We start from the raw sequence: 57671 nt of genomic DNA on the forward strand, positions 1-57671 counted from the left end.
TCAATGACGATCAGCAGGGAGGAACCATCGAGGAATTAGGGTTTCGCGCTGTGAGTATCCGCCTTTTAAATGGAAAACTAATGACTGTTCCTAATGGTGAAGTACGCAAAGTAGTAAACGGAAATGTACTGCAAAGACGTATTTTTGAAAGTGTAATTGTAGACTTTAAAGAAGATCCGGAAATAGTAAAGGAAGTGCTAGAGAAAATCTGCGACCACTTTAATATTCTGCTACACGATGTTTTGCTGAAAGATGGGTTTGGAGAACCAATCGAAGCTTTTTCCTATTGGGGATTATCCTCTTTAGATTCGTCCCCTTACGGATACAAATTCTCCATTGCAGCCACTATAAAAGATACGGATTATGTTCCCGCCGTGCAGCAAGTAAAAATGGCGCTTGCTACTACATTACGAGAGCACAACATTACACTAGCAGAAGTAAAACGGATGATACCATAGAAAAAGCACTAGTCGGTCGACTAGTGCCTTTATTTTAAGAAGCTCCCTTTAGTGAATCATTGTTTTGTTCTTTCCCTTTGTTTTTTGTCCCTAAAAGCACTACTACAAGAACAATTAATGCTTCAAAACCATATTTTATGGCAGGATTGTCAAAGTATCCTTTTAAAAACGGTTCACTCACAATCATTTTAGATGCAGTCCAAGCAAGAACGCCCGCTCCAACAGTAATAATCCAAGAAAAGCGATCTACCAGCTTTAAAATCATCTGGCTTCCCCAAACCATAATTGGCACCGAGATAATCAAACCTAATACCACTAATAAAAAGCTTCCATGTGCAGCTCCTGCCACAGCCAACACATTATCTAAACCCATTAGTGCGTCTGCAATAATAATCGTACGGATGGCTCCCCAAAATGTAGAACCTGCTTTCATATCGTGCCCTTTTTCTTCTACTAACAGCTTATATGCAATCCAGATTAACAACACTCCTCCTGCGACAAGCAGACCTGGAACTTTCAATAGCCACACAACAGCCAGTGTTGCTAACGCACGAATAATAACTGCTCCGACAGTACCCCAAATAATAACTTTCTTTTGTTGATCTTGAGGTAATTTTCTTGCTGCAAGACCAATCACAATCGCGTTATCTCCAGCCAATACGAGATCAATCATAATAATGGACAGAAGTGCTGTCAAAAATTCTAATGAAAATAGCTCCATAGTACACTCTCCCTTTTATTTATCTATTTTTGTTACTAGCCTTCTAGCTCGGTTAAAAATAAGAAACAAACTGATGCCTCCAATGGCTAACGAAAGTGGCAGCATATATTGCTTCGCTAATGTTCCTGCTTGCTCCCAATGTTCTCCTAGCTGCATTCCTAAATATACGTATAACGCTGTAATCGGAAGCATAGCAGCAAACGTATACAGCGAGAACATCCAGATATTCATTTTTGCAATCCCGCATGGGAATGAAATAATAGTCCGTATCCCCGGTATGAAGCGGCCCAAAAAAGCAATAGCGGTACCATACTTTGCAAAAAAAGCATCCGCTTTATTTAATTGTTCTTCCTTAATGAAAAAATATTTACCGTATTTATTTAACAAAGGTCGGCCTCCAAAATAACCTAATGCATACAAAGTTAACGGGCCCGTCGTTCCGCCAAGAGTTCCTGCTAAGACTGCTAAAAAGAAATTCATATCACCTTGATATACCCAATATCCCACGAGAGGCAGTACAAGCTCCGCAGGAACAAACTCAAACGTTAACGCAAACACAACTCCAAAATAAGAAAACTGCTTTAAATACTCAATCAAAGATAGCAGTAATTGTTCCATCACTAAATCACCACATTTTCCATTTACATAACCTATTTTCTTTGGAGCCCCTATCATATAGTTACTGCCAAGTACTAAAAGAGTAAAACGAGCCACCTAAAACCCGTTACAACGTCTGGAGAGATATCAAAAGGAACCAATCCTAAGATGACTAAAATAGACAAAGGTCCATTAAATGAGTATTTCCTCCTTTCTACGCAAAAAGGACCTTTTACCGATTCGGTAAAAGGTCCTAAATAAATACAGACCTCTACCGTAACAGGTAAAGGTCTTGCTAACAACGTCATAGTTGCCAACAAAGCCGAGGGAACAATCCCTGTAATGACGACTTTGCTGTAAAAGCTACTCCCCTTTATGGGTGAACATATTCAGTTTATAGATGTAATGATAAGGTGTTTTAACATATAAGTCAATAGCCTATTTCTTTACCTCAGTTATTTCATCTACAAGCTTTTCTGCTACTCTTCTATATAAATTACTAATGTGGACAAGGGACGCAATCAATAATACCTTCTCTAATAACTCCGAAGTACCCTCCTCCATATTTATTAGTGCTTCACTTGCTTCTGCTGAGTGCTGCTGTATATCCTCTTTAAAATTCTCAACATTTACGGCAGAAAGACTGAGATAACTGCGATAAAAAGCATCTAAGTCCATTTTACCTTCTAAAATTTTTTCATTTATTCCACTTAAAACAATTTTTATATCATTTATGGATAACGCACCTTTTAAATGATAAATGAAACTGATTAAAATGAGGTGCTCCCTAGAATATTTCTTATTCTTGATAGGGATGAAGAGCTTTCCTTTCGCATAGTTGTTTATCATTGTTTTTGTTAAAACTTTCTCATTTTCTGTTCTCCTTGATTCACTGAATTTACTTTCAAATAATTGGATAACTTGATCCATATATAAATCTATATTGGGAATATCCTCTAAAATAAGGCTATTTTCTAATCCAAGCTCTGTAATAATTTCATTTATATTTCCCACTACACAACCCCTGCTTTACTATTTTTTATACAATTATTATAACTAAATTTTCACACAAGGTAAACATTGACTACATAATGTGTTATCTATATAATGAAAAGTAGTATTTAAAACTACATACTTATTTCAAGGGGGCATAGGAACATGAACTATTATATTCGTGAACCGATTAATGGACTGACACACTTGGCCGGAGCTATTTTATCCTTTATAGGACTTCTCGCCATGGTGATTAAAGCTGCCATCACTACACCAACCTTCCTGACAATAGCAGCTGTTATAATCTTTGGAATTAGTATGATTCTCCTATATGCTGCATCAGCTACATATCACATGGTCATAGCTAAAGACAAGGTTCTCGCATTTCTGAGGCGATTGGACCATTCTATGATTTTCGTGTTAATAGCAGGGTCATATACGCCGTTTTGTTTGATTAGCTTACATGGCATAATAGGGTGGCTTTTATTTTCCATTGTCACGTTCATAGCGATATGCGGAATTACATTTAAAATGGTTTGGTTTAATTGTCCACGTTGGTTATCTACAGCATTGTATATCGGAATGGGATGGATTATTATTTTGGCCGTTTCCCCCCTTTCTGCTGCTTTAAACACTATCGCTCTATCCCTTTTAATACTTGGAGGCATTTTATATACAATCGGCGGTGTGATATACGGAATGAAGCCCCAGTTTCTAGAATTTAAATATATGGGATTTCATGAAATTTTTCATATCTTTATCCTGCTTGGAAGCTTAGCTCATTTTCTCTGTGTATTCCTCTTTGTTCTGTAAAGAAAGCGCCCCGTCATACAGCGGGGCGCTTTCTTTACTTGTGTTTTTGCGAATATAGAACTTCATCATTGGATTTCTTGAGGGTAAAAAAACCATCAGCGCCAATAACTGTATGTGCTAAGTCATGCGGACCATTAGCACGCTGTTTCTTGATTGTATGTGGATTTTGATTTCTTCCCATACTATATCACCTCCGCTATATGTAGTATTAGTAAAAAAATAAAAAGTTTATTGAATAAACTTTCCCTAATGTGAACAAGCATATTATTACTGCGTATACTTCATCCATCCACTTTCTGATCGCTCCGCTTTATACTTGCCATATGACAAGAGCTTCATTGCTGAACGGACTGCTGTATGAAATACCAAACGAAGTTTATTCGCCTCATCCATTTCTTCAGAATAGGATGTTGATTCATATACATAATAAGCTGCCATAATACAAGGGACAGTTTCTTCTGGTACGAACTTGTAAGCCATTACTTCATCCAAGACTAAATCAATGACATGCCGGTCCCCCTGCTCAACTTCTTTTTGAAGCAGTTGACGGACTGTCTCTGGCACTAGTCTCAAAATTTCATTCTTCATGACAATCACCTCGTTGCTATTATGTATCATTTTAACCTAATACACCTTACTTAATTCTTTTTAAGCCTACATGCTTGCTCCCAACATTCAAATAAGAGGAGAATATATACACAAACATACCGTCTGATTGTATTTTTATGATGCTCAGCTATTCTATCCGCGAACTTTACAATATATCGGCGGCTCCCCTCGCTTTTTCAGTAAACATGAAAAGGACGCATCTCTTAGATGCGTCCTTTTCATGTTTTATCCTTCTAACAATAAAGATTCTGGATCTTCCAGTAATTCTTTTACTTTTACTAAGAAACCGACAGCTTCTTTTCCATCTACAATTCTATGATCATAAGATAGAGCAATATACATCATAGGACGATTTTCAATTCGCTCTTCGTCAATAGCAATCGGTCTTGTTTGAATTTTATGCATTCCAAGAATTCCTACCTGCGGGCTGTTTAAAATTGGTGTGGAAAGTAATGAACCAAATACTCCTCCATTTGTAATCGTAAACGTGCCGCCTTGTAGTTCTTTTAATGTAAGAGCATTTTCACGTGCTTTTTGACCAAGTGTATTAATATCACGTTCAATGTCAGCAAAGCTCTTTTGGTTTGCATCGCGTACAACAGGTACTACTAACCCTTCTGGAGCCGCTACAGCAATACCAATATCATAAAACTTCTTCAAAATAAGCTCGTCCCCTTGAATTTCAGCGTTTAATAGAGGATATTGCTTTAATGCCGCCACAACAGCTTTTGTAAAGAATGACATGAATCCAAGACGCACACCATGTTTCTCGAAAAACATATCCTTGCGTTTTTTTCTTAAATTCATAACAGCTGACATGTCCACTTCGTTAAACGTAGTTAACATAGCCGCTGTTTGTTGTGCTTCTACCAGACGTTTTGCAATAGTTTGACGACGGCGGGACATTTTTACACGTTCCATCGGTTTATCCGTATTCATTGTTGCTTGTGCAGGTGCTGGCTTTGGACTAGCCTTTTCTACTTTCGGTTCTTCTTTTACTTCCTGTGTTCCAACGTGCGCTCTAATATCATGCGGACGAATTCTGCCAAGTAACGGGTCGCTGCTTTGTACTTGACGTAAGTCAATTCCAAGCTCTCTTGCCATTTTACGCGCTGCGGGCGAAGCGATAGGGCGTTCCATTGGACGTTCAACCTCTGCTTGCGGCACAGGATTGTTTTCTACTTCTTTAGGAGCTTCTTCTACTGGACGTTCTGGCTCAGTTACCGGCTGCGTTTGCACTGCTATTCCGTCTTCCAAAATTGCAATTACTTCGCCTACTTCTACTGTATCTCCTGGTTCCTTTAACACTTTCGTCAACATACCTGTATATTCTGCAATTACTTCCAAGTTAACTTTATCTGTTTCAAGCTCCACTACGCTAGACCCTTTTTCAACCTTTTCTCCAACCTTAATTAGCCATTGTGAAATGGTTCCTTCTGAAATGGATTCTGCAAGCTCTGGTACTTTAATTTCAATCATGCTTTATATCCTCCCTTGTCCCTTAAACAACTTGTTAGATATGTCTATTTTCATTGGATTACTGTTTTATTTCTAGCTATGAAGCAGACAGCGTACTGTCAAAGCTTGATGAATAATACGTTCTTGTTCGACTTTATGAACAATTGGGTCACCGCCTGCAGTACTTGAACGATCCAAGCGTCCGATATAGTCTACTTTTAAGCGACCGGAAGCCAGTTCAAACAGAATCGGGGCAATATAATGCCATCCTCCCATGTTCTTCGGCTCTTCTTGAACCCATACAATCTCTTCCAAATTAGGATAACGTTCAACAATTGCTTCCACTTCTTGCTTAGGAAACGGATATAATTGTTCGATTCGAACAATATGCAATTCATCTAAGTGTAGCTCTGTTTTGTTAGACTCTATTTCAGCAGCCAAATCAATAGCCATCTTACCTGTTGTTAAAACCAGACGCTTTACTTTATTCACTTCTTTGCCAAGCTGCGGCTGTTCTAATACCTTTTGGAATGCCCCCTCAGCAAGATCTGTTCCAGTAGAAGCAGTTAACGAATTACGCAACAGGCTTTTTGGCGTCATAATAACTAATGGCTGAACGATGTCTGTTCCCAAAATAGCTGCTTGACGACGTAAAATATGGAAATATTGCGCTGCACTCGTCAAATTTGCAACTGTCCAGTTGTTTTCAGCAGCAAGCTGTAAAAAACGTTCCGGACGAGCACTAGAATGCTCAGGTCCCTGTCCTTCATATCCATGTGGTAAAAGAAGAACAAGTCCTGACTTTTGCCCCCACTTAGCTCTTCCAGATGAAACAAATTGATCGAAAAGAGGTTGAGCTGTATTAGCAAAATCTCCGTATTGCGCTTCCCACATAACTAGTGTTTCAGGCGCGAACACATTATAGCCATATTCAAAACCGACAACTGCCGCTTCTGAAAGTGGGCTATTATAGACTCCAAAAGAAGCTTTCGCTTGTGGAAGACAATGCATAGGTGAAAAAGTTTCGTTTGTTTCAGTGTCATGCAACACGACATGTCGCTGGGCAAACGTTCCACGTTCTGAATCTTGTCCAGATAAACGAATCGGTGTGCCGTCTTTTAAAATTGAAGCAAATGCCAATGCCTCAGCTACTGCCCATTCCACCTTACCATTTTCTTTCAATGCGCCTTCACGACGCTCTAGAATACGCTTTAATTTTGGATATATATTAAAGTTTTCCGGCCATTTAAGCAGTTCACTGTTTAATTCCTGAAGTGTATCAAGTGAAACAGCTGTTTCTATATATGGAATTCCATTAGCGATTTCCACTGGTATCTCTACTTCGTGTACCGTCTCATCTCTTCCTTTATCTACCACTTTATCATACTCAGTCTGTAATGTATCTTGAACCTGACGCTGGATTTGCTCTGCTTCCTCCTGGGTCATTAAGCCTTGAGCCTTCAATTGTTCTATATACAATGTTTTTACAGTTGGATGCTTATTAATTTTTTTGTAAACTTGCGGTTGGGTAACTGAAGGATCATCCATTTCATTATGACCAAAGCGTCGATACCCTACTAAATCAATAAGGAAGTCTTTTTTAAAGCATGCACGATACTGATACGCAAGGTAAACAGCTGCAAAACAAGCCTCAGGATCATCAGCGTTAACGTGAACAATTGGAATTTCAAACCCTTTAGCTAAATCGCTTGCATACCTTGTAGAACGAGAATCATGACTATCTGTCGTGAAACCTACCATATTGTTTGCAATAATATGAATAGTTCCTCCTGTTTGGTACCCTTTTAACCCACCTAAATTCAGAGTTTCTGATACAATTCCTTGACCCGGGAATGCCGCATCCCCATGAACTAAAATTGCAAATGATTTAGAAACATCTTGTTCAGGGTAACCAGCTTTGTTGCGTACTTCCTGTGCAGCTCTCGCATAGCCCTCCACAATCGGATCGACAAATTCCAAGTGACTCGGATTATTAGCTAAAGTAACACATGCGCGAACAGTTTCTTCTTCACCAATGGACTTGTCTCTACCTAAATGGTATTTGACATCTCCTGTCCATCCGTAATTGATTCCTCTTGAACCTTCCGATGGTACAAGATCTTTATTTGGAGAATGATGAAATTCAGAAAAAATATTACTATATGGCTTTCCTAATACGTTAGTGAGTACATTTAGACGTCCACGATGTGCCATCCCAATCATAACATTTCGGACACCATCATGAACTCCTTCACGAATTACTTCATTAAGCATTGGCACAAGCATATCCAAGCCTTCAATGGAGAATCGTTTCTGACCAACAAACGTACGATGTAAAAATTGTTCAAACCCTTCTACCTCTGTCAATTGCTTTACAAGGTCTAATCGTTCTTCTTTTGATAGCGAACGGCGCAATGTTCCCGTCTCCACCATTCTGTTTAACCATTGTCTTTCCTCGATACTATGGACGTGATCAAACTCATAAGCTAGCGAAGTAACATAAACTTCTTTCAAACGTATCACTGCATCCAAGGCCGTTTTGACCTCTTGAGGTGCATCCTCCCATACTAAATGAGCTGGAATCGCTTTCAATTCTTCTTCGCTTAAGCCATACTGTTCTAAATTTAAAAAGCTAGGTTCTTTTACATTACTCTCTAACGGATTAATTTTTGCCTCTAAATGGCTATATGAACGAATATCTTCGAGAAGTCTTACTACTTTCAGCACTTTTCGCATATTCACTAGACTATCAGGAATATTAGACACATGTTCAATGGCTGTTTCAATATCATTAGTCTCCACAGAAAGTGGTGACCCCCAGTTTAAAAATAATTCTTGTAATTCTGGATCAACAGAACCCGTACCGTTCACGTACCGTTCATATTGTTCAGCTACATAGCCTAGATTTGGCCCGTGAAAACTTCTCCAAGGATTTTGTTTAGTTTTCTCCATTCGCAATTCCTCCAATGATGCCTTGCTTAATGTAAATAAATAATGAACTAACGAGAGTTTCATTTTAAAAATTGCAGCTTTTCTAAAATAGGTTTTTTTCTATAGCAAAATTCTAATCAACCTACATATATGATTTTACATCAGTTTTTTTGAATAATCTATAATTTATGAGTATCTATTGTTATAAAAAGAAAAAAATAATTTTTCTAACCAAACTCTTCCTTTTTTTGATGATAATCAACAGAAGTTAGTATATTTAAATATTCTCTAAATATAGTAAAATTTGGTCTGCAATCGCTTATTAATTTAGAAAGGCTTTTAACGAATTACACAATTATAACAAATATATTCTCATTTATTTATCTTACATTTTGTTCGCGCCCATACTTTCCAACATATTTTTTTGATATCGTTCACGAAATATGAGTGTTCAGATATACTCAAGTAAATCGATAAAAATGTTGCTCTAAATGTTCTATCCCCTTCATTTGTTACATACAACTCCAGACAATTTGACCATTGACAATTCGTTTCTGTTCGCAGACAACGAAAGGAACGTATGTTCTAATTATAAAACATAAATGATTTTAAATTTACAAAAGGGAGAATTTTGAAATGGTAAACTCTAGCCAAAAGATTTCTACGTTTTTAATGTTCTCAGGGAATGCTGAAGAAGCAATGAACTTTTACACATCCCTATTTGACCAATCAGCAATAAATACAAAGTTTCATCATGAAGACGGAACATTGCTGCATGCCTCATTTACATTAAAAGGACAACTATTTATGTGTATGGATAACAAAAATGGACACCATCATCCCTTTACCCCTGCAATATCACTATTTGTAACATGTGATACTACTGAAGAAATCGATACCGTTTTTGAAAAATTGTCTCAAGATGGCAAAGTTTTAATGCCTTTAGCAGCTTCTCCATTCAGCGAAAAGTTCGGTTGGGTTGAAGATCGATATGGTGTTTCTTGGCAATTAAGTTTGGCAAAAATCTAAAAGAAAAAGCAGACCTTTAAATACAGTTAAGATCTGCTTTCCAAATTGCCCCTTTTGTTTGTTTCTTTTGCCATGACCTCTTTATCTGAACTAATGTCATTAATCAAATTCATACAAATAAATCGGGTAATTCAAGAAGTTTCTAGTTGTAATTTCAGATAGTATAGTCACCGAAATGTTGATATATTAAGTTAGACTATTCGCCTAAATCTACATTATGATACATATGTTGCATATCTTCCACACTTTAGCGATACGTATTTCTGCACTAACGTTTTCAACGATTGATTTCATGAATAAATCGCTACAAACATATTACATATTAACTGAAATGCCAATATAAATCAACATTAAGGTTTGGCATATCGTAACAATGGTTCAGGTGAGATTTGCTTCAGCTTTCCCTTTCGACAAGCACACCTCTTTTATATCCAGCAAAGCATAACTGACAACAAAAACAACAGCGAATATTGTCATGTTGTTTTTGTTGTCAGAAAATTCAGTATATATTATGCTAGTTATAAAAAGGAGTGAGAGATTTGCTATATGTATTTGATACAGTAAAACAACTTCCGTTAAAATTAGATGGTGATGGCTATGCATATGACTTGTTAAATAAGGAGATATTCTCTTATGAACCAAAATCTATTAATGACCGTTACATTCCTATAACTCGAAATTCATACAATAATTTGTTTGCAAGCATAGGTTTTTATGAAGAATTTAAACTTCATGTGTTCGTTCAAGAAATAAATCAAGAATTGGCGAAGTATGGGTTATATGATGGAAATGATTTTCCGAAACCAGTTAAAGTAACCTTCGACGAAGCGAATGTATAAAACAGTATTTCATATAGAATTGATGCTTGAACTTGTAAAACTAGGGAACGATTTTCCATCCAGCGAACAGATTTATTATTTTTAGATCCGAAAAAGATTTGATTGTATTGATTGGCAAAGATTATGACGAATACATCTAGGAGGAACATATGAACGAAGAAAAGAAAACAGACCGGACACGAAAAGAAGAAGTATTGAACTGGGTTGGCATTCTAATCTTACTAGTCATGATTTTTATATCTAGTATGCAATTGCCCTGAAGATTGTCCATGAAAATGGGACAATCTTTTTAGCTTGAAGGGAATTGTGAATATTTGTATACCTCTTAGAATGAAGCGAGATGCTAGTATACGGACAATGACTTTTGGAAAATGCGGTAAAAAGTTTCACTACAAAGTAACGGTTACGCATGCTCTAATAAAACCTTGATAGATAGTAGGTCTTTGTCATCCGCTTCAAATCCGCAAAATTCCCCATCCGACATACAGAACTCTTCAACTAATATACAATCATAAATGGGGACATCTTTTCATGCAGTACTGGATGAAAAGATGTCCCCATTTAATACGTTTTATATTGTAACGTTTATCTTAATCGAAGACGTTTTTGTTGTAAAATTAGGAGATCCATCGCATGACATATCAACATTTTGATGATCATTCACCTAAATCTACATTATGATACACATGCTGTACATCTTCCAAATCTTCTAATGCATCAATCAATTTTTCGAATTGTACTTGTGCATCCTCAGTCAATGTTATGTCGTTTTGCGCAAGCATTGTTAATTCCGCAATTGTAAATTCAGTTATACCTGCATTTTTGAACGCTTCTTGTACGGAATGGAACTGCTCTGGTTCTGCATAAACAACTACAGATTCATATTCTTCTTCAATATCACGGACATCTACATCCGCTTCCATTAACATTTCAAGCACTTCATCTGCTGTTTTACCTTCAATACCAATAACAGCCGTTGCATCAAACATATATGTTACAGCTCCGCTTACTCCCATATTGCCGCCATTTTTATTAAAGGCAGAACGAACTTCAGCAGCAGTGCGGTTTACATTATTTGTTAATGCATCTACAATTACCATAGATCCATTTGGTCCAAATCCTTCGTAGCGAAGCTCGTCATAACTCTCCTCCGAGCCGCCCTTAGCTTTTTCAATTGCCCGGTCAATAATCGTTTTTGGCACACTATACGTTTTAGCACGCTCAAGTACAACTTTTAAAGCTCTGTTTGATTCTGGATCTGCTTCACCTTGCTTTGCCGCCACATAAATCTCACGGCCAAATTTTGCATATACACGACTTGTATTTGCGTCTTTTGATGCTTTTTTCTCTTTAATATTGTTCCATTTACGACCCATAATGAACACTCTCTTTCCACTTTGAATCTACATAAAAACTATTCACATAAACTATACTACTACTTCAGCACTTTTTCAAAACAACTGCTAAGCAGTTCGTTACAACTTATATTGTAAAAATACAACATAAAGTGAAGAGAAAGACTGAATGACTAACCTTTATTATACATCAACTGCCTAAATTTTCACGAGTTTAATAATATAAAAAATAAAGAGTCTTTAAGCTAATTTAACATCCATTCCGGAGATGGTTCGTTTTGTTTCCTATATTTTCAAGATTCATTATCTAAATACATTTTCTTACACTATTCTAAAACACATTGATAATAGAGAGAATACGATAAACATTTCTTCAGTATTGATAGAAGTTCTTCAACCGTAAAGTTTAACTATTGTTATCATACATAAAAAGCAATCCTCTTTCTGTTAAAAGGATTGCTTTTTATTTTACATTTGATGTTGTTGCTGGAGAATAAGAGAAGAAAAATACTTCCTACCTTCAGCTGTTTGAATATGTAACACTTCATTTCTTTTCTGTTCTGAAGATTTTGGATGTGTCAGTTCAAATTCTATAGATGCCCCATTTAAATGTTCAGTCACTCTTTTTATCCGATATCCCTTTTGAATAAGAACATCCATTTTACTACGCTCTATTATAAACTCTTTGTACTCTGACATTCCTTTTCTCCTCCCCTTTTCATAAACAGGAAAAATAACATGCTCGTTATGTTGTCAATGTTTCATTCAGCGGTTGCCCATATTTTGCTCGTTTTAAATATGTTCCGTGTTCTGTATTTCCTACAAAGCATTTGTCACGAATAACGAATGTACCACGTGAAAGCACAGAAACAGGTTCTCCTGTTATCTGCATCCCTTCAAATGCATTATAATCCACAGCCATATGATGTGTTTCCGCAGAAATAATACGCTCTACATTTGGATCGAAAAGTACTATGTCCGCATCCGATCCTACAGCAATTGTCCCTTTTTGTGGAAATAATCCGAACAACTTGGCAATTCGAGTAGAAGTAATATCTACAAATTGATTTAACGTAATTCTTCCTTTTTTCACTCCTTCTGAAAATAAAATACTAATACGGTCTTCGATAATAGGACCGCCATTTGGAATTTTTGTAAAATCATCATATCCTAGGTCTTTTTGTCCTTTAAAATCAAAGGAGCATTGATCTGATCCTACCGTTTGAAGCTGCCCTGTCTTTAATGCATTCCATAATACCTTTTGATGCCATTTCTCACGAAGCGGTGGAGACCAAACATATTTCGCTCCTTCAAAATTCGGCTTCTCTAGCGCTGACTGGTCCAACACTAAATATTGTGGACACGTTTCACCCCATACATTAAATCCCTTATTACGTGCTTCTACGATTTTTTCAACTGCATCGGCACAGGAGACATGGACAACATATAACTGAGAATTAGCAAGACCTGTTAAGGCCGCGGCACGTCCCGTCGCCTCCCCTTCCACTTCTGGAGGTCGTGTCAAGGCATGATAAATCGGGGCTGTTTTTCCTGCTGCCAATGCTTGCTTCGTTAAATAGTCAATAACATCTCCGTTTTCCGCATGAACCATGACAAGAGCGCCTAGCTCTTTTGCTGATACCAGCGTACGGTATAATGTTTCATCGTCCGCTTGAAACACATTTTTGTAAGCCATAAATACTTTAAAAGATGTAATTCCCTCTTCCTCTATCACTCTAGGCAGCTCCTGCAGCACTTCTTCATTTATTTCTGCAATCATCAAATGAAATCCGTAATCAATTACAGCCTTCCTTCTTGCTTTGCCATGCCATCTTTCGATTGCTTTGTGCAAAGGTTCTCCTTTATTAGTTAAACAAAAATCAATAACTGTTGTGGTTCCTCCGAAAGCCGCAGCGATTGTTCCGGATTCAAAATCATCCTTTGTGACAGTTCCTCCAAAAGGCATATCTAAATGAGTATGCGGGTCAATTCCTCCAGGAAACACATAACAGCCCGACGCGTCAATGACCTCTGCTTCTGCTGTATCAAGACTCGTCCCAATTGCCGTTATTTTCCCTCCATCAATGAGAATATCTGCCGTATACGTGTCTGCTGCTGTAACAATAGTACCGTTTTGAATTATTTTTTTCATAACTTCTCCCCTTTCCTGCTTATTTCCTACGGTTTATTGCTTCTTCACTTAATGCCTTAATGCTCGCTTGCCGATCATTCCATGTCATAGGCTGTTTACTTGGAATTTCAACCATATGAATAGCTGTATCCACCGGACAAACAATGGCACATAAATTACAGCCTACACAATCCTCTTCCCGCACCTTTAAATAGGACTTGCCTGTTTGATCCTTCAACATATCAATACATTGATGGGAGGTGTCTTCACAGGCCAGATGGCATTTATTACAATTAATGCACACATCTGTATCAATTCTAGCAACAACTTTATAATTTAGATCCAAATCTCCCCAATCAGAATACTTATGAACGGCTTTTCCTACTAAATCCATTGCAGAAGAAATATTTCTTTCATCTAAATAATTATTCAATCCATCAATCATGTCCTCTACAATGCGGAATCCATGATGCATCACTGCAGTACATACCTGAACGCCAGTCGCTCCCATCAGCATAAATTCAACAGCATTTTGCCAATTAGAAATTCCGCCGATGCCTGAAATCGGGATGGAAATATGCGGACTTCTTGCACATTCTGCCACCATATTTAACGCAATCGGTTTTACTGCTGGTCCACAGTAGCCTCCATGGGCTCCTTTTCCTGCCACATGCGGAATAGTGTTCCAATTCTCTAAATCAACTCCCATCAAGCTGTTGATTGTATTAATCATACTGACTGCATCAGCTCCGCCTTGCACAGCAGCTTCCGCTGTTGCCGTAATATCTGTAATATTAGGAGTCAGCTTTACAATGACAGGTGTTCTAGCAGCTTCTTTCACCCAATAAGTTTGCTTTTCTACTAGCTCTGGAACTTGCCCAGATGCCGAACCCATTCCTCGTTCTGCCATACCGTGAGGACACCCAAAGTTCAGCTCTAGTCCATCAACACCTACATCTTCGACTCTTTTTACAATTTCATGCCATTTTTCTTGCTTAGGCTCAACCATAAGTGATGCGATAATTGCTCGATCAGGAAATTTCTTTTTTGTTTCATAAATTTCCTTTAAATTTACGTCAAGCGGCCGATCTGTAATCAATTCAATGTTATTGAACCCCGCAACCCGCTGACCATTGAAACTAATAGCAGCAAACCGTGAGGAAGTATTCAAAATCGGTTCTCCTAACGTCTTCCAAACAGCACCACCCCAACCTGCTTCAAATGCCCGCTGTACTTGATAGCCAGAGTTAGTGGGTGGAGCAGAAGCAAGCCAAAACGGATTCGGCGATTGAATGCCAGCAAGGTTAATTCTTAAATCTGCCATGACTAAATCCCCCTTTGTATAGTTGTTTACAATTGAGGTGATTTGCACAGTTTATGAAGCGCATGTGCTACCTCTTTCCCTTGCTGTGCTGCGGTTACAACCATTGCTTCCCCATTGCCCTTTCCAAAAATCAAATCTCCGCAAGCAAATATTTTTGGGTCTGAGGTTTGATAGGTTTCACGATTGACTGTTACCACTCCGTCGTTATGTTCTACGTCAAATTGTTCTATTAAACTCTTATATCGCATTTGACCTATAGCCTTTATCACTGCATCAACTGAAATAATATACTCTGAATCAGCTACGGGCACAGGGAGACGACGCCCATCCTTTCCAGACTGTTTCAGCTTCATTCGGACACACTCTATTGCAGTTACTTTTCCGTTTTCATCACCTATAATTCGAGTTGGAGCTGTTAACCATCGGAATTCTACCCCATCCTGCTTAGCAAACTCATATTCAAAGTCATAAGCGGTCATCTCGGTTTCAGTTCTTCGATACATCACCTTAACATTCGCTGCACCTAGACGAATCGAACATGTAGCAGCGTCAATCGCAGTATTGCCAGCTCCAATAACAACAATATTTTTACCTACAAAGCTATCTGGGAGTGTCCCTGATTTTGTACCCTTCACAAATTCAATAGCATCATACACTCCATCCAACTCTTCTCCATCAATCCCTAACATAGGGACTTTACCCATCCCTACCGCAAGGACAACCCTATCATACTTTTCTAGTAACTCTGAGGCAGATATATCTATCCCTACTGTTGTGTTCGTACGAATCTCTACATCTAAATTCTTCACTTGCTGCACTTCCCAAAACGAAATACGCTGCGGTAAACGAAATGAGACAATGCCGTACGTATTCAATCCTCCTGCTTCGTTTGCAGCTTCAAAAATTGTAACTTTATAGCCTAAAAGCGCCAGTTCACGTGCAGCTGATAAGCCAGCCGGTCCCCCGCCGACAATGGCAACTGTTTTTCCATTCTTTTTTCCTGCTTGAAAAAGCACTTGCTCATTTTGAATTGCCCAATCCGTTGCATAGCGCTGCAAATTGCCTATCATAATCGGTTTGGTCGCATGATTAAGCACACATGCTCCTTCACAAAGCTCTTCTGTAGGACATACACGTGCGCAACTGGCACCAACTGGATTAGAAGACATAATAGTTTTTGCAGACCCTTTTAAATTACCGGAAGCAATTTTTTTAATAAACTTCGGGATGTCGATACCGGTAGGACATGCTTGAATACAAGGGGCATCGTAGCAATATAAACAGCGATTCGCCTCTTCAATCGCTTCTCGTTCCGATAATCCTTGCTGAACTTCCTCAAAATTCTTCCTTAAATCATTTAACGAGATTCGAGCCAAGAACAATCCCTCCTTTTAGCATGCCAAACACCTATAAAAGAATGAACTTTTATGGAAGAAGAGCTGTCATTTCTTCGTACGTTTCAGGACGACGGTCCCGATAAAATTGCCATAAATCTCTAACTTCTCGAATCATTTTTTTGTTCATTTCTCCAATAATAACTTCATCTCTATCACGACTTGCCATCACAACAAAGTTACCTCTTGGGTCCACCAAATAAGATTGTCCATAAAATTCTCCCATGTTCCAAGGACCTTCATATCCCACTCGATTAATAGCACCAACATAATAGCCATTCGCTACTGCATGAGCAGGCTGCTCCAACTTCCATAAATACTCTGATAATCCTGCAACAGTCGCAGACGGATTAAGAACAATTTCCGCTCCTTTTAATCCCAGAATACGTGCTCCTTCTGGGAAATGACGATCATAACAAATATATACACCTACTTTTGCGAACGCTGTATCAAATACTGGATACCCTAGATTTCCTGGTTTAAAATAAAACTTTTCCCAAAATCCGCATCCTTCGTTGCCCACACCAACATGAGGAATATGGTGCTTTCTATATTTTCCGAGATAAGAGCCGTCCGCATCAATGACTGCAGCTGTATTATAATAAGTAGCAATTCCTTCTCTTTCATAGATTGGAAGAATAATAACAATACCAAGTTCTTTTGCTAACTCTTGAAAAAGCTTCGTTGTCGGTCCATTCGGAACTTCTTCAGCTGCATTGTACCATTTTGTACTTTGTTCAGCACAAAAGTATGGGCCGTAAAAAATTTCCTGTAAACAGACAATATTGGCTCCTTTTTCTTTAGCCTCTCGCACAAGTTTAATGTGTTTTATAATCGCTGCTTTTTTATGAACCTCGACCGGCTCATTTCCGTCCACATCATTAGCAGCTTGAATTAATCCGATTTTTACAATGTCAGCCATAACAATCCCCCCTATAAAATGAAACTTCCATCAGTGAAGAGGTTCTTTCTTCACTGACAGTTTATTAAATCAATCTTGTATGCTGTCGTATTACTGCTTATCCAAATTCAATTATGCCTTCTCTCTTATTTGAAATCTTGCAAGTTGCCATATTATCGAAGTAATTTAATATATGATTTCTAGCAAAATTTTAGACATGGTTATCTCTTTATTGCCGCAGTTATTTCAATAGATATAGTTGTATCAATATTTTCTTTTATGCTAAAATTGGCATTTCGTTCACACGTTTTACAAAAGTCTGGCTGGTTTTACTCTATTCTTATGACAGTGATTTTAGGTCTTGCATGTTACTTGATTTTTTCAAAATACCGTACAATACGCTTAGGAAAAGACGACGAACGTCCAGAATTCAACTATCTTACGTGGCTCTCCATGCTTTTCGGAGCAGGAATGGGAATTGGTCTGTTATTCTACGGGATTGCTGAGCCAATTGCACACTTGAGTTCTCCCCTAACAGCTAGAGCAAGTCCTGAAGACAGTGCACGTTTCGCTATGCGTTATTCATTTTTCCATTGGGGATTGCATCCGTGGGCTTTATATGCACTCGTTGCTTTAGCAATCGCATATTTTACGTTTCATAAAGGAAAAACTGGTACAATCAGTGCCACTGTTGCTCCCTTATTTAATACTTCTTCTTGCTCTGCATTAGGACGTACTATAGACACTTTAGCTGTACTGGCAACTGTATTTGGCATCGTTCCTTCCTTAGGTATTGGAGCGCAGCAGATTTCAGGAGGATTAAGCTATCTATTCCCATCGGTCCATAATACTCTATTAACACAATTAACTTTGATCGGAATATTTACTGTACTGTATCTTCTATCAGCACAAACAGAAACAATCCATAACACCTCTATTTTTACTCTAAATATATTCAGTGTAGAAATATATGATGAACAGTCCCATTAGAGAATAAGCAGCATCCTGCGTACATATAACAGACATTCATAAACTACAGAGTAATAACAAACAAAAAGAGCTTCTATCAAAAACATGAATATGCTTTCCTGTAATGCCTTCACCAAGAGCAAAATAAACAATGATTATAACCTTATGTAGTAAATTTCAATGAGGAGTTTTTTATAAAACTAGTGAGAATACTTTGGCTAATTACTCGATGAGCAAAGGGGGGTGCAAGGGTTTTACTTATCTATATATTCATGATAACATGGCTTTCTATGCCAAAAGGACAGTTTCGTCTTATACTTAACATTATTCACACTATTTCCTATATTAAAAAGCGTATAAACAGCTCATACGCAATATAGCGGAATATATATGAAAAAGAACCAGCCCCTCTGAACGGCTGATCCTTTTTATTAAATGTCCAATATAATCGCCGATTACCGTGACACTCTCATATCTCTAACCTTTAGAAATCCCTTTCAATGTTTTATTTCTTTAAAGCGACAGTTAAACCATGTGCTACGCAGCCTGCTCCAATACCAATCACTGTACCTAAAATCAGTCCCAACCAGCTACCAGTGATAAAGCCAATTGCGCCACCTAAAATCAAAAATCCCCCATAAAACACTCCAATTGCTTCATATATTTTTTCATCATACTGCATGTTTTTACCCGCTCCCTTCGTTTGATTCAATTCTGAAAAATCTACCCCCTCGAACTCAGACAGGACAATTTCCAATGCTTCCTCCTCTGTCATTCCTTGAGAAACTAATTCTTTTACATGCTCTGTTATATGAGATTGTATTTCCTCTTGAAAATCATTATTTTTATTAGATGACAATCGCAGCTTGAATAAAAAATCTTTTGTATCTTCCTTAAATTGCTCAACATTTTGTTTCATTTCTTTTTTAGCATTGTTTAGATTCATTTTGACTTCTTCTAAATAAGTCATATTTTCAGTAGAAACGATACCTGAATTGACAGAAATATCATTCACAAATTTTTGGATGGCTTTTTCTGCTTTGGTACTAAGTAATCTATTAGTCACGATTAGTCACTCCTTTTAAAAAATGGTCCATGATTGTTTTAAAAAATGTCCATTCATCTTTTTTTTCTTCTAAAACAGTTTTACCTTCGTCTGTTATTTTGTAATATTTCCTTCGCCCGCCTTCAACACTTTCATCCCAATAGGACTGGGCATATCCATTGGTTTCCAACCGCTTCAAGGCCAAATACAGTGTACCTTCCTTAATTTCAAAGCTGTTTTTACTTTCTTCCTTGACGCTTTTACTCAATTCATAGCCATACATATCACGCCGATAAATCATACTTAAAATAATTGTATCAATGTATCCTTTTAGCATTTCTTTATTCATTTCCATATTACGAGCATCCCCTACCCTTTAATATATATTACTCTATATAACAAGGTATAAGAACAAAAAATCCCTTTAACTTGTGTTTTTATTGTAAATTATAATACTCTATAATGCAAGGTAGGAAAACCTTTTATTAATAAAAATTTTCTACTTCTTCCTACCAACGACACAAAATCCATACAACAAATTAAGACTTTAGCCTTAGCTTCGGCTAGGGCTAAAGCTTGTATTAAAACAATATTTTTCTTGTTACACTAAAAAGTGTTTGCCCTATGTTCTTTAAACATAGAAAGCACCCATCAATTTATCATTGTATTAGAACTATAGGAGGGGAAAAGTTGAAAAAATTAGGACCAACGGGTATGAAATGGTTGAAAATACTTCATATTATGCTAGTAACATTGTTCTTTGGCGGAATAACAAGCTCGTTAGCTTTAAATCTGGGGATTTCATTAGATTCTTATACTAAAACTTTTGAGACCTATAAAAGTATAGTCATAATTAGCGATAATATTATTAGAATTGGAGCAGTAGGAACTTTATTTATAGGTTTATTGTATGGATTATTTACAAATTGGGGGTTTTTTAAGCATAGATGGGTAACTGTAAAATGGATTCTATTTATGATTCAAACCTTCATTGGTATATTTGTTGTTGATAAATTAATGTTGGTCAATATGATGATTCTTGAGAATCAGAAAAGCATGGCGTTAAACAATCCTGTTTTTATACACAACCATACATTAAGACAATATGCCGTCATCTTTCAAGTTGTAACTACTATTTTTATTCTATGCATCTCTGTAATAAAACCTTGGAAAAAGAAAAAAAGCATTTCGAAATAAAAATAATGTAAGTTATAGCTGCCAGGCACTGCTTCTTTAACTTACATTATACTTTCGTTTGCTATCTTAGCTTCAATAAAGCATTTAGCAACCTTTGCCATGAACGTTACGGAGTTCTATAACCTAAAATCTCCTGAGCTGCTCGTTCTCCACTTTCTGCCGCCCCGTTGAGATATCCTTGAAACTCAATAGATGTATGTTCACCAGCAAAATGCAAGTTACCTTTTGTCCCTTCGCGTTCGCCTTCTATACCGGCAAATGTTGTATACTGCCCAACCTTCCAGTAAGAATACGAACCTAAAGCAAATGGATTGTCTAACCATTCATCTCTAGTCACCATTCCATTCCACTTACTTGAAATGCCAGGTAATACCGGTTCACACTGCATCAAAAACCGTTCTGCCTGTTCTTGTGGAGTTCCTCCATTCAAACTTTTACTAATAGCTCCGCCGGTATAGTTAACTAAAATCCCACTATTACCAGCTTGTGCGCGACTAGCCTCAAATGTATTTTGATATCCCCTATCAGCGAAGGTTTCACCATTACAGCCAAGAGTATGCCAGTGACGATCATGAAATTGTACGTGAAGTTTTGTATTAGTTCCCATACCCAGTTCCTCAATCGCTTTGATTTTCAACGGTCGTAAGCCCGCTTTGCTATAATCTACTGAAGTACGCAACACTGAAAACGGAATTGTGAGTACAACCTTATCAGCATTCACATCAAATGTATTTGTTTCACTTTGAAAAGTAAGCGTGTAGGTTCCGTTATAATTTTCTTTTATAGCGATTAAACGTGTTCCTGTGACAATTTGATTTTCCAATGTTTTGGATAGTATCGTAGAAATTTGATCATTGCCGCCGCGTATATGGAATCGCTCATCCGAAGATCCGAAAATCTGAAACGGTCTCTTTCTAGAAAAACCAAGTAGATAAATCAAGTTCAATGCACTTTGTTCCTTTGATTCAGCGCCATATTCAATATTATAGGCAACATCCAATAAGTGGCCAAACTTGGAGTTGATTCCTCCAGGAACATTCTCATTAATCCAGTCCCTTATGGACATATGATCAAGCTCAAAGCCTCGCTTCGTAAACCTATTATATAATGTAGGATAGGCTGCCAATCGAAGGTCCTTTTGTAATCTATGAAAAACTTGCTTGAAATCCTGAGTAACTTCATCAAATGAATATGCCTGTCCATTGAAATAGTAGCAAGGTTGAGTCCCTTTTGCCTCAGCTTTATGCAAATTATCTATCTGTAATCCTAGTTCATGACAAAGCCGAAGAATAGCTTCGTGTTCCGTATCAATTAATGTTCCTCCACGTTCAACAATTTGATTCTCTGAAAAATCTCCTCTGCGTGTGCTGCACCTCCCGCCTACTTGATGATTCGCTTCATATACCGTACTCACAATTCCCGCCTGTTTTAAACGATAGGCACAGGTTAATCCAGCTAGACCAGCACCAACAATAACAACTTTGGGTGATATGAGAGTGTTGGATGGTAAAAATGAATTTGAGGGAGGGATAGAGACTTGCGGAACAATTACGTTGGGGGACAAATTCTCGTTTTCTAAGCATTCTCCGTGATTGATTGAGTTATATGAAATATCTTTTTCAAATGTTTTACACATTTCTACATAAGTATTTCTAAGTATTTCAGTCAATGGTGTTCTAGCCATCACAGCTCCTCCAATTTAATAGAAATACTATAAAATATGCATTTCTATTAAATTGGCTTGTACCTCTATCACAACCAAAATAAAAATATGTGGTTGTCTATAAGGGGTGCTTGCAAATCTTTGCCGTCCTAATAACTATTTGTTCATCCTTACAGCTTCAATTTTTTTCTGTTCCTATGGAACCTTTCCTATACCGAATTGTTTTTTTGATTTAGAATATACACCCTCTCTGGTCTTCCGATCATTCCGTATGAAAGATCTGCTGCGACTTCCTTCTCGGAAACGAGATATTCTAAATAGCGTCGTGCTGTGGTTCGGCTAACTCCTACTTTTTTCCCAACTCTCTCTGCTGTCATCCCTTCCTCTGTTTCTTTAATAACTAACAACACCTTATCTAGTGTAAGCTTATCGATTCCTTTAGGCAGAAAAAAGCTGCTTTTATTTCCTCCTGTTTTCCCTAAGAGTAAGTCAATTTCCTCTTGTGACACTTGAGGCTGAGTTAGTTTTAATGAATATAGCCTTTCATAGAAGCTTTGATATTCCAATAATGTAGCTTGAAAACGCTCAAAGATAAGAGGCTTTACAATAAAATCAAAAACACCAGCTCGAATAGCTTGACTTACTGTATTAATTTCTTTTGCAGCAGTAATCATTATGGTATCTATATGCCCATAATGTTGCTGTATGTAGCGCAAAAACTCTAATCCATTCATATCAGGAAAGAAGTTATCTAGTAAAATCAAATCTGGTTGTAAAATACGTACTTGCTCCTTTGCCTGTTCTTCATCTGTAGCAATACCAATTACTTGAAAATTCTCCAGCTTTTCTACAAAGTGGCGATGAATTTCAGCAATTCGTATATCATCTTCGACAATTAGTACTTCAATAGCTTTTGTTTTCTGCATTCTCTTTACTCCTTACACCTTTTTGGAATAGCTACGGTAAAGGTTGTTCCTCCATATTCATTCTCAGAAAAAATAATATACCCTTGCATCTGAGTGACGGCTTGTTGAACAAGAGCCAAACCAAAGCCACTATTCTTGCTATCTTTCTTGGTTGTAAACCCTATTTCAAAAATGTGTTCTTCATACTCTTTGTCGATTCCTTTTCCTGTATCCTCAACTTCTATGATTAAATCTTCTCCTAAGTCTGTCAAAAACACTTTCACTTTTTTTTGACCTGATTTATTTCCAATAACAGCCTCCATAGCATTATCAATGAGGTTTCCTATAATCGTAACTAGACTGTCTCGATTAATAGAGGAAGGAATATCGGCAAATGTGCTATCCTCTTCAATCTCCAATTCTACTTTTAATTCATTGGCCCTGCTGAATTTACCAAGAAGCAATCCCCCCACGATAGGATCTGGGATTTTCTTCATTATAAAATGCATCAGATTTTGTGTAACATCAGACTCTTTTGTGATAAAATCAATTACTTCTTGATAAGATTCTAATTGGATTAACCCTGAAATAGTATGTAATTTATTTGAATATTCGTGAGTTTGAGCTCTTAACCCTTCTGCATATTTCTTTATGTGCGACAACTCTTCTGTTAATCTCTTTAGTTCTGATTTATTTCGAAAGCTAGCAACTGCACCTGAAATTTGATTTTGATTATTATATATAGGAATTCGATTCACAACCACTACATTGTCTCCGATAATAGATTCTTGATCAAACTCTGCATGCCCCGTTTCAACTACATTAAGCAAGCGTGAACGTGGCAATATATCCACAAGGTGCTTCCCTTCTGCATTTGAAACTCCTAATAATTTTAAAGAAGCTGCATTGGCCATTGTAACAATTCCTTTTTGATTAATAGCAATGATTCCTTCATGAATCGATTCTAAAATAGCTTGCTTTTCTTGATATAAATGGGCAATTTCTCTCGGCTCTAAGCCAAAGATAGCTTTTTTTACACTGTAAGCAATCAGCAATGCCCCTCCTATACCACCCAGTATGATGAACACAGTTATATAGAGAAGCTTTTGACGATAATGTTCAATCTTCTTTTCAATATCTTCCGTTAAAAATCCGACGGAAACAACTCCAATAACCTCACCTTTTCCATCAAAAACAGGTGCCTTTCCACGCAAAGATCTACCCAAAGACCCTATAGATTCGGATACTATCTCTTTCCCCTGAAACACCAGCGCATTATCTCCACCTACCATCTTTTTTCCGATTCTTTCAGTAATTGGATGAGAATACCGTATTTCGTCCCTATTGCCTACTACTATAAACTCCGCCTTTGTTTTTTTCCGAATCTCTTCTGTAATCGGCTGAATTATTTGGGAAGGATTAGCTGTGTAAAATGCCTCTTTTATCTCTGGCATATTTGAAATGGTTTGAGCAACCGCTAACGCTCTTACTCCCATTTCATGCTTTAAATTGTTTTGCAACATTGATTGAAATATGAGTTCAAATAAAACTATAACTACTATTAACAACGAACAAATCAAAATAATCAACTTATAATGTAAACGCATTCTTATCTCCCCTTATTCTCATTGTAATGAGATTTGCACAAACAAAAAACCCCTTTTTTTAAGGGGCTATGCTTCTACATTAATAATTACTTTTTTCCCTCTGAGCTTCATGAAGATCGGAATAAGAATCCAAATTACCGCTGCAAGCAAGAAAATACTTGAAACAGGATGAGTGAAAAAAGTAGAATATTGTCCGTTAGAAATCGTTAAAGCACGACGCATATTATTTTCAATCATTGGTCCAAGAACTAATCCTAGCACGAGCGGAGCAATTGGATAGTCGTGCTTTGTAAGGAAATAGCCTGCTACACCGCATACAAGAAGCAACCCTAAATCAAAAATCGAGACTTGTACCGCATATACTCCAAAAATGGAAATAGCAATAATCATAGGAATTAAATATTTAGGCGGTGTTTCAATAATTTTTGCAAATACCCTGACAAGCGGCATATTCAAAATTAACAGCATTAAATTACCAATAAACATACTTGCAATCAGGCCCCACGCCACTTGAGGATGCTCTTCAAATAATAATGGTCCGGGTTGAATGTTATACATAATTAATGCTCCCATCAAAATAGCGGTTGTACCTGAACCGGGGATACCAAGAGTAAGAAGGGGAATCATAGCACCTCCTGAAGCAGCGTTATTTGCAGACTCTGGAGCCGCTACTCCTGCAATAGTCCCTTGTCCGAATTTACTCGGATTTTTACTGATCTTCTTTTCTACAATGTAAGAAAAAAACGAAGCTAAGGTTGCTCCTGCCCCAGGTAAAATACCGATGAAGAATCCTAATAAAGAACCACGCACGATTGGCCCTGAGCTCTCGTTTAACTCTTCTTTTGTGGGAAGGATGCGTGTAATCTTTGCAACTTGTCCTTCATTTGTTTCCCGTTCTAAAATTGTTTTAAATACTTCGCCAAGTGCAAATAAACCTACAGCAATTGTTAAAAATTCCAGTCCTTGATATAAAGAAGGAATATTATATGTAAAACGTGCCACACCCGAGACATTATCCATACCAATTGTCGCGAGCAATAAGCCAAACACAGTCATAATCAATGCCTTTGTAATAGATTTGCCAGCTAATCCGCTCACGGCACAAAGCCCCAATACCATTAACGAAAAATATTCTGCAGGACCAAATTTTAAAGCCACTGTCGATAATGGTTTTGCAAGAAATGCAAGTGCAACCAGTGTAACAATACCAGCAACAAAAGATCCAATTGCAGCAATTGATAAAGCACTACCTGCTCGTCCTTGCTTTGCCATTTGATATCCATCTAATGCTGTGACAACAGAAGATGACTCCCCAGGTGTATTTAATAGAATAGAAGTAGTGGAACCACCATACATTGCTCCGTAATATACACCTGCCAATAAAATAATAGAGCTTGTAGCTGCCTGCTCTGGGGGCAACCCGCTTGTTAAGGAGGCGGTAACCGGAATTAATAAAGCTACTCCGCTCATCGGACCGATACCTGGAAGTACACCTACAGCTGTACCAATTAAAACACCTACAAATGCAAATATAAGATTATACCATTGAACAGCTGTTTCAAATCCTTGCATCAAATACTGTAATGTACTCATTCTGCTTCACTCTCCTCTTCACATACCCAGCCAAACTGGCCAGCCAGGCATAGAACCTTTTAATACATCAACAAAGATGAAATAAACGCCGAAGGAAAATGCACTAGAAATCAAGATTGATTGTATCCACTTTCCTGCTTGCATCGTTTGAAAAGTGATAAGTAAAAAGAGAAATGTACTGATAACATACCCAACACTCTCAAGAAATGCTATGTACATAACCGTTGTACCTAAAATGATAAAAAAACGTTTATAATCATAAAAACCAGCTTGTTTATGTTGTTGATAACGAAACGTTTCATAAAACAAACGAGCACTTAAGAGCAATAAAATAAGGCCTAAAACAAAAGGAAAAATATCCGGTCCTACTGCACTTCCATATGCAGTTTTTGAAATTTGTCTACTCTCATACATAAAGCCGATTCCAAGTACAAAAAAAATTATGCTTGCTATTTGATCAAACCGTCGATCCATATACATACACCTCAATCTCGACTAGATTTTAAAAAGAAGGATAAGAAAGCATTTCCTTTCTTATCCTATCTGTATTGTTTTACTTTTCCATGCCCAATGCTTTTAATAAATCCTCAATCAGTTGTTCTTGTCCACCAAGGAATGTTTGAAAATCTTTGCCATCCCGATAATCACTTTCCCAGCCTTGTGTTTCTAGCTCTTTTTTCCATTCCTCTGTTTTAACGAGCTTTGAAATAGTCTGTTGCCAATACTCATATGCTTCTTTTGACATTTCCTTAGGTCCGAAAACACCTCGCCAAATAATAAATTCAGCGTCGATTCCTTGTTCCTTTACAGTTGGAATATCCTTTAATTCACCGCTAAGACGCTTAGGAGCAGTAACACCCAACACTCGTACTTTTCCTGCCTTTAAAAATTCTCTTACACTAGAAATATCAGTGGAAATGACATCTGCATTATTCCCTAATAATGCCGTGATAGCTTCTCCGCCCCCATCATATGACACATACTTTATAGAAGCCGGTTGAATTCCAAATTTATACGCCGGTAAAATTCCAATTAAATGATCCATAGAGCCTGGTGAAGAACCACCTGCAAGTGTGATTTTAGAAGGATCTGCTTTCATATCCTCTAAAAGAGATTTTAAATCCTTGTATTTTGAATCTGCTCTAACAACAATCGCTCCATAGTCCTTTGTCAACTGGGCAAGCGGAGTTGTATCTTTGTATCCAAACGGGCTATTTCCCTCTTTCTTTAAATTGTTAATTAGAATAGGAGGTGAGCTTATAAACAACTTCTCATTATTTTTCTTTTCTTGAGTTGCATATTCCGCCATGAAAACGGCACCCCCACCGCCTGGCTTATTTTCAACAGTCATTGTTTGCTTTACAAGTTTTGTTTCTGTTAACACTTTTGTAAATGATCTTGCCGTAATATCCCAACCCCCTCCTGCACCAGATGGAGCCACAACCGTAATCGATTTTTTCGGATATCCTTTTTCAGCAATATTCCCAGATGTCTTACTTGCATCACTGCATGCCCCTAATCCTAATAAGAGAATACTAGATAATACTAAAACAGATAACTTTTTTCTTCTTTTCATTTTTACCCCTCCTCAGTGTAAGCGTTTCCTACTCTAACAATATTCTATCCTAAAAATTCAGAATTAATAGATTATTAAACTAAAACATTTAAAGTGTATTAGTTTCATTTTGTTCTTTTTGTTCATAGATAATGTAGAGGTAGAGAGCGACATACTCCACGAGTCATTTGTTAAGAATAACTATTCTGTATAAAAAAGCACCTACGTATAAGAACGGTATCCTTTTCGTTATTCCAGCAAGATTATCTTAATAGTTATTTTTATAGAATACATTGATTTATACAGCTAATATAAGCATTCAAAATGATGTACTTTTTACTAACATACATCTATATATTTAATGTTGATATCCAAAAACAGATGGGGTATGCAAATCAATGATTGGTTTGCATACCCCATCTGTTTATTAATAAGGTATATATTTTTTTCCCTATTTTTAAAAGAAATACACGGCTATCCACATCACGAGATTTCTATCTTTCGTTTTATGACAATTTGGAATCTTTTATGCCTTGCGAATACTCTATACTTGCAGTAATCTTACATAGTACAAATTTTAGAAAGAAGGGCTTTTCGTGAATACATCCATAGTACGACAAAATGAACGCCTAAGTATAAAAAACGGGGCTGCTTCCACCATTAGTCAAAGTCTTGCTAATAATTATTTTTCTTTATTCGCCATATCAGTATTAGGTGCAACCAACATACAAGTAGGATGGTTATCTTCTCTCCCAGCAGTTGCTACCATGCTGGCAACACTTCCTGCTTCTTGGTTAATTAATCGTGTACAAAGTAAGCGGCAGTTCACTGCAATAAGTATCCTGTTAACTCGTTCTCTTCTTCTGTTGTTGATCTGTATTCCTCTACTGTCAACTAAATTAAGTTCTTGGATATTTGTCGTGCTCGTAGCTCTTATGAATGTCCCAGGTTCCTTTCTGAATGTAGGGTGGCAAGCCTTAATTTCAGAACTTATACCAGATACAAGGCGAAGCAAGTTTTTCAGCAATCGCAACAGAATTCTAACCATTGTTGGAATGCTGGCAACATTAGGGAGCGGCATATGGATGTTGATATTTCCATCAAAAGATCCGTTACCTTTTCAAATATTATTCGGTATAGCCTTTTTATTTGGATTATTAGAGTGGAAATATTTAGCTCAACATACCGAGAATCCGGCACATTCTCATTCTCTCTCGTATTCAAAACCGAGCACAAAAAACATCTACCTTCATCGTCCTTTTCTATATTTTCTGGTAGCTGCTCTGTTTTTTAACTTTGCATGGCAACTTGCGTGGCCTTTGTTCAACATTTATCAAATTCGTGACGCCCATGCAACAGCTATATGGATTAGTATCTTTACCGTTTGTAACCAATTAGCTCAAATCGTAAGCTACGGTTGGTGGGGACGCATGGCTGACCGATACAGCAGTACTAGAATTTTAGTGATAGCTGCGCTTGGTATGGCTACAGCACCTGTCCTGACCATTGTTTCAACCAATTTATATTATTTAGCCGCTATAAATATTTTTACTGGTGTCTTCGTATCTGGTACGGTACTTCTTCTATTCAATTCCTTGTTAGAATCTTCCTCACCAGAATGGAAAACAGCCTGTATTGCGCAGTATAATATCTGGTTGGCAGGCGTTGCATTTATAGCTCCGCAAGCGGGAGTATGGATGTTAGAAACATGGGGAATGGATGTAGCTATGTTCTGGGACTCGGGATTGCGCGCATGTGCTGCTTTAGGTTTTTATATTATGTGGAGGAAAATGTCTTCTCTCCACCTTCCTGAGTCAAAATCACTACAGGCTTCTTAATACTGATCTATATACAAGGATTAATACTTTCCATAAAGAAAGCAGCATTTTGCTGCTTTCTTTATTTTTCTATTTATAGCTCAACAAGTATACTTTTTCTTACTGTATACGGAAAGAACCGTAAATCGAAGAATAGCTACTATAATAAATATCAACAACCATACTTACATCATTATAATTAGAATGTCTTATATACTAAATAGAAGTGACATTCTTATCTATCGGTAACATAAAAAATAGACGTTCATTAAGCAACAAACGAGCTCAAGAAACGTCTATTCAATCCTTATTTTTATGTAATTGCTTATATATTATATCTTTTTCACAAATTCTGATTTTAATTTCATTCCTCCAAAACCATCAATTTTACAATCAATATCATGATCTCCATCAATCAAACGTATATTTTTTACTTTTGTACCTATTTTTACAACTAAAGAGCTCCCTTTTACTTTAAGATCTTTAATAACCGTTACAGAATCACCATCATTTAAGATATTTCCGTTTGCATCCTTGATAATTTTTTTATCTTCAGTATCTTTAGTTTCTGATTCTCCAGTCCATTCATGAGCACATTCTGGGCAAACAAAAAGGGTTCCATCTTCGTAAGTGTATTGTGAATGACATTTTGGGCAATTTGGCAAATGGGACATAATTTCAATTCCTCCGTTCGTTATCCTTAATTCTAATATGTGAGAAGTAATTGTTATTTACAATTGCGTACCAATAGTAATAATGCAATCTTATACTTCACACACCGTTTAGAGAGTTTCTTATATACTGCCATAGTCGCCTCACATTGGCAACTCTCACTTCAATCCGTGCTCTATTCCTCATACGAAACTCCATTTTTCAAATAACTTTATTAAGAAAATACTAAAATTTACAATATAACAACAAAGCCTCACATTTATAGACAATCAGAAAAACAGACGAACAAAGTCCGCCTGTTTTTCTAAAAGCCTCTTATTTACTTTTTGCACCCTCGTCTGTCTGCTTCGCAGTCACTGTAAAGTTCATTTTATATTTCGCACCTTGATATTCATTTCCCGCATGTTCATCTAGTTTAACTCCAAATAGAATATCGATATATTGATTTGAATTCAATTTCCAGAATTTATTCGTTTTTCCATCCTCTGCTCCGTCACCTAACAAATCTACTTTTTTATTCATCACACGTGCTTGGACACCACTAGGCTCTACAATACCAGATACAAGTTCCACACCATCACCTAGATTAATAGAATTTCCTGCCGCGAGAGTACGCGTCACTTCATTTGTTGTGCCTTTTAATAACTTTTGAAGCTTCTCTTGAGAATCTGCTAATACTTCCTCTGTAGGCTTTACCGTGTATTTCAGCGCTATGTACCCTACTTTGTATGCGTCTAATGATGCATCCTTATTGATTGTTTGCTGCAGTGTTGCTTCTAACAAGGCATCCACATTTCCCGTATTGTCAATCGTTAACCAATTCCCCCACACCAGTTGGGAAGGAGCGAATTTTTTCGCAGATAACACTTCACCAAGATTCTCTTCTCCATTGTTCAATTGAAGAACCGCATTAGTCACATCTCCCGTTGCTGTTACAGTGGAAGTAAACCAAGAGTATGTTCCATAGCTCACTGCCGTAGTCATTACACCTGCTAATGTTGTCCCTACTAACACCTTTTTCATTTTCGTGATATTCATGTCCTTATTTCCTGCTTTCTATCTGTATATTTTTGATTATATAAATGTTAAAACATTCGTACGAAGGAGAATGGGCCAAATATACATCCGGCCCATCGCCATCCTTACCCTTTTATTACTTCAATCCTAACTGTTGCTTAATAGACTCTATTGTTTTTCCATTTGCTTCTTTTTGTGGAGTCGGAGTGTCTAACACAAATGGATTTTCTGTTAAATAATACTTCTCTAGTAAACTAAAGTCTTTCGCATCTGTTTTTCCATCAAAGTTAATATCCGTTGCGCGATTATTTGTACCCCAATTATCTTGAAGTAGGATTACATCGTGAATATCGATTGTATTATCCTTGTTGATGTCACCCGGTTTGGCACCAACTGTCGGGTAACCAACATTTTCGCCAATATTGATTCCTCTCTCTGTACGGCCCAATTCCATCGGTGTATACGTCGTGTAATGTCCTGGGATATCCGTAATCACCGTATACTTTTGCATCGCTGCTGGTAACCCTTTAAAGCTTACATCTCCATTTTTTGCAATCTCTCCATCATAGATGACACCGTTCGTATCCTTCAGCTTTATCGTGCCCCCTACTTGAGTATAGTCAATGCTGTAGTTATAAGCACCTGCTGCAGTATATAAGCCTACACCATTTAGTTTCGCTGTTGTTTTAGAGTAAGGCGAATATAACGGTACGAATCCCATAAACGTTTGTAGTCGATTTCCGCTTTCATTATTAACCTGCATTGTAGTAGGAGTAAAAATAGTGCCAGTTGTGTTTATGAATTCATTGGCATTCGTATCAGCTTCTAATTCAAATAACGCCACATCACCAGCAACCCCTTCGCCTGGAACGCTAATATCTACTGTCGTAGTTAAGCTTGTAGTACCCGTTGTCGTTACTTTCAGTTCAGATCCCTCTGGTAAACCTTTTCCTCTTGTAAAATTAGTACTATCTAAGTATTTAGCTTGATAATAAAACTTTAAAGAAAGCGTGTTAGCTTTTCGTAAATTGTGTGCATAGAATGTATACGTTACTTTATCCCCAAGCACTATCCCATCTTTATTTGGTTTTGCATACACATAGGACGCACCCGGCTTCGTATAATATACTATTTTTGGCAAAGCAGCATTTCCTGCAAAGTCTGCTCCTACATACTGGACAGTAGAGATAGTGGAAGAAGTATTAAGCGAAATCTCTTGACTAAACTTTCCATTCTCATCTACATTCGTATAATAAGATGATCCAGTTGCTCCATAAAACACTTTATTGTTCGCCTGAGAAAGTGGCATGCCTGCTGCTTGTGTTTGAGTGATTTCTGGATCCAACAGCGTTCCAGAAATAGTTACCGTTTTTTGGCCTTCTGCCAGTTCTACAAATGGAAGATCTCCTTTTGGCATCGCATTTGTATCATCAAAGGTGATTGTTGGTCCATTGTTATCAATGCTAACTTTTGATGTTTTGACAAACTGCTTGCCTGCTGGATTGGTTCCAATCATTTTAATGTCATAAACTCCAGCTGGTGCCAGTTCAGAAACGTACCCGATTGGTTTTTTCGCATTTCCTGTGAACGGATAGTATCTGCCGTAAAATAGGTCTTCTATATAATAATACGTATCAATAGCTGCATCTGCCGCATCAAAAGAAGCGATTAGCCCTAATTCTTTGTTCGTTTTCGGATCGACTAATATCCAATCTAATGTTTTCATCGGTGAGTTTAAGATAAAGTCTAAATCCGTCTCTTTTCTGCTGAATGGATTGGTTACATGATTTGTTGAAATACTCTTTGTATACACATCAAAGTAACCTAACCCTTCTTCCACCACCCTTACTCCAAATGGAATACGGTAGCTTTCTTCTGGATTGTTTTTGTCTTGAATATTGATATATCCCTCATACATGCCTTTTTGAGCCGTTTTCGGAATCACTAGTAATGCAGAGAGTTGTTCTGTGCTGTTCTTTTTCACTTTAAGTGTATTTGGTACTTGTACTGTCACACCATTTTTCTTCGCATCTAATGATCCTCGTGCACCTACATTGTATTCTACAGACAGTTCATACTTTTTGTTTTCTTTCCCGCTATTAGCAAATGATAGTTTTGTAGTTTTTGTGTAATTTTTATTTTCTTCCATTGCAACAAAACCATAGCTGATACCGCCTGTTTGTTCTGCAATCATTTTTTCCTCGCCATTCTCAATATAAGGCGTCTCATCTTGTACACTAATAATCATATCAGAATGGATTGCTTGCATTGGATCGACTCTACCAGCCCCCACTTCAAATACGCTGTACGGGTTCTTTAATGGATCCGCTGTATTCATTAACACAGACTTTACATCGCCCGGCGTATACTCTGGATGAGCCTGCAGTAATAATGCTGCAATTCCTGCTACATGCGGACTCGCCATCGATGTACCTGATAGCCTTGCATATGCGGAGGAATAATCAGAAGTATTTACTTTGTTTGCAATATAAGAAGGTACTGTCGATAAGACGTCTACCCCTGGTGCTGTTACTTCCGGCTTAATATCATATAACATACCAGATGGTCCTCTAGAGCTGAAGTTTGCTAATGCATCGCCAGGAATTTCTGCTTTACCTGTCGCTCCAAATGTAACTGTCGGCACACCGCTCGCGAACAAGCTCTTGACCGCTAGACCATCTTTATTTGTCATGGAGAATGTCGGAATATTATCGTTGTTTTCTCCTAAGTAGAACGGAATATGCCCTTCATTCGCATTAATGTTGTAGATAACAACACCCACTGCTCCATTCGCTTTCGCATACTGCATTTTCTCAATCAAAGCATATGTGCCGCGCTGGATAAATGCTACTTTTCCCTTGACATCTTTTCCATTGTAATCGCTCGCTCCGCCTAGACCTACATCTACCATATCGAAGGTTTGTCCAGATAAGCTACTAAAATCATCTGTCCATGTTTTCGTCATCAACTGCAGCGTTGCGCTAGCATTATTACCAGCGGCAGCAAATTGACTCTTAAAGGTTGTAACTGTACTAGGGACAGAGCTAGCACCAACTGTTAATGCAAGCGCTGCAGCTCCTGGAGATCCTAACGTGAACATATCGCTTCCAGAGTTTCCGGCTGCAACTACAGCAGTTACGCCGCTTAATACAGCATTATCTACAGCTAAGCTAGTAGCATATAACGGATTATTAGTGGAAGCACCTAATGACAAGTTAATCACATCCATGCCGTCCGCAACCGCTTTGTCGATACCAGCAAGTATCCCTGCAGTCGCTCCGCTTCCGTATGGTCCTAATACACGATACGCATATAAATCTGCTTCCGGCGCAACTCCGATTACTTTATAGTCTGAGTTATTTTCTGCTCGCCCCGCAATCGTACCTGCAACGTGCGTACCATGTTCTGTATAATAAGCACTGCCATTATAAAATTCTGTTTTAGTAGTCTTTTTCCAGTCAGCATAAGTTGTTTCCATCGGATCATTATCATTGTCTACGAAGTCATATCCGCCTTTATAGGCATGCTTCAAATCTGGGTGATTATAATCGACTCCTGTATCAAGAACCCCGACCTTGATTCCTTTTCCAGTAAAGCCTTCTTCATGAAGTTTATCAAGATTTAAAAATGGGATACTATCTACCTTTGTTTGCTCCTTCGCATCTTCTCCTTGAGCAGGTAGATCAAGTTGTACCGTGTAGTCACTATAGACAGCTTTTACTACATCAGATTCTAGCAATGTATTAATTTGATTTGCTGGCAGTGTTAACGCAACACCATTCCAGGAATTTTTATACGTATATTTGATTTGATAGGAATCCTTGCCTGATTTAGTCTTTCCTACTTTTGATTGCAGATCTTTATTGAACTGAGCATGTGATTTTTCCACATTTTCTTTTGCCTGTGCAAGAGAAAGCTTTTCTCCCTTGGCAGCTTTTGCAATTTGCGCTGCTTTTGCAGGAAGGTCTTTGAACTCAACGATAACCGTTACCTCTTTATCACTTGTTAAATCGACATCCCGTGATAATTGTAATCCTGTTTTCAATTCTCGATTCTCTAATTTTTGCAATGCTTCACGCTGTTCTGACGTTAGTGTTGCTAATACGCTCTCTGCCGTTGTATTGGTCTTTGCATGAGCAACAGAGGTATAGTTCAGGTTGGCCACTGGTCCAACTAGAAGACCTGCGCTTAACGCTACAACTGCAGCTTGTTTTGCCATATTTCTTCTGTCTTTAACCAATTCTCTTCATCCCTTCTTGTTCAATTTATCTATATCCATTTCATTACTATGTACTCTCGACATGCTCTATTGACATTACGCCAATAGAGTACAAGGTAAAGAAATTAATACCAGTACATAAACTGTGTATCACTGGTGAAAACTGGAGTAAGTATCTGATGTTATATCTCCTATTGTAAATACCAACAGCTATAAATCACCTGATTGGCTGAATTTATTGCGCATAGACAAGAATTGATTTCATTTCTATACAGTTAAAGACAAGCACCTTGTTTTAGCGCAGTTTATTCTTTCGCTTGAAAATAATTTTTTACAAAATTCTGCATTTTTCAACTCTATAGAATTTAGTATACAATTAATCCAAAAATATAAATAATATATTTCACTTATGGTTATATAAGTGAAAAGTATGGAAAAGGGTAGGCTGAAAAATTGACATTTAAACCGTTGCTACAAGAAATAATACAAACGCTGATAAAAAACAGGCGAACAAAGTCCGCCTGTTTTTCTGCCATTCTCTTATTTGCTTTTTGCACCCTCGTCTGCTTGCTTCGCAGTCACTGTAAAGTTCATTTTATATTTCGCGCCTTGATATTCATTTCCCGCATGCTCATCTAGTTTAAATGCAAATTGAATATCGATATATTGATTTGGGTTCAGCTTCCAGAATTTATTCGTTTTTCCGGCTTCGGCTCCGTCACCTAACAAATCTATTTTTTCATTCATCGCACGTGCTTGGACAGCGCTTGGCTCTACAAAGCCGGATACAAGTTCCACACCGTCACCTAGATTAATAGAATCTCCTGCTGCAAGAGTACGTGTCACTTCATTTGTTGTTCCTTTAAATAATTGCTGAAGCTTGTATTGAGACGCTTTTAATACTTCTTCTGTTGGCTTTACCGTGTATTTCAGCGCTACGTACCCTACTTTGTATGCGTCTAATGATGCATCCTTATTGATTGTTTGCTGCAGTGTTGCTTCTAACAAGGCATCCACATTTCCCGTATTGTCAATCGTTAACCAATTCCCCCACACCAGTTGGGAAGGAGCGAATTTTTTCGCAGATAACACTTCACCAAGATTCTCTTCTCCATTGTTCAATTGAAGAACCGCATTAGTCACATCTCCCGTTGCTGTCACAGTGGAAGTAAACCAAGAGTATGTTCCATAGCTCGCTGCCGCAGTCATTACACCTGCTAATGTTGTCCCTACTAACACCTTTTTCATTTTCGTAATATTCATGTCCTTATTTCCTGCTTTCTATCTATATATTTTTGTTTATATAAATATTAAAACATTCGTACGAAGGAGAATGGGCCAAATATACATTCAGCCCATCGCCATCCTTGCCGTTTTATTAATTCAGTCCCAAATCTTTCTTGATAGACTCAATCGTTTTTCCATTCTTTTCTGTTTGTGGAGTCGGTGTCTCTATAACAAACGGATTTTCTGTTAAATAATACTTCTCTAGTAAACTAAAGTCTTTCGCATCTGTTGTTCCGTCAAAGTTAATATCTGTCGCACGATTATTCGTACCCCAATTGTCTTGAAGCAGAATTGCATCCAAGATATCGATTGTATTATCTTTGTTAATGTCACCCGGTTTGGCACCGACTGTCGGATAGGTAATCCATTCTCCGATATCAATTCCGCGCTCCGTACGGCCAATCTCCATCGGTGTATATGTTGTGTAATGTCCAGGAATATCCATGATCACCGTATATCTTTGCACTGCTGCCGGCAATCCTGTAAAGTTTACATTTCCACCTTTTTCGATCACTCCATCATAGATCACACCATTTTCATCTTGCAGCTTCATTGTTGCTCCTACTTGAGTGTAATCAATGCTGTAGTTAAAAGAACCTGATGCAGTATATAACCCTACACCATTTAGTTTTGCTGTTGCTTTAGAGTAAATCGGATACATTGGCATTACTCCCATAATCGTTGATACCCGATTTCCGCTTTCATTATTGACCTGCATTGTAGTAACACTACTAAAGACGTTCGAATATACGTTTAAGAATTCATTGGCATTTGTATCCACTTCAACATCGAATAGCGCCACATCACCAGCAACTCCTTCATCTGGAATGTTGATGTTTACTGTCGTTGCTAAGCTTGTCGTACCCGTTGTCGTTGTTGTCAGTTCGGAGCCTTCTGGTAAACCTTGTCCTTTTTTGAATTCAACACTGTCCACATATTTGCTTTGATAGTACATTTTTAAAGAAAGCGTGTTAGCTTGTCGTAAATTATGTGCGTAGAATGTATACGTTACTTTATCCCCAAATTTGATCGCATCTTTATTTGGTTTTGCATACACATAGGACGCACCCGGCTTTGTATAATATACTACTTTTGGTACAGACGCATTTCCAGCAAAATCTGCCCCTACATACTGCATTGTATTAATGTTACTATACAGTTTAATTTCCTTACTAAACTTTCCATTCTCATCTACATCTATAGAGAGTGATGGGTAACCTGGACCATAAAACACTTTATTATTCTTCTGAGATAAAGGAATGCCTGCTGCTTGTGTTTGATTGATTTCAGGATCCAATAGCGTTCCGGAAACAGTTACCGTGTCTTGACCTTCTGCCAATTCTACAAATGGAAGATCTCCTTTTGGCATTGCATTTGTATCATCAAACATGATTGTTGGTCCATTGTTATCAATACTTACTTTTGATGTTTTAACAAACTGCTTTCCTGCTCTATTGGTTCCAATCATTTTAATGTCATAGATTCCATCTGGTGCCTTTTCAGAAACGTATCCGAGTGGTTTTTTCTCATTTCCTGTGAACGGATAGTATCTGCCGTAAAATAAGTCTTCTATATAATAATACGTATCAGGAGCTGCACCTGTCGCATTAACAGTAGCAATCAATCCTAGATCTTTGTTCGTTTTCGGATCGACTAATATCCAGTCTAATGTTTCCATCGGTGAGTTTAGTATAAAGTCTAAATCCGTATCCTTTCTGCTGAATGGATTGATTACACGATTCGTTGAAATACTCTTTGTATACACATCAAAGTAACCCAACCCTTCTTCCACCACCTTTACTCCAAATGGAATGCGGTAGCTTTCTTTCGGATTGTTTCTCTCTTGAATATTGATATATCCTTCATAGATGCCTTTTTGAGCTGTTTTTGGAATCACTAGAAATGCAGAGAGTTGTTCTGTACTGTTCTTCTTCACTTTAAGTGTATTTGGCACTTGTACCATTACACCATTTTTCTTCGCATCTAACGACCCTCGTGCACCTACATTGTATTCTACAGACAGTTCATACTTTTTGTTTTCTTTCCCGCTATTGGCAAATGATAGTTTCGTAGTTTTTGTATAATTCTTATCTGCCCCCATAGGAACGAAACCATAGCTGATACCGCCTGTTTGTTCTGCAATCATTTTTTCCTCGCCATTCTCAATATAAGGCGTCTCATCTTGTACACTAATAATCATATCAGAATGGATGGCTTGCATTGGATCGACTCTACCTGCCCCCACTTCAAATACGCTGTACGGGTTCTTTAATGGATCCGCTGTATTCATCAGCACAGACTTTACATCGCCCGGCGTATACTCTGGATGAGCCTGTAATAATAATGCCGCAATACCCGCTACATGCGGAGTTGCCATGGATGTACCTGACATTCTTAAATATGCGGAGGAATAATCAGAAGTATCCTCTTTGTTTCCGATATAAGAAGGGACTGTCGATAAAATATCTACCCCCGGTGCTGTGACTTCCGGCTTAATATCGTATAATGTACCGGATGGTCCTCTAGAGCTAAAGCTCGCCAATTCATCGCTAGGAAGTTCCTTTTCGCCTGTCGCTCCAAATGTAACCGTTGGTACACCATTTGCAAACAAATCTTTAACCGCTAGTCCATCTTTATTAGTCATGGAGAATGTCGCAATATTATCATTGCTTTCTCCTAGGAAATACGGAATATGCCCTTCATCAGCATTAATGTTGTAGATAACAACACCCACTGCACCATGCGCTTTTGCATACTGCATTTTTTCGATTAGAGCATACGTGCCGCGCTCGATAAATGCGATTTTGCCATTGATATCTTTTCCTGTGTAATCGTTTGGTCCGCCGAGACCTACATCCACCATATCATACGTTTGTCCAGATAAGCCGCCAAAATCATCTGTCCATTTCTTCGTCATCAATTGCATCGTTGCACTAACCTTACCGCTGCCAGCTGCAAATTGACTCTCATAGGTTGTGATTGTACTAGGGACAGAACTCGCACCGACTGTTAATGCAAGGGCTGCAGCTCCTGGAGATCCTAATGTGTACATATCACTTCCGGAGTTGCCGGCTGCAACTACAGCAGTTACGCCGCTTAATACTGCATTATCTACAGCTAAGCTGGTAGCATATAACGGATTATTGGTAGAAGCGCCTAACGACAAGTTAATCACATCCATACCATCCGCAACCGCTTTGTCGATACCAGCAAGTATCCCCGTAGTCGCCCCACTACCGTATGGTCCTAGTACACGATATACATATAAATCCGCTTCTGGCGCAACGCCGTTTACTTTATAGTCCGAATTATTTTCTGCTCGTCCCGCAATCGTACCAGAAACGTGTGTACCATGGTCAGTATAATACGTACTGCCATTCGAAGTTTCTGGTCTATTAGATTTTTTCCAGTCAGCATAGGTCGTTTCCATCGGATCGTTATCGTTATCTACAAAGTCATACCCGCCTTTATAGGCATGTTTAAGATCCGGATGATTATAATCAATCCCTGTGTCAAGGACGCCAACCTTGACACCTTTTCCTGTAAATCCTTCGTCATGCAGTTTATCAAGATTTAAAAACGGGATACTATCTACCTTTGTTTGCTCCTTCGCATCCTCTGCTTGAGCAGGCGGTTCTACTTGTACCTTGTAATCACTGTAGACAGCTTTTACTACATCAGAATCTAGTAATGTATTAATTTGGTTTGCTGGCAGTGTTAACGCAACACCATTCAAGGAATTTTTATACGTATATTTAATTTGATAGGAATCTTTTCCTGATTTAGTTTTCCCTAGCTTTTCCTGCAGATCTTTTTTGAACTTGGTATGGGATTTCTCTACATTCTCTTTCGCTTGTGCAAGAGACAGCGTTTCTCCTTTGGCAGCTTTAGCAATTTGCGCTGCTTTTGCAGGAAGGTCTTTGAACTCAACGATAACCGTTACCTCTTTATCACTTGTTAAATCGACATCCCGTGATAATTGTAATCCTGTTTTCAATTCTCGATTCTCTAATTTTTGCAATGCTTCGCGCTTTTCTGGCGTTAGTTTTGCTAATACGCTCTCTGCCGTTGTATTGGTCTGTGCATGTGCAACAGGGGTATAGTTTATATTTGCAGCAGGTCCAATCAGAAGGCCTGCGCTTAATGCTACAACTGCAACTTGTTTCGCCGCATTTCTTTTATTTTTAGTCAAATCCTCTCACCCTTCCTCATGATTCGAAAATATCTTTCTCTTTAATTCTACAATTATTTCAACTAACTACAATTGGGAAAATTCTTCGGATTTCATTCAAATAAATCATATTTTATCTATTTTAAATATAAGAAATCCTTATGTATTGCGACTATAACCTCAAAAAACTTGGGAAAATTTATTGTTTTTTAGATTTTTCAGATTAATAAATAAAAAATTTAATGCTTATCATTGAATTTCTTTCATATTATAAAAAGCGTATCCATACGGACACACTTTTGTATTAAACAACTCGTTTTTCATTTTCAATTCAGTATTTTTATATTTTTAATCATCCACTAATGAATGCGACTTCAAAGTAAATTATCAACTTGTAAGCACCTAATTTTAGAGCAGTGCCATTTCTTCAATTCCTATAGATATAGAAAAGCCTTTAGCTATTAGCTGAAGGCTTTCAATATGAATAAAATTTTTGTAAATATATAGGAAATGTTTCTATAGATTATTATGAAACAAATAACGTAATAAATGCTTACTGAATTTTCACTTTTCCTGCAAAAGCAGAGTATTGGGAAGTCTCCTCTTTTACTTTTCCATAAGTAAAAACTATCAATCTTTAAAATGGAGGGTGATTATCGTATCTCCTAGTCTCTAATCTCTTAGTTTTTTCATTTATTTCTTGATTGGTTGACCGATTAGGCAAGATACTTTTATATTTCTTGTGTATCCAAAAACATACTACCATGTGTATAATACAGATTCCCCAGAAAATATATCCAAAAATAGTCATATAATTCCCCCTCGGCTTCATTATATGTGCTATTTACTCAACATAATGCATGTTAAAGGACTGTATTTTGGAGGATATGAGTGTACGTTTCACATTCAATCAAATACGGCTGAATATAATATGAACATGTCATCAACAGCATAAGAACAGACCTATGCACTAAAGTAGCATTTTTCATACCTATTCTTAGCTATCAATGTCTCCTAGTCTCACTTCAAACTCTTTAAGGTATAGCTAAAATTGAACCCCTTGATTTGTAAGAATATCATCGGCGATAATTGCAATGCCGTTCACCTTCGTCCCTGATTTTACTCTAGGTTGAATAGATGGATTTAACGGATAGGATTTATTTGTATACTTCATCTTTGCATAAAAAGGCTTGATTCCCCCTCCTGAAACATACATGATTATATCGTGAAATCCATTTGTTTTATGATCACTAATAATAATGGGATTACGAACAAGCGTAAATTCCGAGATCAATTGATAATCTTCACCAACCGTTTTAAAAATAGCTGCACTGCATCCGCCAGTCCCGCAAACTAAAGGTCCCACAAGATACACAAAAACTTCAGGCGCACCATCTCCATCAAGGTCAATCCGATTATAATAATACCGTATCTTATCGACCCCTTTCTGTAATCCATACATCTTGGCAAAAGCCTTCTCCAGTTGTACATCTTTAACTGTTTCTGAGTACATCTTTTGAACATTCGAGAGATCTATATTATATCTACCCGTTCCCAACAGATTTCCTCTATGCAGCTCTTCATCTGCCACTGCTGGAGACTGCTTGCTTGGAACGAACGGATTTCCATCCCAATGAAGAACAGTTTCAAGAAATCTAAAACCATTATCAGGAAAGTGAGCAATCATGCTTTTCAAGATAGGCTCGTAATCATCCTTTACCTTTTTCAAATAATAAGGATAGGCATCTTTAGCGAAATCTAACCCACCACAACTCCATCGATACACATCGATCCTAAACCCTTTTTCTCTATCATGTACCCATAAAGCAATTTCACCTATACCGTCTCTTCCATGTACACCTGGCATATCTTCAATTTCCAGTCTGCTGAAATGAATTCCCCTAGGAAGAATATGTTGAAATCCATTTGAAGTCCACTGCAAAATATCTAACTCTGAGCAAATCCCATCAATCTGCCATCCAATAATCAAGCTATTCATTTTTCGATTCATAATAGGCGCTGCCAATAAATCTGTAATGCTGTAGCCGTTTCCTTTCATATTGGCAATAGGATACCATGTGTTATAATGCTTTTTTAAAATCATTACATACAGTTCGCCTTGATATCTATATACAACCACTAATTCCACAGTATTATCCCCGTCTAAGTCTGCCGATAATACTGCGGGGGCATAGTTCGCCTTTGGCAATTCTATAAGCTCTGCCATAGGTGGCAGCCAGCTTTTGAGAATAGCAAGATCGTACATTCCTATTTGTTTCATAAAAACCTCCCTGGTTTTTATTTTTCAACACAGTATATGCAGACCAATTCTTTACATGCGCTAATAACTCCATACTGTTTCAATTCAAGAGGGATTCAGAAAACTTGATGATTGAAACAAAGTATTCCTATCCTATCTAAAAGTACAACCATATCCTTACTTTAAGCCCACTTTTTGTTCATATTCAGTTCATAAACATACTTTATTCTTTAAATCAAAGTTAGAACTGAAGGGAGACGAAACAAAAGGAATCAATTATTCAATCAGACAAATTTATGAAATAATATATCTACATCGGTATAATCGTTAATTCAATTTTTCAACCCACACTTTAACGAAAAGGAGGGATAATTCGTGGCAAATATATTAATTGTAGATGACGATTCACATATTCGAGAACTGATTCGTGTCTTTCTTTCACAAGAAGGGCTCTCAATAGTTGAAGCAGTTGATGGGAAAGACGCCTTAGCTGCACTAGAGTTAAAAAAAATCGATTTAATCATTCTAGATATTATGATGCCGAATATGGATGGATGGACATTTTGTCGTGAGGTACGAACGTATTATTCAGATACGCTCCCAATTTTAATGTTGACTGCAAAAGGTGAAACAAGCCAAAAGGTGAAAGGCTTTGATCTTGGAACAGATGATTATATGGTGAAGCCATTTGCTGCTGCTGAATTAGTAGCTCGCGTTAAGGCGCTGCTCAAACGTGCTCAAATTTCGTTTTCTAATAAAATCGAAATTAGACATGTAGTGATTGATCGAGCCTCTTACAAAGTTTTGGACGGGCATAACGATATAACCTTACCGCTCAAAGAATTTGAACTCTTGTTCAAACTTGCCACAAATCAAGGCAAAACTTTTTCAAGAGAACAGCTCATTGAGACTATTTGGGGGTTTGATTACGAAGGTGACGAACGAACAGTCGATGTCCACATTAAGCGATTACGTCAGCGTTTTTCAAATCCAACATGCCCGTTTAAAATTACAACCATCCGCGGTCTCGGCTACCGTCTAGAGGTGATAAAATGAAGCTACCCGAAAGAATGGAACAGACTGTATGGACTATAACAATGATCCTTACCTTATTCTGTAGCTGGTCTGTAGTGTATTTTTTAACAACATGGTTCTACACTGTGATTGATCAAAGTCCGCACGCCTATGTCCGACAGCTTATCAATTTTTCATTAGGAATTCTCCTATTTGCTTTAATGACGTTTACCTTTTTAAAACGAGGACGTATGGAACATAGATTTATCCTTCCTATTATCGATGCTATGAAAATGATGGCTGCGGGTAATTTTAATATCGATCTATCTTATTACAATCAACGCATCCATTCGCCCAATCATCCGTATTATAGTATTATCCAAAGTATCGAGCATACAGCAAAGCAGCTTGGTGAAATGGAACAAATGCGTCAGGAATTTATCTCAAATGTATCACATGAAATCCAGTCACCACTAACATCAATTGCTGGATTCGCCCATGTCTTAAAGAATGATCAGCTTACCCCTAATGAACGCGCTCATTATCTCAATATTATTGAAACAGAATGCATGCGTCTTTCAAAATTAAGCGAAAACCTGCTTAAGCTGACGTCCCTAGAATCAGAGCATCCGCCCTTTGAACGAAAAAGTTATCGCTTAGATCATCAGCTCCGTCGCGTCATCTTGGCAAATGAGCCGCAATGGCTTGAAAAGAATATTGAAATGGATGTTGCTCTTAAGAGCTTAACCATTGACGCTGACGAAGAGCTAATGGATCAGGTTTGGACTAATTTAATTCACAACAACATTAAATTCACACCTAAAAATGGAACCATTTCAGTTGAAGTGTTTGAACTAGATCTAGATCATGTATCCATAATAATCACCGATACAGGGATTGGTATGGACAAAGAAACACAAATGCATATATTTGAGCGTTTTTACAAAGGCGATAAATCTCGGAACCGCACCTTTGGAGGCAGTGGTCTCGGTCTTTCGATTGTAAAAAAAATTATTGAACTCCATCAAGGCAAGATTGAAGTCCATAGTGAACTTGGACAAGGGACAGAGATGACCATAACATTACCTAAAAGATGGTGAAAGAACTACTATCAAAAGTAGTTCTTTCACCATCTTTTACTTCTGCTTAGAGGCTCACTTGATTTTTGATAGACTTTTTCCCTTAGAGAGTTTGGCTTTTTCATCATATGAGCAGCTTCTTTCGTTGTAAAAAGCGAATCGCTTTAGGTTGAAAATTTCTAAAATAAACAAAAATAGCTCGAATAAAAGAGTATGACAACTCTTTTATTCGAGCAGTAGGCTTATTTCTTAGACAAGGATAAGAGATTTTGCTTCTATCTTTACTAGCATATCCTTCGTCATTTTCTCTAAATCATATTCTGTCTTAAATCCCCATTCTTCTTTTGCACAAGTGGAATCTATTGAATTCGGCCAACTGTCGGCAATAGATTGTCTTACAGGGTCAACAGCATAATCCATAACAAATTCCGGAATATGCTTTTTGATTTCAGCTGCAATTTGCTCTGGCTCAAAGCTCATAGCGGACACGTTGAAAGAATTTCGGTGTTTTAATTTTGAAGCATCTGCCTCCATCAATGCAATAATAGCATTTAAAGCATCAGGCATATACATCATGTCCATATACGTCCCCTCAGCAATGTATGAAGTATATCGTTTGTTTTTAACTGCTTCATAGTAAATTTCAACTGCGTAGTCAGTCGTTCCCCCACCTGGAGGCGTAGCATACGATATCAGTCCTGGGAATCGAAGACCTCTCGTATCTAGTCCAAATTTATGATAGTAATAATCACATAATAACTCTCCGGATACTTTATTCACTCCATACATCGTCGTCGGCCGTTGAATGACATCTTGCGGAGTGGAATCTTTAGGAGTAGTCGGTCCAAACACTCCTATGGAACTAGGTGTGAAAAATTGGCAATTAAGTTCTCGTGCTGTTTCCAAAGCATTCACCAATCCACCCATGTTTAAATTCCATGCTAAAAGAGGATTCTTTTCAGCTGTTGCTGACAATAAAGCAGCTAAATGAATAACCGTATCCACTTCATATTTTTTTGCAATGTCAAACATCAGATTTGCATCTGTTACATCTAAAATCTCAAACGGACCTGACTGGGCAACATCGCTTTCCGTTTTGCGAATATCTGTCGCAATAATATTGTCAAATCCGTAAATCTCTCTCATTTTCATTGTCAGTTCTGAACCAATTTGACCTAAGGCTCCCGTTACTAAAACCTTTTTCATTAAAAACTCCTCCTTGTTTCACTCTGAAGTAAGCAATCCCCTTAAATAATGGACATCTCTTTTCCTACTTTTTCATAAATAGCTAACGCACGGTCTAGCATCTCTTTTGTATGAGCAGCTGTCGGCATATTTCTCACTCTTCCTGTTCCCTTTGGAACGGTCGGAAAGACGATGGATTTAGCATAAACGCCCTCCTCGATCAGCCTCTTACTGAATTGCTGCGTTTTCGCTTCATCTCCTATAATACAAGGCGTGATTGGTGTTTCGCTCTCTCCGATATCAAACCCTAATTCTTTTAAGCCTTTTTTCAAGTAATCGCCGTTTTCCCACAGCTTATTTTGAAGCTCTGAGCTATTCATCAAAATATCAATGGCTTCTATACAAGCTGCAGCTGCGCCCGGTGTGACAGCCGTTGAAAATAAAAATGGGCGGCTTCTCACTTTTAACCAATCAATTAAATTTTTCTTTCCGGCCACATAGCCGCCTACAACACCAATAGCTTTGGATAATGTTCCAATTTGAAAATCCACTTTATCCGATAATCCAAAATGTTTTACCGTTCCTGCACCATTTCCTAACACACCTGATCCATGCGCGTCATCAACATACGTAATTAAATCGAACTCTTCTGCAATCTCTACAATTTCAGGAAGTTTGGCAATATCTCCATCCATTGAAAACACTCCATCAGTAATAACCATGATTTTGTTGTACAATCCGGACTCTTTCGCCTGTTGTGCTTTTGCACGTAAATCTTCCATATCAGAATGGTTATAGCGAATAATTTTTGCTTTAGATAATCGGCAGCCATCAATAATCGAGGCATGATTCAGTTCATCTGAAAGAATAGCGTCGTTCTTATCCATTACTGCGGAAATCGCCGCCATATTACAGTTAAAGCCTGATTGATAAGAAATAGCTGCTTCTGTATGCTTGAATTCAGCAAGCCTTTTTTCTAACTCGACATGAATATCTAACGTTCCGTTAATAGTACGAACCGCCCCGGAGCCAACACCATATTTTTCTGTTGCTTCTACGCAAGCCTCTACTAATCGTTGATCTGTTGCTAAACCTAAATAGTTATTGGATGATAAATTAATTAGCTCTCTGCCAGCAATGGTGATCATCGGACCATTTGCGCCTTCTAACGGATCAATAACATTGTACAACCCTTTTTCTGTTAAATCTTCTAAATTCTCTTTCAAAAATTGCTCTAATGTTTTACTTGACATTTCATATCCCCCTCATTGATGACCAGAAAAAATTCAGAATTTCCCAAATGATTTACCCTTGTTTTTAAACATCACTTTTCAGAATAATGAATGGTTCCAGTGCAAAAGATTCAGACGTCCAAAACACTGCGAATGTTAAGCGCTTTACAAAAACTTTTCATTGGAATAAAAGATTAAATATCGATTTTTTATCGTATAGAAACCTAAGTGTTCCGTATTTATCTTATATTTTTGTTCATACTTTGACAACATTCGAGATTTAAACCAGTGTCGAAAATTTTATCACTACTTAAATTTATATCATGTAAATATTAATTACAAGATGTGAGTTCGTGGAAAAAACCTTGATAACACAAGTTGCAGAGTAGGTTTGCCATATATTGAAGCTAGATCGGGGCTTTACAGCGTATCACCTTGAAATAGTAAGACTCATCTTAGACTGAGAATGTTCCATTTGAATACTATTGCTTTTTCATACTAATCAAACATCTTTGTAATATATCCAAGTGGTATAGATTAATTACAAAGGGTTGAATCAGAAACGATTCCCTTCATGCCCTATGTACTATACTTTTTGGTTATCTATCTAAATTTTTTCTATGCTGTCGACAAAAATCTTTTCGTAAGAGAGTGAATTACGCCCGTTATCCGGAAACAGCACAGCCTTATTCTCCAGCACCGTTGACCCCCATTCTCACAAGCTGATCGCGAACTTGTTCCCACCCTTTGTCAACAGTTTTGCAGTCCTTGTCTTGCTTTTGGAAGAGGTACATATCTTCCCGCATAACAAGATCCTTATGTAAGTAGTTCCGCAGAAACGAGCTATCCGATTCCATTTCACGTACCTCGAATATCTTTTCCCTACCGGCTCCCGAATCTACACCGCTTCGGTTCATTTCTTCGATCGGGTTGTTGTAACGTTCTTCGATGGCTTCAAACATTTTCAAGCCGAGATAATATGGATTAATGCTTGTGCGGAACATCTGGACAACGCCTACGTTCAGCTTGACGAACTCGATGGCTTCATCTGAGGTGAAGTCCATTTCACAGAGTATACGCTGGTGCCAATAACTGGCCGAGCCTTCATTCTTCCAAAGTGCTTCTCAACACATATAGGAAAAAACCATAAACCTGACTGACAATCTCCATACACCATGGATCAAGCAAAGCTAAATCAATCGTATATAACATACAAACGCCCTCTTCCAAGTAATGGAGAGGGCGTTCATTTAATCCTCTGAACTGAATCTTTTCATTTCTACTGAATAAACCAAAATTCGGACCTGCTGTGCGCTCAGAAGACTATGAAGAGCATCCATTTAAAGTTATGTTTATCTTCTCGGCTGTCCGACTTGCTCCTGACCTCTCGGAACGCCTGGAACGCCGCCCATGCCCCCTCGACCTGGTCCATTCTCACCCAGCTTCGAGAGCTCAACGGAGGACGCGTCAATGAGACTGTCAGGTTTCGCCTGCTGACCTTCGATCGTCGATGGAATGTCGCCGTCCAGCTGACCTCGAATGCTGTCGGCTCTCAGCGTTCCAAGCTTAATCAGTTCTTTCACCGCTTCCTCATACTTCTCGTACGTGTTAAACGCGCTTGGATCTTGCTTCACATGTTCTGCAATCAAGGCGTTCACGCTTTGCACCTTCTGTTCGAACTTCCCCTCCGCGAAGTAACCGTCCACGATCTCCTGCAGGTACTTATGATACTTCTCCTTGTATGTTTCAATCTCTAGAAGCTTGCCCAGAATCGGACGCTCCTCCAGTGTAATACCGGAAACTGGAGTATCAATAGCAAGATTAACGACGTCCGATGCATCGCCTGCTTGGAAGCCGCCGAATGCCATATTGTAATCCCATGGTAGCATGCTGATCTTCCCACCGCTCTCATAGAGATAATAGTTATGAGCCATGTTGGACGTGTAGCTATCCATGTTGACTACCACCGTATGGGCGGCAAAATAACGCAAAACTACGTCCACGTCCACATAGCTTTCCAACTCCTCACCTTCATTCAAATGCTTCAGCGCTTCGATAACACGCTGATGATCCTCTTCCGTTGTTTTCGTCTCGGCATTATCAAAAATGCCTGAATAGCTTTCCAGCTTATCATCGGTATAAACAAGCGATACGCCGTTACCTCCGCCTTTCATTCCGCCGAAGCCGCCTTCAGGCATTTTCATACTGTCTTCCATTCCAGGCCGCTTACCTTCAGGCATTTCCATACCGTCTTCCATTCCAGGCCGCTTACCTTCAGGCATTTCCATACCGTCTTCCATTCCAGGCCGCTTACCTTCAGGTATTCCCATGCCACCGTCGTCATTATTCGGCTTGTACAGTTCACCCTCATCGCCCTTGATACGGGCTAGATACCCGCTGTCAATATCCTCGACGGCCAGATAGAAGCCCCAGGCTTCCCCGTTCACTCGAATGTCAGCGAAAGCGTACAAAGGTGCATCCACACCGATATAGCTCATAATGTCATAGCTCAAATATTCTTTCATATAGCTGTTATCCGTAATCATGTTATTGATGACCAGCTTGTCGAGTCCCTTCCAGGTTTGGTCCTGAACGTATTCATCAAACTTGATCTTAAAGCTGTATCGATCCGTAGTATCTTCGTTAGCAACTTGTCTCAGGCTGGAATTTCCCTTTGCACGTATACCGACATTGGTGATCTTCGTTCCGTTAATCGTGATGTTCGCCGAGATGTATTGCTCCTCTGTCGCATTATTCAGCATCTCCTTCCAAGCTGCCTCGTCTGCCTCAATCGACATAGACATAATCTCCATGCTGTCCATCTCCTCGGCATATTTCGCAGCGGCAGCCGTATTCGCTACCTTCATACTTCCCACGTTCTCCTCCTTGGTGCATGCCGATACCAACAGCACCGTGGACAAAGCTAAGGTACCCATATATTGTCTCACGCTAATCGTCTTCATCACCTATTATTCCCTCCCTATTAGGTAATTAATAGTCTCCTTTACTCGATGGCACCATCGTAAGCGAAATATCGAGATTACCATTCCGTGTGCGGATTGCATCAAGCAATTCCTTCTGATTCGTGGAAGACCCAAAGGTAACACTATAGACCAGTTCATACAAGCTTCCCAGCTCAGTCGTGCGCACACGCTTCAGCTCATACTCCACCCCGAACTGACTGAATACTTCCGCGAATGCCTCCTCGTACCCGAGACTCTCTGGAATGGTAACCTTCAATTGCTTCTGTTGTGATTTTCGTGCTCCGAAGTTAAACTTATTAAGGCCATACATAAGTGCACATAAGATCACCGTGAAGAGTACCGCGTACCCGAACGCACCTACACCGCAGGCAAGACCAGCTGCCATGGTGAACAGGACATACGCGATATCCTTCGGGTCACCAGGCGCACTTCGGAACCGGATAATGGAGAAAGCACCTGCCAAGCTGAAAGCTCGTGCAATGTTGCTCCCAATTAACAATATAATAATCGCTACGATAACGGGCAGAATAACCATCGTTAACGTAAAATTCTGTGAATAGCCTATCGGATTCGTCTTCATATAAGTCAAGCTGATGATAATACCTAGTAGAATAGACACCACTATCGTAGCGACAGCACTGCCGAAGGTCATCGTCGTATCAGCCGTTGTTGGGTTGAATAGGGATTGAAAATCAAACATAGATTTCACGCTCTCTTTCTGTAGATGTTATTGTGTCATCCAGCAATCCCGCCGTGGCAACTGCCACAGGTTGCAGGATTGGTTCTTTGACATTTATCCTGATGCCACTTCTTACCGTCTTCTTGTATTCATTACCGTACTTAGAGAAACTCGTCCGGTACAGCCCATGCTCCGACAGCAACCGCGACAACCACATCGGAATCGTCTTCTCCGCCTTGACTTCCATCAACCATTGGCCAGTCGGCATAAGTCGCTCACCGTGATCCCCTAGCTCAAGCCTGAGATCGTTGCGTCGATGACGGATGTTGGTATCAAATGTGATCCGCAAATCGCGGCTTTCCTTGCTGAACATGGCCTTGCGCTCGTAAGCCAGATACACCTTAGGCACTAGTTCGTACCTTCCGAGTACATATTTGATCTCCTCGATGACCTGCTTGTTCATGTAAGATTTGTAGTCCGGCACGATTCCAGTCCGTACGAATTCATAGGCTTCACGAAGCTTCATCCCGGTCCTTCGTTTGTTCACGAGACCACACACCTTCTTCTTTAACTCCAGATAGACCTTTGCTTCTTCGCCCGGAACGCCGTACGCCCTTAACCTAAGCTTCTCCTTATATTTTGGCTTGGACAAGCTGGTCCGAATGAGCTCGTCATTCGGCGTATCGAAATACAAGTTACTAATCGAATAAAATTCGTGTTGCTTGTTATAATCGTCTAGCTCCATAAAGTCCTGCAAGTCGTTATAGAATCGTTGATACGCCTGATCATCCAATAAATATTTGTTTTCATATCTATTGAACACCTCGATTGCCATTGCCTCATCCCCCCTTTTTTAGTTGTACGTTTTGTTGTATTTACCTTACTTGTGCCTATATTAATTCCCTAACCTTAAAAAAGCCTTAATAAAATTTACAATTTCTTAATATTACAAAGCAGTCGGCTCTAGGCTTCTGGAACTAGCCATCAATGGCTAAGGCTACAAATAAAACATACTGCACAAAGACTAAAATAATAAGGAAGTTCACAGCGGGACAGTGTGTAAGGAATAAAAAGAAAAAAGCCGCCAGACTCCTGGCAGCTTCCCTCCTCATACATACTTCCGATGCATCGTCTTCCCATCATACGTAAACAACACAGCTTTATTCTCCACCATCGTTTCCATATGCACCGAACGTCCCCATAACTGATAAATATACGGCAGCACTTTTTCTAAGTATTTAATATCCAGTTCAATTCCTTCATATCCGTGCTTCAAGTACAGTTCCCCATTTTTCAGGTAGTCCCCGTCAGTCACCATTAAATATGGGAAGCCACCGTTCACCCGCATGCTTACAAGCTGATCGCGGACTTGCTCCCACCCTTTGTCGACGATTTTGTAGTCCTTGCCTTGCTTTTGGAAGAGATACATATCTTCCCGCATCACGAGTTCTTTATTTAAATAGTTTCGCAGGAATGAACTATCGGATTCCACTTCGCGTACTTCAAACATCTTTTCCCGGCCGGAGCCCGGCTCTATGCCGGTTCGTTTCATCTCTTCGGTCGGATTATTGTAGCGTTCTTCGATGTCTTCAAACATTTTCAAGCCGAGATAATACGGGTTAATGCTGGTGCGGGACGGCTGCACAACACCTGCGTTCAGCTTGGCAAACTCGACAGCTTCGTCTGAGGTTAAGTCCATTTCACGGAGGATGCGCTGGTGCCAATAACTGGCCCATCCCTCATTCATAATTTTCGTTTCCATTTGCGGCCAGAAATACAGCATCTCTTCACGCATCATTGTTAATATGTCACGCTGCCATTCTTCTAGCTCCCGACTGTATTCTTCAATAAATAAAAGCAAGTCTTTTTCTGGCTGTGGTGGAAATTTCTTTCGGCTTCGTCTAGCTGGAAGCTGAGATCGTCTCTCTTTTTTCTTATCTAAATTCCATAAATCATCGTAAGGTGATTGTGCTTTTTTCTTTGTTTCTTCCTCCGGCGCATCCTCTATGCTCCATGCTAGTTTCGGCCGCACAAGCGATGGATCGATATGTTCCTGTATAGCGAGCACCGCATCGAGAAACTTTTCTACTGTTTCTTTTCCGTATTTGTGCTCATAGTTTTTAATACGATCGGCTGTTGCTGCCATGCTTTCAACCATGTCGCGTTTTGTATTGGTGAATCGGACATTATTTTTGAAAAAGTCACAATGGGCTAAAACGTGAGCCACTATGAGCTTATTTTGGATAAGTGAGTTCGTATCCAGCAAAAAGGCATAGCACGGGTCAGAGTTAATGACCAATTCATATATCTTACTTAACCCTAAATCATAATGAAGTTTCATCTTAAAAAACTGTTTACCGAAGCTCCAGTGTGAAAAGCGTGTCGGCATGCCGTAGGCGCCAAATGTATAAATAATATCCGCTGGACAAATTTCGTAACGCATTGGATAAAAATCCAACTTAAAGCCTCGGGCAATTTCTGTAATCTCGTCAATGGCATATTCCAATGCTTTGTAATCGCTCCCTTTCATTGCTCTCCCCCTTTTCCTCCGTTACCACAATGTATGAGACAAAACCGAAAATCATGAAAAAAAGCATCGGAAATACATCCGATGCCGACCAATTATTTATATATATCCAAAATTTCATTCCAAGTCCTTTTTTCATAATATGGATCCGCAATATCTATATTTTTAATCCACAGCTTTGCTTGCGAACCGTCAGCATTTGCAATCCACATATTTGCTTCCTTACGGTTGGAACGTATCCACGTTAATTGGTTTGACTGTTTCAAAAAATAGGGATAATAATCGCCATATCCCTTTGGAGGGTTGGTAACAGTAATTTGGTGATTATCGTTAATATTGACTTGAAACAACCTCGGAAGAGGCCGTTTATCTGGATCATTGGACCATTCCGCTTCTTTAGCACGTGAGACTGTAATTATTGTATCGTTGTGCCATGTGAAATCCCAATCAACAAATCCCTTTGGTGTAAAGGTATCTGATCTAAACGCCGGGAGTTCCTTTGTTTTCAAATGTTTATTTTCTACTGCAAACCGTCCCTCTCCTTCAATATAAGCCATGATATTTTTCCCTGAAGCCCATTGAAACCAATTGTTATTTGGAATCATTTTATCAACAACTTCAAATTTCTTACCGTCTGAGGAAAGAAGGCAAAGTATATCACTATCCATAGACCAGGATGCGGTTGGAATTGCTAGAAAAGAAATCCACTTTTTATCCTGTGACCACTTAAACGTGCTTGTGGAAACAGCAAAGAATGAATCAGACTGTTCGGGAAGAGTATAAAAATGTTTAACTTTTTTAGGATTCATGTTGGCATCAACTGGAACCGTAAACAGCTGCACACTTGTCCATCCAGAAGGAAGCACCTGAGCATTCGAAGAAACTAAAAATCCCTTACCATCGGGAAGCCATGAATAGTTTCCGGCTCCAAATGCTACGTTTTTAAATTGCTTATCCTCATCATGAAGATTAATTATATTTAGTACCCCTCCAAATTGAAATGCCAAAACATTTTTATTTGGAGCCCATTGATAATTTGTGGCTTCATGTAAAACTGGGTGTATATGTTTTCTATTCATTACATCATATAACCAGATTTCTTGATCTTTTCTTCCCCTTGTATACGCAATCCATTTCCCGTCATGTGACCATTTCGGATAGGACACATATTCCCCATGAGTCAATTGAGTCTCTTTCTTCCCCTCTTTAAGCCAAAGATCATGATTTCTTGTAAAAGCTACAATTGATTCACTTTCCGCTTGTACTACGGGGCTGTACATAAAAACTATAGCAATAAGAAAAAACCATACTTTACAGCTTTGCACCATCTTTACCCCTCCGCCCGGTCAGCATTAGTAACATTCTCTTATTAGATATTACCTTCGCTTTATAATATTTTATAAAACTGTCGTTTTCATTCTCACATTATTCATGCATATTATTTAGAAGTTTTTCAGAAACTAAAATGTCAGCTACAATGAAAGAGGGTGTTTCATATCTTTAAACTCCCGTTCGGAAAAAAACAAAGAACAGACACTCACATCTGTAGAGAGCTTCCTGCAACAAGCGAGAAATTCTATTGATTTCATACACTTTTATGCTACAGAATAAGCTACATCATTTTTGTAATAAATTACCATGTTTTCATCCTCTTTATTTTATAAAATAGCTGTAGTATACTTTACCAAAACACGAAGGAAAAAAAGGGAGAATTTTACTATGTTTAACACAACTATGTTTGTACAATTACATCATCATACATAAACCCTTGAACCTTGCGGAAATTTACGCGTAGGTACAAGGGTTATTCCCGTTGTACCTACGTTGCTATTATAAGAGCCATGTAGGTATTTTTTACACCTGCATGGCTCTTTTTTATTTCCTTAAATGTAAATTTATGTAAATGATGAATGTTATTATTTCAAAAGGAGAGAGAAAATATGAACAATAAAAAATGGGGAGTATGGTTTTTAACAGCATTCGTGGTAGGTAATATGGTTGGCGGAGGAATTTTTATGCTTCCAGCCAACCTTGCTCAAGTCTCCAGCCCCTTTGGAGCAACACTAGCTTGGCTTACTACTGGTTTAGGTGTATTCATGATGGCATTAGTATTTGGGAATTTAGCAATAAGACGACCAGATTTAAAAGCAGGTCCACAGAGCTATGCACAGGCATTGTTCATTTCTCCGAAAACTGGCAACATTGCCGGCTACAGTATGGCTTGGGGATATTGGGCTGCAAATTGGGCTGCTACTGCTTCTGTTATTATTTCCTTTGCAGGTTACTTATCTACATTTTTCCCGATTATGCAAAGCCCGGCAGTACTAATACAGCTTGGTTCATTTGAACTACAGTTAGGAAAGCTTATAACATTTATGATTTGTTCCATTATGCTATGGGGCATTCAAATCATTTTAAGTAAGAGCATCGAGAATGCAGGAACTATGAACTTCCTTGCAACCATAACAAAAATAATCGGATTTGGACTATTTATCGTTTTAGCTATGTTTATTTTTGATGCAAGCAATCTTGGGAACGGAAGCACATTTATCGACCAATCTGGCAATTCCATATCATTAGGAGGTCAAATGAATGGAGCAGTGATTTCTGCATTATGGGCTTTTATCGGGATTGAATCTGCTGTTATGTTATCCAATCGCGCCAAGTCTCAAAAGGATGTAAAAAAAGCAACAATACTAGGATTATTGATTGCTATGCTTATTTATGTCGGTATTACATTATTAACAATGGGAGCATTGTCGCAAAGTGAATTACGTGAATCTCAAAAGCCGTTAGTCGATGCCTTAGAAGGTATTCTTGGAAACACAGGCTCCTCCATCATGGCTGCATTAGCACTCATTTCCTTGTTTGGATCTACTGTAGGATGGATTTTAGTAAGCTCTGAGGTTCCTTATCAAGCAGCGAAAATAAACCTATTTCCAGCTTTATTTGCGAAAACAAATCAAAGCGGCAGTCCAGTCCATTCATTAACATTAACCAATATTATGACTCAAATATTTTTATTTGCTACTATATCAGGAACAGTAATGCAAGCATACAATTTCGCTATTGTAGTGGCTACATTAGCCTATTTAATTCCCTATCTCGTATCAGCTGTTTATCAATTAAAGTTAGTCATCACAGGTGAAACATACGATACTATTAAAGGTTCTCGAAAGATAGATGGAATTGTGACAACTCTTGCACTCCTCTACTCCATCTGGGTCATCAAGACTGGCACAAGTGATTTGAAGACTTTTTTACTAGGGATTGGGCTGTTTATACTAGGATTGCTGCTCTATCCATTCATAATGAAAAAAACTTCTCAATCATACTCACAGCCGGAGTCTAGAACGAATAAGAAAGGAGCTTGATATAGATGACAACTAGTAGATGAATGGACTGACAAGCCATATTTCGTTGATGGAACCCACAGATTTT

43 protein-coding genes and 2 pseudogenes (1 of these 45 only partly in view) are annotated in these 57671 nt (G+C 38.3%); 10 read left to right on the plus strand and 35 right to left on the minus strand.

Annotated features, from left to right (window positions below):
- Positions 1-458: the 3' portion of a mechanosensitive ion channel family protein gene (locus J7Q84_RS03520; RefSeq protein WP_209092990.1), read on the plus strand. The gene continues 376 nt to the left of window position 1, outside the view; the window shows 458 of its 834 coding nt (coding positions 377-834); the start codon falls outside the window, past its left edge; the stop codon is at positions 456-458.
- A gap of 34 nt (positions 459-492) precedes the next feature.
- Here J7Q84_RS03520 and J7Q84_RS03525 read toward each other — a convergent pair whose 3' ends face one another.
- The 3 genes from J7Q84_RS03525 to J7Q84_RS03535 all read right to left on the minus strand — a co-directional run bounded on the left by J7Q84_RS03525 (position 493) and on the right by J7Q84_RS03535 (position 2790).
- A complete protein-coding gene (locus tag J7Q84_RS03525) occupies positions 493-1179 on the minus strand; it encodes a TerC family protein (RefSeq protein ID WP_209092991.1) in 687 nt (228 codons plus the stop codon).
- Positions 1180-1194: 15 nt separating this feature from the next.
- On the minus strand, positions 1195-1797 hold the full coding sequence (locus J7Q84_RS03530) for a DedA family protein (RefSeq protein WP_209093120.1): 603 nt from the start codon (positions 1795-1797) through the stop codon (positions 1195-1197).
- Positions 1798-2214: 417 nt separating this feature from the next.
- Positions 2215-2790 (minus strand): DUF1836 domain-containing protein, encoded by a 576-nt coding sequence (locus J7Q84_RS03535; RefSeq protein ID WP_209092992.1) that lies wholly within the window; start codon positions 2788-2790, stop codon positions 2215-2217.
- Positions 2791-2934: 144 nt separating this feature from the next.
- Here J7Q84_RS03535 and trhA point away from each other — a divergent pair, with 144 nt between their 5' ends.
- Positions 2935-3582, plus strand: coding sequence for a PAQR family membrane homeostasis protein TrhA (trhA, locus tag J7Q84_RS03540; protein WP_209092993.1), 648 nt, complete (start codon positions 2935-2937; stop codon positions 3580-3582).
- Between the two features lie 34 nt (positions 3583-3616).
- Here the strand turns inward: trhA and J7Q84_RS03545 are convergent, their stop codons facing one another.
- The 4 genes from J7Q84_RS03545 to J7Q84_RS03560 form a co-directional block, all read right to left on the minus strand.
- Complete coding sequence (locus tag J7Q84_RS03545; protein WP_209092994.1) at positions 3617-3763, minus strand: hypothetical protein; 147 nt, start codon at positions 3761-3763, stop codon at positions 3617-3619.
- Positions 3764-3849: 86 nt separating this feature from the next.
- Entirely contained in the window at positions 3850-4170 is a 321-nt protein-coding gene (locus J7Q84_RS03550; protein WP_209092995.1) for a hypothetical protein, read from the minus strand.
- A gap of 246 nt (positions 4171-4416) precedes the next feature.
- Positions 4417-5670, minus strand: a complete 1254-nt coding sequence (gene odhB / locus J7Q84_RS03555) for a 2-oxoglutarate dehydrogenase complex dihydrolipoyllysine-residue succinyltransferase (RefSeq protein ID WP_209092996.1) — start codon at positions 5668-5670, stop codon at positions 4417-4419.
- A 72-nt stretch (positions 5671-5742) separates the two neighbouring features.
- Complete coding sequence (locus tag J7Q84_RS03560) at positions 5743-8607, minus strand: 2-oxoglutarate dehydrogenase E1 component (protein ID WP_481747527.1); 2865 nt, start codon at positions 8605-8607, stop codon at positions 5743-5745.
- A gap of 609 nt (positions 8608-9216) precedes the next feature.
- On the opposite strand from J7Q84_RS03560, the gene J7Q84_RS03565 reads away from it, so the two are divergent.
- Both J7Q84_RS03565 and J7Q84_RS03570 read left to right on the plus strand, forming a co-directional pair.
- The gene (locus tag J7Q84_RS03565; RefSeq protein WP_209092998.1) at positions 9217-9609 is read left to right on the plus strand and encodes a VOC family protein; all 393 of its coding nucleotides are present in this window, start codon (positions 9217-9219) and stop codon (positions 9607-9609) included.
- Positions 9610-10148: 539 nt separating this feature from the next.
- A complete protein-coding gene (locus J7Q84_RS03570; RefSeq protein ID WP_209092999.1) occupies positions 10149-10448 on the plus strand; it encodes a hypothetical protein in 300 nt (99 codons plus the stop codon).
- Positions 10449-11104: 656 nt separating this feature from the next.
- Here J7Q84_RS03570 and J7Q84_RS03575 read toward each other — a convergent pair.
- The 6 genes from J7Q84_RS03575 to J7Q84_RS03600 form a co-directional block, all read right to left on the minus strand.
- Entirely contained in the window at positions 11105-11824 is a 720-nt protein-coding gene (locus tag J7Q84_RS03575) for a YebC/PmpR family DNA-binding transcriptional regulator (protein WP_209093000.1), read from the minus strand.
- 447 nt (positions 11825-12271) lie between these two features.
- Complete coding sequence (locus tag J7Q84_RS03580) at positions 12272-12502, minus strand: hypothetical protein (RefSeq protein WP_209093001.1); 231 nt, start codon at positions 12500-12502, stop codon at positions 12272-12274.
- A gap of 46 nt (positions 12503-12548) precedes the next feature.
- Complete coding sequence (gene hydA / locus J7Q84_RS03585) at positions 12549-13955, minus strand: dihydropyrimidinase (RefSeq protein ID WP_209093002.1); 1407 nt, start codon at positions 13953-13955, stop codon at positions 12549-12551.
- Positions 13956-13974: 19 nt separating this feature from the next.
- Positions 13975-15258 carry an NAD-dependent dihydropyrimidine dehydrogenase subunit PreA gene (preA, locus tag J7Q84_RS03590; protein WP_209093003.1) on the minus strand — a complete coding sequence of 428 codons (1284 nt, stop codon included), beginning with the start codon at positions 15256-15258 and terminating at the stop codon, positions 13975-13977.
- 26 nt (positions 15259-15284) lie between these two features.
- Entirely contained in the window at positions 15285-16634 is a 1350-nt protein-coding gene (locus J7Q84_RS03595) for an NAD(P)-dependent oxidoreductase (RefSeq protein ID WP_209093004.1), read from the minus strand.
- 49 nt (positions 16635-16683) lie between these two features.
- Complete coding sequence (locus J7Q84_RS03600; RefSeq protein WP_209093005.1) at positions 16684-17574, minus strand: nitrilase-related carbon-nitrogen hydrolase; 891 nt, start codon at positions 17572-17574, stop codon at positions 16684-16686.
- A gap of 222 nt (positions 17575-17796) precedes the next feature.
- Between J7Q84_RS03600 and J7Q84_RS03605 the strand changes: the two are divergent.
- Positions 17797-18468: pseudogene (locus J7Q84_RS03605) on the plus strand (BCCT family transporter); the annotation flags it as partial.
- A gap of 559 nt (positions 18469-19027) precedes the next feature.
- Here the strand turns inward: J7Q84_RS03605 and J7Q84_RS03610 are convergent.
- Positions 19028-19588: a permease prefix domain 1-containing protein gene (locus J7Q84_RS03610; RefSeq protein WP_209093007.1), complete on the minus strand. Its 561-nt coding sequence runs from the start codon at positions 19586-19588 to the stop codon at positions 19028-19030.
- On the minus strand, positions 19581-19922 hold the full coding sequence (locus tag J7Q84_RS03615; protein WP_209093008.1) for a PadR family transcriptional regulator: 342 nt from the start codon (positions 19920-19922) through the stop codon (positions 19581-19583). The genes J7Q84_RS03610 and J7Q84_RS03615 overlap by 8 nt, the downstream gene beginning before the upstream one ends.
- A 335-nt stretch (positions 19923-20257) precedes the next feature.
- Here J7Q84_RS03615 and J7Q84_RS03620 point away from each other — a divergent pair, with 335 nt between their 5' ends.
- Positions 20258-20764, plus strand: a complete 507-nt coding sequence (locus tag J7Q84_RS03620) for a DUF2269 family protein (protein ID WP_209093009.1) — start codon at positions 20258-20260, stop codon at positions 20762-20764.
- A gap of 106 nt (positions 20765-20870) precedes the next feature.
- Here the strand turns inward: J7Q84_RS03620 and J7Q84_RS03625 are convergent, their stop codons facing one another.
- From J7Q84_RS03625 to J7Q84_RS03650, 6 genes are all read right to left on the minus strand, one after another.
- Entirely contained in the window at positions 20871-22448 is a 1578-nt protein-coding gene (locus tag J7Q84_RS03625) for a flavin monoamine oxidase family protein (RefSeq protein ID WP_209093010.1), read from the minus strand.
- 188 nt (positions 22449-22636) lie between these two features.
- On the minus strand, positions 22637-23353 hold the full coding sequence (locus J7Q84_RS03630) for a response regulator (protein WP_209093011.1): 717 nt from the start codon (positions 23351-23353) through the stop codon (positions 22637-22639).
- A gap of 5 nt (positions 23354-23358) precedes the next feature.
- Positions 23359-24939, minus strand: a complete 1581-nt coding sequence (locus J7Q84_RS03635) for an ATP-binding protein (protein WP_209093012.1) — start codon at positions 24937-24939, stop codon at positions 23359-23361.
- A 66-nt stretch (positions 24940-25005) separates the two neighbouring features.
- Positions 25006-26532 carry a tripartite tricarboxylate transporter permease gene (locus J7Q84_RS03640; RefSeq protein WP_209093013.1) on the minus strand — a complete coding sequence of 509 codons (1527 nt, stop codon included), beginning with the start codon at positions 26530-26532 and terminating at the stop codon, positions 25006-25008.
- An 18-nt stretch (positions 26533-26550) separates the two neighbouring features.
- On the minus strand, positions 26551-27006 hold the full coding sequence (locus tag J7Q84_RS03645) for a tripartite tricarboxylate transporter TctB family protein (RefSeq protein WP_209093014.1): 456 nt from the start codon (positions 27004-27006) through the stop codon (positions 26551-26553).
- A 79-nt stretch (positions 27007-27085) separates the two neighbouring features.
- Entirely contained in the window at positions 27086-28108 is a 1023-nt protein-coding gene (locus J7Q84_RS03650) for a Bug family tripartite tricarboxylate transporter substrate binding protein (RefSeq protein ID WP_209093015.1), read from the minus strand.
- A 575-nt stretch (positions 28109-28683) separates the two neighbouring features.
- On the opposite strand from J7Q84_RS03650, the gene J7Q84_RS03655 reads away from it, so the two are divergent.
- Positions 28684-29925, plus strand: a complete 1242-nt coding sequence (locus J7Q84_RS03655; protein ID WP_209093016.1) for an MFS transporter — start codon at positions 28684-28686, stop codon at positions 29923-29925.
- Between the two features lie 311 nt (positions 29926-30236).
- Here the strand turns inward: J7Q84_RS03655 and J7Q84_RS03660 are convergent, their stop codons facing one another.
- The 6 genes from J7Q84_RS03660 to J7Q84_RS03685 form a co-directional block, all read right to left on the minus strand.
- Positions 30237-30578, minus strand: coding sequence for a zinc ribbon domain-containing protein YjdM (locus tag J7Q84_RS03660; protein ID WP_209093017.1), 342 nt, complete (start codon positions 30576-30578; stop codon positions 30237-30239).
- 313 nt (positions 30579-30891) lie between these two features.
- The gene (locus J7Q84_RS03665; protein ID WP_209093018.1) at positions 30892-31614 is read right to left on the minus strand and encodes a hypothetical protein; all 723 of its coding nucleotides are present in this window, start codon (positions 31612-31614) and stop codon (positions 30892-30894) included.
- A 115-nt stretch (positions 31615-31729) separates the two neighbouring features.
- On the minus strand, positions 31730-35833 hold the full coding sequence (locus tag J7Q84_RS18510) for a S8 family serine peptidase (RefSeq protein ID WP_209093019.1): 4104 nt from the start codon (positions 35831-35833) through the stop codon (positions 31730-31732).
- Positions 35834-36352: 519 nt separating this feature from the next.
- Positions 36353-37075, minus strand: coding sequence for a hypothetical protein (locus tag J7Q84_RS03675; RefSeq protein ID WP_209093020.1), 723 nt, complete (start codon positions 37073-37075; stop codon positions 36353-36355).
- 115 nt (positions 37076-37190) lie between these two features.
- Positions 37191-41291, minus strand: a complete 4101-nt coding sequence (locus J7Q84_RS18515; protein ID WP_209093021.1) for a S8 family serine peptidase — start codon at positions 41289-41291, stop codon at positions 37191-37193.
- 1024 nt (positions 41292-42315) lie between these two features.
- Positions 42316-43551: a hypothetical protein gene (locus tag J7Q84_RS03685; protein ID WP_209093022.1), complete on the minus strand. Its 1236-nt coding sequence runs from the start codon at positions 43549-43551 to the stop codon at positions 42316-42318.
- 354 nt (positions 43552-43905) lie between these two features.
- Here J7Q84_RS03685 and J7Q84_RS03690 point away from each other — a divergent pair, with 354 nt between their 5' ends.
- Positions 43906-44586 (plus strand): response regulator transcription factor, encoded by a 681-nt coding sequence (locus J7Q84_RS03690; RefSeq protein ID WP_209093023.1) that lies wholly within the window; start codon positions 43906-43908, stop codon positions 44584-44586.
- Entirely contained in the window at positions 44583-45644 is a 1062-nt protein-coding gene (locus J7Q84_RS03695; RefSeq protein ID WP_209093024.1) for a sensor histidine kinase, read from the plus strand. Before J7Q84_RS03690 ends, J7Q84_RS03695 begins: the two co-directional genes overlap by 4 nt.
- 228 nt (positions 45645-45872) lie before the next feature.
- On the opposite strand, the gene J7Q84_RS03700 is transcribed toward J7Q84_RS03695, so the two are convergent.
- From J7Q84_RS03700 to J7Q84_RS03735, 8 genes and pseudogenes are all read right to left on the minus strand, one after another.
- A complete protein-coding gene (locus J7Q84_RS03700; RefSeq protein ID WP_209093025.1) occupies positions 45873-46829 on the minus strand; it encodes an L-threonine 3-dehydrogenase in 957 nt (318 codons plus the stop codon).
- Between the two features lie 41 nt (positions 46830-46870).
- Positions 46871-48061, minus strand: a complete 1191-nt coding sequence (locus J7Q84_RS03705; protein WP_209093026.1) for a glycine C-acetyltransferase — start codon at positions 48059-48061, stop codon at positions 46871-46873.
- A gap of 677 nt (positions 48062-48738) precedes the next feature.
- Positions 48739-49149, minus strand: a pseudogene (locus J7Q84_RS03710) (SpoVR family protein); the annotation flags it as partial.
- Positions 49150-49392: 243 nt separating this feature from the next.
- Positions 49393-51003: a CotH kinase family protein gene (locus J7Q84_RS03715; RefSeq protein WP_209093121.1), complete on the minus strand. Its 1611-nt coding sequence runs from the start codon at positions 51001-51003 to the stop codon at positions 49393-49395.
- A 28-nt stretch (positions 51004-51031) separates the two neighbouring features.
- Positions 51032-51724, minus strand: coding sequence for a DUF4956 domain-containing protein (locus J7Q84_RS03720; protein ID WP_209093028.1), 693 nt, complete (start codon positions 51722-51724; stop codon positions 51032-51034).
- Positions 51717-52538, minus strand: coding sequence for a polyphosphate polymerase domain-containing protein (locus tag J7Q84_RS03725; protein WP_209093029.1), 822 nt, complete (start codon positions 52536-52538; stop codon positions 51717-51719). Before J7Q84_RS03725 ends, J7Q84_RS03720 begins: the two co-directional genes overlap by 8 nt.
- Positions 52539-52811: 273 nt before the next feature.
- Complete coding sequence (locus J7Q84_RS03730) at positions 52812-54233, minus strand: SpoVR family protein (protein WP_209093030.1); 1422 nt, start codon at positions 54231-54233, stop codon at positions 52812-52814.
- Positions 54234-54325: 92 nt separating this feature from the next.
- A complete protein-coding gene (locus tag J7Q84_RS03735) occupies positions 54326-55558 on the minus strand; it encodes a TolB family protein (RefSeq protein ID WP_209093031.1) in 1233 nt (410 codons plus the stop codon).
- Positions 55559-56170: 612 nt separating this feature from the next.
- Between J7Q84_RS03735 and J7Q84_RS03740 the strand changes: the two genes are divergently transcribed.
- Positions 56171-57604: an amino acid permease gene (locus J7Q84_RS03740; RefSeq protein ID WP_209093032.1), complete on the plus strand. Its 1434-nt coding sequence runs from the start codon at positions 56171-56173 to the stop codon at positions 57602-57604.
- Positions 57605-57671 lie beyond the last annotated feature (67 nt).

The sequence above is a fragment of the Bacillus sp. 165 genome (assembly GCF_017742235.1).
Taxonomy (GTDB): domain Bacteria; phylum Bacillota; class Bacilli; order Bacillales; family Bacillaceae_G; genus JAGHKQ01.

Excerpts from the sequence above, each read along its gene's own strand:
- J7Q84_RS03625 (WP_209093010.1), bottom strand. The coding sequence starts at position 22,448 with ATGGCTAGAACACCATTGACTGAAATACTTAGAAATACTTATGTAGAA.
- preA (WP_209093003.1), bottom strand. The coding sequence starts at position 15,258 with ATGGCAGATTTAAGAATTAACCTTGCTGGCATTCAATCGCCGAATCCG.
- J7Q84_RS03650 (WP_209093015.1), bottom strand. The coding sequence starts at position 28,108 with ATGAAAAGAAGAAAAAAGTTATCTGTTTTAGTATTATCTAGTATTCTC.
- J7Q84_RS03660 (WP_209093017.1), bottom strand. The coding sequence starts at position 30,578 with ATGTCCCATTTGCCAAATTGCCCAAAATGTCATTCACAATACACTTAC.
- J7Q84_RS03735 (WP_209093031.1), bottom strand. The coding sequence starts at position 55,558 with ATGGTGCAAAGCTGTAAAGTATGGTTTTTTCTTATTGCTATAGTTTTT.
- hydA (WP_209093002.1), bottom strand. The coding sequence starts at position 13,955 with ATGAAAAAAATAATTCAAAACGGTACTATTGTTACAGCAGCAGACACG.
- odhB (WP_209092996.1), bottom strand. The coding sequence starts at position 5,670 with ATGATTGAAATTAAAGTACCAGAGCTTGCAGAATCCATTTCAGAAGGA.
- J7Q84_RS03615 (WP_209093008.1), bottom strand. The coding sequence starts at position 19,922 with ATGGAAATGAATAAAGAAATGCTAAAAGGATACATTGATACAATTATT.
- J7Q84_RS03525 (WP_209092991.1), bottom strand. The coding sequence starts at position 1,179 with ATGGAGCTATTTTCATTAGAATTTTTGACAGCACTTCTGTCCATTATT.
- J7Q84_RS03640 (WP_209093013.1), bottom strand. The coding sequence starts at position 26,532 with ATGAGTACATTACAGTATTTGATGCAAGGATTTGAAACAGCTGTTCAA.
- J7Q84_RS03550 (WP_209092995.1), bottom strand. The coding sequence starts at position 4,170 with ATGAAGAATGAAATTTTGAGACTAGTGCCAGAGACAGTCCGTCAACTG.
- J7Q84_RS03715 (WP_209093121.1), bottom strand. The coding sequence starts at position 51,003 with ATGAAGACGATTAGCGTGAGACAATATATGGGTACCTTAGCTTTGTCC.
- J7Q84_RS03700 (WP_209093025.1), bottom strand. The coding sequence starts at position 46,829 with ATGAAAAAGGTTTTAGTAACGGGAGCCTTAGGTCAAATTGGTTCAGAA.
- J7Q84_RS03600 (WP_209093005.1), bottom strand. The coding sequence starts at position 17,574 with ATGGCTGACATTGTAAAAATCGGATTAATTCAAGCTGCTAATGATGTG.
- J7Q84_RS03575 (WP_209093000.1), bottom strand. The coding sequence starts at position 11,824 with ATGGGTCGTAAATGGAACAATATTAAAGAGAAAAAAGCATCAAAAGAC.
- J7Q84_RS03725 (WP_209093029.1), bottom strand. The coding sequence starts at position 52,538 with ATGGCAATCGAGGTGTTCAATAGATATGAAAACAAATATTTATTGGAT.
- J7Q84_RS03720 (WP_209093028.1), bottom strand. The coding sequence starts at position 51,724 with ATGTTTGATTTTCAATCCCTATTCAACCCAACAACGGCTGATACGACG.
- J7Q84_RS03695 (WP_209093024.1), top strand. The coding sequence starts at position 44,583 with ATGAAGCTACCCGAAAGAATGGAACAGACTGTATGGACTATAACAATG.
- J7Q84_RS03685 (WP_209093022.1), bottom strand. The coding sequence starts at position 43,551 with ATGAAACAAATAGGAATGTACGATCTTGCTATTCTCAAAAGCTGGCTG.
- J7Q84_RS03645 (WP_209093014.1), bottom strand. The coding sequence starts at position 27,006 with ATGGATCGACGGTTTGATCAAATAGCAAGCATAATTTTTTTTGTACTT.
- J7Q84_RS03665 (WP_209093018.1), bottom strand. The coding sequence starts at position 31,614 with ATGAATATCACGAAAATGAAAAAGGTGTTAGTAGGGACAACATTAGCA.
- J7Q84_RS03705 (WP_209093026.1), bottom strand. The coding sequence starts at position 48,061 with ATGTCAAGTAAAACATTAGAGCAATTTTTGAAAGAGAATTTAGAAGAT.
- J7Q84_RS03545 (WP_209092994.1), bottom strand. The coding sequence starts at position 3,763 with ATGGGAAGAAATCAAAATCCACATACAATCAAGAAACAGCGTGCTAAT.
- J7Q84_RS03675 (WP_209093020.1), bottom strand. The coding sequence starts at position 37,075 with ATGAATATTACGAAAATGAAAAAGGTGTTAGTAGGGACAACATTAGCA.
- J7Q84_RS03530 (WP_209093120.1), bottom strand. The coding sequence starts at position 1,797 with ATGGAACAATTACTGCTATCTTTGATTGAGTATTTAAAGCAGTTTTCT.
- J7Q84_RS03740 (WP_209093032.1), top strand. The coding sequence starts at position 56,171 with ATGAACAATAAAAAATGGGGAGTATGGTTTTTAACAGCATTCGTGGTA.
- trhA (WP_209092993.1), top strand. The coding sequence starts at position 2,935 with ATGAACTATTATATTCGTGAACCGATTAATGGACTGACACACTTGGCC.
- J7Q84_RS03565 (WP_209092998.1), top strand. The coding sequence starts at position 9,217 with ATGGTAAACTCTAGCCAAAAGATTTCTACGTTTTTAATGTTCTCAGGG.
- J7Q84_RS03635 (WP_209093012.1), bottom strand. The coding sequence starts at position 24,939 with ATGCGTTTACATTATAAGTTGATTATTTTGATTTGTTCGTTGTTAATA.
- J7Q84_RS03580 (WP_209093001.1), bottom strand. The coding sequence starts at position 12,502 with ATGTCAGAGTACAAAGAGTTTATAATAGAGCGTAGTAAAATGGATGTT.
- J7Q84_RS03730 (WP_209093030.1), bottom strand. The coding sequence starts at position 54,233 with ATGAAAGGGAGCGATTACAAAGCATTGGAATATGCCATTGACGAGATT.
- J7Q84_RS03630 (WP_209093011.1), bottom strand. The coding sequence starts at position 23,353 with ATGCAGAAAACAAAAGCTATTGAAGTACTAATTGTCGAAGATGATATA.